This is a genomic window from Nocardioides anomalus, from assembly GCF_011046535.1.
GTDB lineage: Bacteria > Actinomycetota > Actinomycetes > Propionibacteriales > Nocardioidaceae > Nocardioides > Nocardioides anomalus.
In genome coordinates this window covers 336,886-391,860 of record NZ_CP049257.1, presented here as the reverse complement: position 1 = coordinate 391,860, position 54,975 = coordinate 336,886, and the positions used below count along the sequence as shown (strand labels likewise).

59 protein-coding genes and 2 pseudogenes (2 of these 61 cut by a window edge) are annotated in these 54,975 nt (G+C 75.3%); 24 read left to right on the top strand and 37 right to left on the bottom strand.

The window, feature by feature from the left end; translation table 11 throughout:
- The 7 genes in view from G5V58_RS02045 to G5V58_RS02015 are tightly spaced (at most 59 nt apart) and all read left to right on the top strand, a layout consistent with a single transcriptional unit that may run on beyond the window.
- Window positions 1-700: the 3' portion of an NAD(P)H-dependent amine dehydrogenase family protein gene (locus tag G5V58_RS02045; protein ID WP_165228319.1), read on the top strand. It extends 446 nt beyond the left edge of the window; 700 of the gene's 1,146 nt are visible here — the last part of the coding sequence; its start codon lies off the left edge, out of view; it ends in the stop codon at window positions 698-700.
- Window positions 697-1,197 (top strand): carboxymuconolactone decarboxylase family protein, encoded by a 501-nt coding sequence (locus G5V58_RS02040; RefSeq protein WP_165228317.1) that lies wholly within the window; start codon window positions 697-699, stop codon window positions 1,195-1,197. Before G5V58_RS02045 ends, G5V58_RS02040 begins: the two co-directional genes overlap by 4 nt.
- 59 nt (window positions 1,198-1,256) lie before the next feature.
- Complete coding sequence (locus G5V58_RS02035) at window positions 1,257-2,354, top strand: hypothetical protein (RefSeq protein WP_165228315.1); 1,098 nt, start codon at window positions 1,257-1,259, stop codon at window positions 2,352-2,354.
- Entirely contained in the window at window positions 2,351-2,953 is a 603-nt protein-coding gene (locus G5V58_RS02030) for a DUF4129 domain-containing protein (protein WP_165228313.1), read from the top strand. The genes G5V58_RS02035 and G5V58_RS02030 overlap by 4 nt, the downstream gene beginning before the upstream one ends.
- Window positions 2,950-4,080, top strand: a complete 1,131-nt coding sequence (locus G5V58_RS02025; RefSeq protein ID WP_165228311.1) for a DUF4350 domain-containing protein — start codon at window positions 2,950-2,952, stop codon at window positions 4,078-4,080. Before G5V58_RS02030 ends, G5V58_RS02025 begins: the two co-directional genes overlap by 4 nt.
- The gene (locus G5V58_RS02020) at window positions 4,077-5,066 is read left to right on the top strand and encodes an AAA family ATPase (protein WP_165228309.1); all 990 of its coding nucleotides are present in this window, start codon (window positions 4,077-4,079) and stop codon (window positions 5,064-5,066) included. Before G5V58_RS02025 ends, G5V58_RS02020 begins: the two co-directional genes overlap by 4 nt.
- The gene (locus tag G5V58_RS02015; protein WP_165228307.1) at window positions 5,066-6,358 is read left to right on the top strand and encodes a DUF58 domain-containing protein; all 1,293 of its coding nucleotides are present in this window, start codon (window positions 5,066-5,068) and stop codon (window positions 6,356-6,358) included. Before G5V58_RS02020 ends, G5V58_RS02015 begins: the two co-directional genes overlap by 1 nt.
- On the opposite strand, the gene G5V58_RS02010 is transcribed toward G5V58_RS02015, so the two are convergent.
- Window positions 6,355-6,966: a hypothetical protein gene (locus G5V58_RS02010; protein WP_165228305.1), complete on the bottom strand. Its 612-nt coding sequence runs from the start codon at window positions 6,964-6,966 to the stop codon at window positions 6,355-6,357. The genes G5V58_RS02015 and G5V58_RS02010 overlap by 4 nt on opposite strands.
- A gap of 29 nt (window positions 6,967-6,995) precedes the next feature.
- On the opposite strand from G5V58_RS02010, the gene G5V58_RS02005 reads away from it, so the two are divergent.
- On the top strand, window positions 6,996-7,409 hold the full coding sequence (locus G5V58_RS02005) for a DUF1772 domain-containing protein (RefSeq protein ID WP_165228303.1): 414 nt from the start codon (window positions 6,996-6,998) through the stop codon (window positions 7,407-7,409).
- A 43-nt stretch (window positions 7,410-7,452) separates the two neighbouring features.
- Here the strand turns inward: G5V58_RS02005 and G5V58_RS02000 are convergent, their stop codons facing one another.
- From G5V58_RS02000 to G5V58_RS01990, 3 genes are read right to left on the bottom strand one after another with little or no spacing between them, the layout of a single operon-like run.
- Window positions 7,453-9,294 carry a hypothetical protein gene (locus G5V58_RS02000; protein WP_165228301.1) on the bottom strand — a complete coding sequence of 614 codons (1,842 nt, stop codon included), beginning with the start codon at window positions 9,292-9,294 and terminating at the stop codon, window positions 7,453-7,455.
- Window positions 9,295-9,349: 55 nt separating this feature from the next.
- Window positions 9,350-10,345, bottom strand: coding sequence for a hypothetical protein (locus G5V58_RS01995; protein ID WP_165228299.1), 996 nt, complete (start codon window positions 10,343-10,345; stop codon window positions 9,350-9,352).
- Entirely contained in the window at window positions 10,342-10,731 is a 390-nt protein-coding gene (locus G5V58_RS01990) for a PadR family transcriptional regulator (RefSeq protein ID WP_196240550.1), read from the bottom strand. Before G5V58_RS01990 ends, G5V58_RS01995 begins: the two co-directional genes overlap by 4 nt.
- A gap of 84 nt (window positions 10,732-10,815) precedes the next feature.
- Between G5V58_RS01990 and G5V58_RS01985 the strand changes: the two genes are divergently transcribed.
- Together G5V58_RS01985 and G5V58_RS01980 are read left to right on the top strand one after the other, a co-directional pair.
- On the top strand, window positions 10,816-11,811 hold the full coding sequence (locus G5V58_RS01985) for a stage II sporulation protein M (RefSeq protein ID WP_165228295.1): 996 nt from the start codon (window positions 10,816-10,818) through the stop codon (window positions 11,809-11,811).
- Between the two features lie 7 nt (window positions 11,812-11,818).
- Window positions 11,819-12,628, top strand: coding sequence for an RDD family protein (locus G5V58_RS01980; protein WP_165228293.1), 810 nt, complete (start codon window positions 11,819-11,821; stop codon window positions 12,626-12,628).
- Here G5V58_RS01980 and G5V58_RS01975 read toward each other — a convergent pair.
- The 3 genes from G5V58_RS01975 to G5V58_RS01965 form a co-directional block, all read right to left on the bottom strand.
- Entirely contained in the window at window positions 12,625-13,344 is a 720-nt protein-coding gene (locus G5V58_RS01975; RefSeq protein ID WP_165228291.1) for a hypothetical protein, read from the bottom strand. The two genes, G5V58_RS01980 and G5V58_RS01975, sit on opposite strands and share 4 nt — an antisense overlap.
- Before the next feature lie 309 nt (window positions 13,345-13,653).
- On the bottom strand, window positions 13,654-14,151 hold the full coding sequence (locus tag G5V58_RS01970) for a SigE family RNA polymerase sigma factor (RefSeq protein WP_165228289.1): 498 nt from the start codon (window positions 14,149-14,151) through the stop codon (window positions 13,654-13,656).
- Entirely contained in the window at window positions 14,148-15,455 is a 1,308-nt protein-coding gene (locus tag G5V58_RS01965) for an MFS transporter (protein ID WP_230487008.1), read from the bottom strand. The genes G5V58_RS01970 and G5V58_RS01965 overlap by 4 nt, the downstream gene beginning before the upstream one ends.
- Window positions 15,456-15,485: 30 nt before the next feature.
- On the opposite strand from G5V58_RS01965, the gene G5V58_RS01960 reads away from it, so the two are divergent.
- On the top strand, window positions 15,486-16,196 hold the full coding sequence (locus G5V58_RS01960; RefSeq protein WP_165228287.1) for a tetratricopeptide repeat protein: 711 nt from the start codon (window positions 15,486-15,488) through the stop codon (window positions 16,194-16,196).
- On the opposite strand, the gene trmB is transcribed toward G5V58_RS01960, so the two are convergent.
- Window positions 16,197-16,919 carry a tRNA (guanine(46)-N(7))-methyltransferase TrmB gene (trmB, locus tag G5V58_RS01955; protein ID WP_165228285.1) on the bottom strand — a complete coding sequence of 241 codons (723 nt, stop codon included), beginning with the start codon at window positions 16,917-16,919 and terminating at the stop codon, window positions 16,197-16,199.
- 150 nt (window positions 16,920-17,069) lie between these two features.
- Here trmB and G5V58_RS01950 point away from each other — a divergent pair, with 150 nt between their 5' ends.
- Genes G5V58_RS01950 through G5V58_RS01940 form a run of 3 tightly spaced genes read left to right on the top strand, consistent with a single transcriptional unit; the run spans window position 17,070 to window position 19,812 of the window.
- Window positions 17,070-17,216: a hypothetical protein gene (locus tag G5V58_RS01950; RefSeq protein WP_165228283.1), complete on the top strand. Its 147-nt coding sequence runs from the start codon at window positions 17,070-17,072 to the stop codon at window positions 17,214-17,216.
- Between the two features lie 26 nt (window positions 17,217-17,242).
- Window positions 17,243-19,033: an ABC transporter ATP-binding protein gene (locus G5V58_RS01945; protein ID WP_165228281.1), complete on the top strand. Its 1,791-nt coding sequence runs from the start codon at window positions 17,243-17,245 to the stop codon at window positions 19,031-19,033.
- Window positions 19,030-19,812: a serine/threonine-protein kinase gene (locus G5V58_RS01940; RefSeq protein WP_165228279.1), complete on the top strand. Its 783-nt coding sequence runs from the start codon at window positions 19,030-19,032 to the stop codon at window positions 19,810-19,812. Before G5V58_RS01945 ends, G5V58_RS01940 begins: the two co-directional genes overlap by 4 nt.
- On the opposite strand, the gene G5V58_RS01935 is transcribed toward G5V58_RS01940, so the two are convergent.
- The 4 genes from G5V58_RS01935 to G5V58_RS01920 are packed head-to-tail and all read right to left on the bottom strand — an operon-like array spanning window position 19,775 to window position 23,656.
- A complete protein-coding gene (locus tag G5V58_RS01935) occupies window positions 19,775-20,158 on the bottom strand; it encodes a DUF4190 domain-containing protein (RefSeq protein ID WP_230487007.1) in 384 nt (127 codons plus the stop codon). The genes G5V58_RS01940 and G5V58_RS01935 overlap by 38 nt on opposite strands.
- A 12-nt stretch (window positions 20,159-20,170) precedes the next feature.
- Complete coding sequence (locus G5V58_RS01930) at window positions 20,171-21,052, bottom strand: alpha/beta hydrolase family protein (RefSeq protein WP_165228277.1); 882 nt, start codon at window positions 21,050-21,052, stop codon at window positions 20,171-20,173.
- Window positions 21,053-21,086: 34 nt separating this feature from the next.
- On the bottom strand, window positions 21,087-21,518 hold the full coding sequence (locus G5V58_RS01925; RefSeq protein ID WP_165228275.1) for a MarR family winged helix-turn-helix transcriptional regulator: 432 nt from the start codon (window positions 21,516-21,518) through the stop codon (window positions 21,087-21,089).
- A 53-nt stretch (window positions 21,519-21,571) separates the two neighbouring features.
- Complete coding sequence (locus tag G5V58_RS01920; protein ID WP_165228273.1) at window positions 21,572-23,656, bottom strand: ATP-binding protein; 2,085 nt, start codon at window positions 23,654-23,656, stop codon at window positions 21,572-21,574.
- A gap of 136 nt (window positions 23,657-23,792) precedes the next feature.
- On the opposite strand from G5V58_RS01920, the gene G5V58_RS01915 reads away from it, so the two are divergent.
- The 6 genes from G5V58_RS01915 to G5V58_RS01890 all read left to right on the top strand — a co-directional run bounded on the left by G5V58_RS01915 (window position 23,793) and on the right by G5V58_RS01890 (window position 29,017).
- Complete coding sequence (locus G5V58_RS01915) at window positions 23,793-24,482, top strand: GAF and ANTAR domain-containing protein (protein ID WP_165228271.1); 690 nt, start codon at window positions 23,793-23,795, stop codon at window positions 24,480-24,482.
- Between the two features lie 216 nt (window positions 24,483-24,698).
- Complete coding sequence (locus G5V58_RS01910; RefSeq protein WP_165228269.1) at window positions 24,699-25,868, top strand: fatty acid desaturase family protein; 1,170 nt, start codon at window positions 24,699-24,701, stop codon at window positions 25,866-25,868.
- Window positions 25,869-25,900: 32 nt separating this feature from the next.
- A complete protein-coding gene (locus G5V58_RS01905; protein ID WP_165228267.1) occupies window positions 25,901-26,191 on the top strand; it encodes a hypothetical protein in 291 nt (96 codons plus the stop codon).
- A gap of 22 nt (window positions 26,192-26,213) precedes the next feature.
- Window positions 26,214-27,050, top strand: a complete 837-nt coding sequence (locus G5V58_RS01900; protein WP_165228265.1) for an ERCC4 domain-containing protein — start codon at window positions 26,214-26,216, stop codon at window positions 27,048-27,050.
- A 4-nt stretch (window positions 27,051-27,054) separates the two neighbouring features.
- Entirely contained in the window at window positions 27,055-27,957 is a 903-nt protein-coding gene (locus G5V58_RS01895) for a LysR family transcriptional regulator (RefSeq protein WP_165228263.1), read from the top strand.
- Between the two features lie 139 nt (window positions 27,958-28,096).
- On the top strand, window positions 28,097-29,017 hold the full coding sequence (locus tag G5V58_RS01890) for an NAD-dependent epimerase/dehydratase family protein (RefSeq protein ID WP_165228261.1): 921 nt from the start codon (window positions 28,097-28,099) through the stop codon (window positions 29,015-29,017).
- Here G5V58_RS01890 and G5V58_RS01885 read toward each other — a convergent pair.
- The 10 genes from G5V58_RS01885 to G5V58_RS01840 form a co-directional block, all read right to left on the bottom strand.
- Window positions 29,006-29,578 carry a TetR/AcrR family transcriptional regulator gene (locus G5V58_RS01885; RefSeq protein ID WP_165228259.1) on the bottom strand — a complete coding sequence of 191 codons (573 nt, stop codon included), beginning with the start codon at window positions 29,576-29,578 and terminating at the stop codon, window positions 29,006-29,008. The two genes, G5V58_RS01890 and G5V58_RS01885, sit on opposite strands and share 12 nt — an antisense overlap.
- A complete protein-coding gene (locus G5V58_RS01880) occupies window positions 29,571-30,404 on the bottom strand; it encodes an alpha/beta fold hydrolase (protein WP_165228257.1) in 834 nt (277 codons plus the stop codon). Before G5V58_RS01880 ends, G5V58_RS01885 begins: the two co-directional genes overlap by 8 nt.
- 58 nt (window positions 30,405-30,462) lie before the next feature.
- Window positions 30,463-31,152 (bottom strand): hypothetical protein, encoded by a 690-nt coding sequence (locus G5V58_RS01875; RefSeq protein ID WP_165228255.1) that lies wholly within the window; start codon window positions 31,150-31,152, stop codon window positions 30,463-30,465.
- Entirely contained in the window at window positions 31,145-31,513 is a 369-nt protein-coding gene (locus G5V58_RS01870; protein ID WP_165228253.1) for a PadR family transcriptional regulator, read from the bottom strand. The genes G5V58_RS01875 and G5V58_RS01870 overlap by 8 nt, the downstream gene beginning before the upstream one ends.
- Before the next feature lie 22 nt (window positions 31,514-31,535).
- Window positions 31,536-32,717 carry an FAD-dependent monooxygenase gene (locus G5V58_RS01865; RefSeq protein WP_165228251.1) on the bottom strand — a complete coding sequence of 394 codons (1,182 nt, stop codon included), beginning with the start codon at window positions 32,715-32,717 and terminating at the stop codon, window positions 31,536-31,538.
- A 72-nt stretch (window positions 32,718-32,789) separates the two neighbouring features.
- Complete coding sequence (locus G5V58_RS01860) at window positions 32,790-34,604, bottom strand: hypothetical protein (protein ID WP_165228249.1); 1,815 nt, start codon at window positions 34,602-34,604, stop codon at window positions 32,790-32,792.
- Window positions 34,601-35,113, bottom strand: a complete 513-nt coding sequence (locus G5V58_RS01855) for a GNAT family N-acetyltransferase (RefSeq protein WP_230487006.1) — start codon at window positions 35,111-35,113, stop codon at window positions 34,601-34,603. The genes G5V58_RS01860 and G5V58_RS01855 overlap by 4 nt, the downstream gene beginning before the upstream one ends.
- Before the next feature lie 69 nt (window positions 35,114-35,182).
- A complete protein-coding gene (locus G5V58_RS01850) occupies window positions 35,183-38,062 on the bottom strand; it encodes a BTAD domain-containing putative transcriptional regulator (protein ID WP_165228247.1) in 2,880 nt (959 codons plus the stop codon).
- A 68-nt stretch (window positions 38,063-38,130) separates the two neighbouring features.
- Window positions 38,131-38,568 (bottom strand): VOC family protein, encoded by a 438-nt coding sequence (locus tag G5V58_RS01845; protein WP_165228245.1) that lies wholly within the window; start codon window positions 38,566-38,568, stop codon window positions 38,131-38,133.
- Between the two features lie 25 nt (window positions 38,569-38,593).
- On the bottom strand, window positions 38,594-38,962 hold the full coding sequence (locus G5V58_RS01840) for a hypothetical protein (protein ID WP_165228243.1): 369 nt from the start codon (window positions 38,960-38,962) through the stop codon (window positions 38,594-38,596).
- An 86-nt stretch (window positions 38,963-39,048) separates the two neighbouring features.
- Here G5V58_RS01840 and G5V58_RS01835 point away from each other — a divergent pair, with 86 nt between their 5' ends.
- Window positions 39,049-40,254, top strand: coding sequence for an FAD-dependent monooxygenase (locus tag G5V58_RS01835; protein WP_165228241.1), 1,206 nt, complete (start codon window positions 39,049-39,051; stop codon window positions 40,252-40,254).
- 16 nt (window positions 40,255-40,270) lie between these two features.
- On the opposite strand, the gene G5V58_RS01830 is transcribed toward G5V58_RS01835, so the two are convergent.
- Both G5V58_RS01830 and G5V58_RS01825 read right to left on the bottom strand, forming a co-directional pair.
- Window positions 40,271-40,774 (bottom strand): SRPBCC family protein, encoded by a 504-nt coding sequence (locus tag G5V58_RS01830; protein ID WP_165228239.1) that lies wholly within the window; start codon window positions 40,772-40,774, stop codon window positions 40,271-40,273.
- Window positions 40,775-40,837: 63 nt separating this feature from the next.
- Window positions 40,838-41,359, bottom strand: a complete 522-nt coding sequence (locus G5V58_RS01825) for a MarR family winged helix-turn-helix transcriptional regulator (protein ID WP_165228237.1) — start codon at window positions 41,357-41,359, stop codon at window positions 40,838-40,840.
- Window positions 41,360-41,448: 89 nt separating this feature from the next.
- Here G5V58_RS01825 and G5V58_RS01820 point away from each other — a divergent pair, with 89 nt between their 5' ends.
- Together G5V58_RS01820 and G5V58_RS01815 are read left to right on the top strand one after the other, a co-directional pair.
- Window positions 41,449-42,369, top strand: coding sequence for an NADP-dependent oxidoreductase (locus G5V58_RS01820; protein ID WP_165228235.1), 921 nt, complete (start codon window positions 41,449-41,451; stop codon window positions 42,367-42,369).
- A gap of 68 nt (window positions 42,370-42,437) precedes the next feature.
- A complete protein-coding gene (locus G5V58_RS01815) occupies window positions 42,438-43,259 on the top strand; it encodes an SCO6745 family protein (protein ID WP_165228233.1) in 822 nt (273 codons plus the stop codon).
- Window positions 43,260-43,265: 6 nt separating this feature from the next.
- Here G5V58_RS01815 and G5V58_RS01810 read toward each other — a convergent pair whose 3' ends face one another.
- The gene (locus G5V58_RS01810) at window positions 43,266-44,153 is read right to left on the bottom strand and encodes an SUMF1/EgtB/PvdO family nonheme iron enzyme (protein ID WP_230487005.1); all 888 of its coding nucleotides are present in this window, start codon (window positions 44,151-44,153) and stop codon (window positions 43,266-43,268) included.
- Window positions 44,150-45,955 (bottom strand): sulfatase-like hydrolase/transferase, encoded by a 1,806-nt coding sequence (locus G5V58_RS01805; protein ID WP_165228231.1) that lies wholly within the window; start codon window positions 45,953-45,955, stop codon window positions 44,150-44,152. The genes G5V58_RS01810 and G5V58_RS01805 overlap by 4 nt, the downstream gene beginning before the upstream one ends.
- 134 nt (window positions 45,956-46,089) lie before the next feature.
- Between G5V58_RS01805 and G5V58_RS01800 the strand changes: the two genes are divergently transcribed.
- Window positions 46,090-46,719, top strand: coding sequence for a hypothetical protein (locus G5V58_RS01800; protein ID WP_165228229.1), 630 nt, complete (start codon window positions 46,090-46,092; stop codon window positions 46,717-46,719).
- 336 nt (window positions 46,720-47,055) lie between these two features.
- On the opposite strand, the gene G5V58_RS01795 is transcribed toward G5V58_RS01800, so the two are convergent.
- The 11 genes and pseudogenes from G5V58_RS01795 to dnaK all read right to left on the bottom strand — a co-directional run.
- The gene (locus G5V58_RS01795; RefSeq protein WP_165228227.1) at window positions 47,056-47,643 is read right to left on the bottom strand and encodes an NADPH-dependent FMN reductase; all 588 of its coding nucleotides are present in this window, start codon (window positions 47,641-47,643) and stop codon (window positions 47,056-47,058) included.
- Window positions 47,644-47,687: 44 nt separating this feature from the next.
- Complete coding sequence (locus tag G5V58_RS25720) at window positions 47,688-48,758, bottom strand: NAD(P)/FAD-dependent oxidoreductase (protein ID WP_230487004.1); 1,071 nt, start codon at window positions 48,756-48,758, stop codon at window positions 47,688-47,690.
- A 277-nt stretch (window positions 48,759-49,035) separates the two neighbouring features.
- Window positions 49,036-49,260: pseudogene (locus G5V58_RS25715) on the bottom strand (Crp/Fnr family transcriptional regulator); the annotation flags it as partial.
- Window positions 49,261-49,333: 73 nt separating this feature from the next.
- The gene (locus G5V58_RS01785) at window positions 49,334-49,591 is read right to left on the bottom strand and encodes a UBP-type zinc finger domain-containing protein (protein ID WP_230487003.1); all 258 of its coding nucleotides are present in this window, start codon (window positions 49,589-49,591) and stop codon (window positions 49,334-49,336) included.
- Window positions 49,588-49,917: a thioredoxin gene (gene trxA / locus G5V58_RS01780; protein ID WP_230487002.1), complete on the bottom strand. Its 330-nt coding sequence runs from the start codon at window positions 49,915-49,917 to the stop codon at window positions 49,588-49,590. The genes G5V58_RS01785 and trxA overlap by 4 nt, the downstream gene beginning before the upstream one ends.
- A gap of 119 nt (window positions 49,918-50,036) precedes the next feature.
- Complete coding sequence (gene clpB / locus G5V58_RS01775; RefSeq protein WP_230487001.1) at window positions 50,037-52,583, bottom strand: ATP-dependent chaperone ClpB; 2,547 nt, start codon at window positions 52,581-52,583, stop codon at window positions 50,037-50,039.
- Window positions 52,576-52,668: pseudogene (locus tag G5V58_RS26805) on the bottom strand (hypothetical protein); the annotation flags it as partial. The pseudogene G5V58_RS26805 and the gene clpB, both read right to left, overlap by 8 nt.
- Window positions 52,665-52,985 carry a chaperone modulator CbpM gene (locus G5V58_RS01770; RefSeq protein WP_165228221.1) on the bottom strand — a complete coding sequence of 107 codons (321 nt, stop codon included), beginning with the start codon at window positions 52,983-52,985 and terminating at the stop codon, window positions 52,665-52,667. The gene G5V58_RS01770 and the pseudogene G5V58_RS26805, both read right to left, overlap by 4 nt.
- A complete protein-coding gene (locus tag G5V58_RS01765) occupies window positions 52,982-53,965 on the bottom strand; it encodes a DnaJ C-terminal domain-containing protein (protein ID WP_165228219.1) in 984 nt (327 codons plus the stop codon). The genes G5V58_RS01770 and G5V58_RS01765 overlap by 4 nt, the downstream gene beginning before the upstream one ends.
- Window positions 53,965-54,441 (bottom strand): nucleotide exchange factor GrpE, encoded by a 477-nt coding sequence (locus tag G5V58_RS01760; RefSeq protein ID WP_165228217.1) that lies wholly within the window; start codon window positions 54,439-54,441, stop codon window positions 53,965-53,967. Before G5V58_RS01760 ends, G5V58_RS01765 begins: the two co-directional genes overlap by 1 nt.
- A gap of 47 nt (window positions 54,442-54,488) precedes the next feature.
- Window positions 54,489-54,975: the 3' end of a molecular chaperone DnaK gene (dnaK, locus tag G5V58_RS01755; protein WP_165228215.1), read on the bottom strand. The gene runs 1,409 nt beyond the window's last position; only the last 487 of its 1,896 coding nucleotides appear in the window; the start codon falls outside the window, past its right edge; its stop codon occupies window positions 54,489-54,491.

Below are 54,975 nucleotides of genomic sequence, written 5' to 3'. Positions count from 1 at the left end.
CGGCGTCGATCCCGGCTGGGGCAACGACGTGCTGCCGGTGCTGGTGAGCGCGCTCGCCGGCGAGGTCGAGCAGGTGCGCTGCCGCGAGGTCTTCGACTACTCCACCTACGACGCCGCGGAGGCGGTGCGGCTGCTGGTCGGGATGGGCGAGTCGATGTCCTACGAGCCGCCGATGGTCGCGCCGGGTGTGCCGACCATGGTGTGGGGCGGCCAGGTCCGCCTGGTGGCCCGCGCGCTCGGCGTCGAGCTGGACGCGATCGAGGAGAGCCTCGAGCGCCGACCGCTCGAGGCGGACGTGACCACGGCGCTCGGGCTGTTCGCGGCCGGGACCCAGGGCGCGCTGCGCTTCGAGGTCCGGGGCGTGGTCGACGGCGTGCCGCGGATCGTGGTCGAGCACGTCACCCGGATCGCGCCGGGCGTGGCGGCGGACTGGCCGGTGCCGCCCGACGGCGGCGCCGGCGCGCACACCGTGCTCATCGAGGGCCGGCCGCGGATCGAGGTGTCGCTCGAGGCGACCGACGAGCCGGTCGACGGGGTCGGCAACCGGGCCGCCGGCGGCAACGCCACGGCGGCGAACCGGCTGGTCAACGCCATCCCGTGGCTGCGCGCCGCCGAGCCGGGCGTCTACGACGGCCTCGACGTGCCCCTGTCCCCCGCCGTCGGGCGGTTGACCGGTTCGAGCAGGAAGGCGCCCGCATGATCGTCGACGTCCCCGAGGGCCAGGACCCGATCGTCCACGTCTGGGGCCGGATGGTGCCGGGCATCGGGCCGGCCGCCGCGGCGTTCGCCCAGGCGGTCTACGAGCACAGCACGCTCGGGCTGCGCGAGTTCGAGGCCGCGCGGCTGCGGATCGCGCAGATCAACGGGTGCCTGTTCTGCCAGGACTGGCGCACCGAGCGCGCGGGCGAGAGGGTCGAGGACTCCTTCCCGGACGCGGTCACCGCGTGGCGGACCACCGAGGACCTGGACGAGCGGGCCCGGCTGGCCGCGGAGTACGCCGAGCGTTACGCCCTGGACCACCACGGGCTGAGCGAGGCGTTCTGGGCGCGGATGAAGGCGGTCTACTCCGACGCCGAGATCGTCGAGCTGACCATGTGCCTGGGCTCGTGGCTGTCCTTCGGCCGGCTCAACCGGGTGCTCGGCCTGGACACCGCCTGCGTGCTGCCCTCGCACCACGCGGAGCGCGCCGCTCCCTGAGCACCCGGGCGATCACGAGAAGCGCGTCGCCGCGAGCGGCGGCCTGAGAGGATTGGCCCATGACGGACCCGGGGAGCCCGCCGCCGCCCGGCTGGCAGCCGCCACCCCCGCCACCCCCGTCGTACGCCGGCCAGCCGCCGCCCGGGTGGGCGCCGCCGCCGGTCCCGCCGCAGCAGCCCCCGACGTGGGCGCCGGGCATGCTCGGCGCCGCGCACAAGCCGGGCGCGATGCCGCTGCGGCCGCTCACGCTCGGCGACATGTACGACGCGGCGTTCCGCGTCATCCGGTTCAACCCCAAGGCCACCGTCGGCTCGGCCGTGCTGGTCTCGGCGGTCGCGTGGGTGGTGCCGATCGTGGTCACCGCGGTGCTGAGCTTCACCGTCGGCACCTCGCTGGACACCACGGACGGGTCGTCCCTGGACGACCTGGAGCTGGTCGGCGTGGTGGGCTCGATCGGCTCGTGGGCCATCGGCCTGGTGCTGAGCACCTTCGGCACGATCCTGGTCACCGGCATGACCGCGCACGTGGTGGCGGCGGCCGCGATCGGGCGCCGGCTCAGCCTCGGGGAGGCCTGGGCCGCCACCCGCGGCAAGCGGTGGCGGCTGGTCGGGCTGGCCCTGCTGCTCGGGGTGTCGGCGCTGCTGGTCGTCGCGGCGTACGTCCTGCTGTGGGTCGCCGTCCTCGCGGCCGCCGGGGACAGCACCCTCGCGGTCGTGGTGTGGGCCGTGGTGAGCATCCCCGTCTTCCTGGCCTTCCTGGTGTGGTTCTGGGTGCGCGTCTACTACCTCCCGGTGCCGGCGCTGATGCTCGAGCCGGTCGGGGTGGTCGGTGCGGTCGCGCGGGGCTTCGCGCTGACCCGCCGCCAGTTCTGGCGCACCCTCGGCATCGCGCTGCTCACGCTCGTCGTGGTCGGCATCGCGGGCAACGTGGTCGGCGTGCCGGTCAGCATCGTGGCCCAGGTGGTGATCGCGGTGACCGGGCTGAAGTACACGCTCATCGTGCTCACCGTGTCCCAGGCGCTCTCGCAGGTCCTCTCGTCGGCGTTCGTGACGCCGTTCACCTCCTCGGTGACCTCGCTGCAGTACCTCGACCAGCGGATGCGCAAGGAGGCCTACGACGTCGAGCTGATGCAGCAGGCCGGGGTCACCACCTCGTGAGGCTCGACCCCCCGCTCGGCCCCTCCGGCGACGAGGCGCGCTCTGCGCTGCGCCGTGAGCTGCTGCGCCCGGAGTACCACGACCAGAACGTCTTCCTGCGGATCCTGGACTGGCTCCAGCGCAAGGTCGGCAGCGGCCTCGACCAGGCCCAGCAGGCGCCGCCGCTGTCGACCTTCATGGCCATGGTCGTCTTCCTGCTCCTCGCCTTCGCGCTGGCCTGGCTGGTCTCCCGCGCCCGGCGCACCGCCTCCGAGCGGGGCCTCGAGCAGCCCGTGCTGACCGGCGAGACGGTCAGCGCGGACGAGCTCCGGGCGCGGGCCGAGGCCGCGCTGGCCGCCGGGCGGCACGAGGAGGCGCTGGTCGAGGCCTTCCGCGCGCTGACCCTGCGCCAGGTCGAGCGCGGCCGGCTCGGCGACGCGCCGGGCGCGACGGCACACGAGGTCGCGGAGTCCCTGGCCGGGGAGTACGCCGGCTCGGCCGACCAGGTCCGCCGCAGCGCGGGCCACTTCGACGCCGTGCTGTACGGCGACCGCCCGGCCACCCGGGAGCAGGCGGCGGCCGTGCTGGCGCTCGACGACGCCCTGGTGGCCCGGCGGTGAGCACGACGACGGCGGCCCCGGGCCTGCTGCGCCGGCACCGCTCGACCGTGCTCATCGGCGCGGCCCTGCTGGTCGCGGTGGTCGTGGCCGTCGTGGTCGGCGTCGGCACCCGCACGACGGCGCCGATGGACCCCGACAACCCGGACCCGACCGGCGCCCGCGCGGTGGCCCGCGTCCTGGACGACCAGGGCGTGGACGTCGAGGTGGTCCGCGACGCCGACGCGCTCGCGGCCGCCACCGTCGACGGCGCGACCTCGGTGGTCGTGGTCTCCCCCGAGCTGCTCGGCCCGAGCACCATCGACCGGCTGCGCGAGGACACCGCCGAGGCCCACCACGTCGTGGTCGTCGGGGCCGGGCCCGGGGTGGCCGACGCCCTCGGCGAGGTCGGCGGCGGCGGCATCGCCACGCTCGGCCAGGGCCGCGAGGCCGGCTGCGACGACCCGCGCTTCGCCGGTCTGACCCTCGAGGTGGACGCGGCGGCGGTCTACCCCGACGGTGACTGCTTCGCCGGCCAGGTCGGTGCCGTGGTGGCCGAGCCGGCGGACGGCATCACCCTCTTCGGTGCCGACCAGGCGCTCACCAACGACCAGGTCCTGCGCGCCGACAACGCGGCCGTGGCGCTGCGGCTGCTCGGCCAGGACCAGCGGCTGGTCTGGTACGTCCCCTCGCTCGACGACCTGCTCGACGGGGAGGGCGTCACCCTCCAGTCGCTGCTGCCGCGCTGGGTCCGGCCGTCCCTGGTCCTCGGCGTCCTGGTCCTGCTGCTCGTCGTGCTCTGGCGGGCCCGTCGGCTCGGACCGCTGGCCACCGAGCCGCTGCCCGTCGTGGTCCGCGCCGTGGAGACCACCCGCAGCCTGGGCCGGATGTATCGCCGCTCGGGCGACCGCGGACACGCGGCCGAGGCCCTGCGCCGCGCGGCCCGGGCCCGGCTGGCCGAGCGGCTGCGGCTCGGCTCGGCGGCGCGGGCCGAGGACGTGGTGCGCGAGGTCGCGCGGCGCACCGGCCGGACGCCGGAGGCGGTCGGGGACCTGCTGGCCCCCGGCGGCGGCGTACCGTCCTCGGACCGCGAACTCATCACGTTGGCCAACCAGCTGGCCGAGCTCGACAGAGAGGTGCGCCGCACATGACCGAGTCCCCCCAGGCCGCCAGCGCCCCCGACGCCGGGGGCGCCCGCGAGCGCCTGGCCGCGGTGCGCGCCGAGGTCGGCAAGGCCGTGGTCGGTCAGGACGCCGCGGTCTCCGGGCTGCTGGTCGCGCTGCTCTGCGGCGGGCACGTGCTGATGGAGGGCGTGCCCGGCACGGCCAAGACACTGCTCGTGCGCACCCTCGCCGGCGCCCTGTCGGTGGGCACCCGGCGCGTGCAGTTCACCCCCGACCTGATGCCGGGCGACATCACCGGCTCGATGGTCATCGACAGCCGCCAGGGCGCCGAGCTGACCTTCCGCGAGGGCCCGGTCTTCACCAACCTGCTGCTGGCCGACGAGATCAACCGGACGCCGCCCAAGACCCAGTCGGCGCTGCTGGAGGCCATGGAGGAGGGCCAGGTCTCGGTCGACGGCGTCAGCCACCCGCTGCCCGCGCCGTTCCTGGTCGCCGCGACCCAGAACCCGGTCGAGTACGAGGGCACCTACCCCCTGCCCGAGGCGCAGCTGGACCGCTTCCTGCTCAAGGTGGTGCTGCCGATCCCCGAGCGCGAGCAGGAGCTGGAGATCCTGCGCCGGCACGCCGCGGGCTTCAACCCGCGCGACGTGCGCGCCGCGGGCGTCACCGCGGTCGCCGGGCCGGCCGACATCGCCGCCGGCCAGGCCGCGGTCGGGACGGTCTCGGTGAGTCCGGAGGTGGTCGGCTACATCGTCGACATCGCGCGGGCCACCCGCGAGTCGCCGTCGCTCTCGCTCGGTGTCAGCCCGCGCGGCGCGACCGCACTGCTGCGCTCGGCCCGCGCGTGGGCCTGGCTGACCGGGCGTGACTTCGTGACGCCCGACGACGTCAAGGCGCTGGCCCACGCCACGCTCGTGCACCGGCTCGGGCTGCGGCCCGAGGCCGAGCTCGAGGGCGTCGACGTGGCCGAGGTCCTCGCCTCCGCGCTGAACTCGGTGCCGGTCCCGCGCTGATGGTGCTCACCGGCCGCGCGCCGCTCCTGCTCCTGCTGGGGCTGGTGCCGGTCGTGCTGCGCCCGCAGGCGTCCACGGTCGGGCTGTGGCTGCTCGTCGTGGCCGCCGTCCTGCTCCTCGACGTGCTGCTCTCCCCCGCCCCGTCGTGGCTCTCGCTGACCAGGCGGCCGGTCGGCACCGTGCGGATGGGGTACGACGCGACCTCGGAGCTGGTCGTGGCCAACGACGGCCGGCGGCGCGTCAGTGCGCTGGTCCGCGACGCCTGGCAGCCGACCGCGGGCGCCGGCGCCAACCGCCACCGCGTCGTGCTGTCCCCCGGCGACCGGGTCCTGCTGCGCACCCCGCTGCGGCCCCGGCGCCGCGGCGACCTGCGCGCGCTCGGCGTCACCGTCCGCACCCGGGGGCCGCTCGGGGCGGCCGGCCGGCAGCGCACCTTCCCGGTCGGAGGAGCGGTGCGGTCGCTGCCGCCGTTCGAGTCGCGCAAGCACCTGCCCAGCCGGCTCGCCCGCCTGCGCGAGCTGGACGGACGCGCCGCCGTGCGGGTGCGCGGGGCGGGGACGGAGTTCGACTCCCTACGCGAGTACGTCCGCGGCGACGACGTCCGCTCCATCGACTGGCGGGCCAGCGCCCGCAACCGCAACGTCGTGGTGCGCACCTGGCAGCCCGAGCGCGACCGGCGGGTCGTGCTCGTCCTCGACACCTCGCGCACCTCGGCCGGCCGGGTCGAGGACGTGCCCCGGCTCGACTCGGCCATGGACGCCGCCCTGCTGCTCGCCGCGCTCGCGGCCCGGGCCGGCGACCGGGTCGACTTCGTGGCCGGCGACCGCCGCGTCCGCGCGCGGCTGCGCTCGGCCGGCGCCCGCGACGTCGCCGCGAACCTCCAGGAGACGATGGCCGACCTCGAGCCGGTGATCGCCGAGGCCGACTGGTCGGCGCTGGCCGGGGCGGTCACCCAGTTCGGGCGGCAGCGCGCGCTCGTCGTGCTGCTGACGCCGCTGGAGCCGAGCGCCGTCGAGCAGGGACTGCTGCCGGTGCTCCCGTCGCTGACCCGGCACCACCGGGTCGTCCTGGCCTCGGTGCGCGATCCCGAGCTCGAGCGGCTGGCCGCCACGCGCGGCACCATCGATGAGGTGTACGACGCGGCGGCGGCCGAGCAGGCCATGGTCCAGCGCCGCCGCACGGCCGAGCTGCTGCGCGCCGTCGGGCTCGACGTGGTGGACGCCGACGCCGAGCGGCTGCCGCCGGCGCTGGCCGACCACTACCTGGCCCTCAAGGCCAACGGGCTCCTCTAGGCGCCGGGCGGCGGCGCGAGCCCGGCCGCCTTGAGCTCGAGCGCGGCGAGGCGGCGGACCACGTCGGGGTCCTGGCGGCGCCAGGCCGCGGCCGGGTCGTCGCTGACGCCGGCCAGCACGTGCAAAGGCTGGTGGGCCATGGCCCGCAGCGCGAACAGGTCGAGGTCGGCCGCGGAGTCCAGGAACCGTTGGCCGGCGGTCGCGTTGCGCACGAACCGGATCCGCGGCGGCAGGTAGAAGGCCAGCGCCAGCAGGATCGGCACGAGCGCGACGGCGAGCGTGATCCAGAAGGCCATGGTCTCGACCGCCGCGACCTGCGAGCGGCCGGCGGCGGCCATCTGGTCGGCCGACGAGCCGGCGCCGTCGAAGGGGCGGCTGGCGTCGTCGCCGACGTACGGGATGCCACCCACCGTCGAGCCGGCGTCGCGCAGCCGGCTCGCCATCGAGGTCCCGGCCTCGTCGAGCTTGCGTCCTGGCGCGGCCAGGGCCATCACCGCGTCGTGGGTCTTGGCGGCCAGGTAGATCCAGACCACGACCCAGACGGCGAGACCGAGGTCGCCCAGGAGCTGGAGCTCGCGGCGGCCCGGCAGGTCGGCGTACAGCTTCATGACCCGCAGTACCCCTATCGTCTGGACTCGTGAAGGAGCTCGCAGGCGCGGCGTTCGTCGCCGCGGCAGGGGTGCACGCCGGCTTCCAGGCGACGGTGAGCACCGTGGTGTACCCGACCCTCTCCCACGTCCGGGCCGCGCACTGGCGCCAGGCGCACGACCGGCACAGCCGGGCCATCGCGCCGCTGGTCGGCGTGGTGTACGTCGCGCTGGCCGCGACCGCGGTGTGGTGGCTGCTGGTCGACCGGACCGCGTGGGCGGTCGTCGCGGTGGTGCTGGCCGCGGCGACCGTGCTGGTGACGGCGGCCTTCGCGGCGCCGCTGCACCGGCGGCTGGTCAAGCGCGACGACGCCCTCGTGGCGCGGCTGCTGCGGGTGGACCGGGTGCGCACCGGGCTCGCGGTCGCGGCCCTCGCGGCGGCGCTGGTGGCGGTCGCGCTCTAGGGCGGGTCGATCAACTCAGCGTGGATGCCTTGATCAACACGCCCTAGTCGGTGCGGGCGCGGTCGCGGCCCACCAGGGCGCCCCCGAGCCCGAGGACGTGGCGCAGGCCGCGGACGCCGGGCGCGGTGTCGACCCAGGACCGCTGGACCGAGCGGCCCAGCCACGCGCCGACCTCGGCCTCGACCTCCTGGCCGTCACCGCGACCGCGCAGCACGACGGTGCCGCCGTCGGTGTCGAGGCTGAGCCGCCACCACAGCCCGCCCGCGGCCGGGCCGAGCCGGGCCCGCCGCACGTCGGCGACGTCCACGGTCAGGACCTGGTCGGTGGTGTCGCCCTGCCAGACGGTCAGCATCCGCTTGCGCATCTCCACGGTGGCGTCGCGCGGACCGCGCGGCTGGAGCAGCCGGGGGCCGTGGGAGTCGCGGAAGACGTGCAGGGTGCGGTCGGTGAGCACCACCATCCGGGCGGCGAGCCCCTGGCGGGCCAGGAACGAGCCGACCGGTCGCTGGGGCCGCGGCGCCCGGTCGTCGTCGAGCCACAGCGGCTCGTGGACGTCGACGCCGAGCCGCTCGAGGGCCTCGCGCAGCTCGGCGTACGCCCGCTCGACGCCGCCGCCGCTGCGCACCATGGTCAGCACCTCGGCGACGATCGTCTCGACCGGCAGCGTCCAGCCGTCGGCCTCCGCGTCGAGCCGCGTCCCGTCCGGCCAGCTCCAGGTGGGCACGAAGTGCCGCGAGTCCACCGCCGCCACGCTGATGGCCGCGGTCAGGACGCGGGTGACGGTCTTCTCCGCGTGGGCGCGGCCCTCCTGCTCGACCAGCCGCAGGACCGAGTCGAGCGTCACCGCCGGGTCGTACGACGAGCGCCGGGCGGTGTCGAGGACCCGCGAGACCAGCGCCCGCCACTGCGGCACGCTGACCTCGGCCGGGTGCTGGTCCCAGGTGAGCGGCTCGAGCCCCGCCCCGCGCCGGTCCAGGTCGAGCGCGACCCGCTCCTCGTGGCCGGCCACCAGGTCGGCCAGGACGCCGGTCGGCGGCCACCACGGCCGCGGCCGGGCCAGCCACCCGGCCCGGTCGGCGCCCTCGACGAAGTGCCGCAGCCCGGTGAACGGCGCCACGTGCCGCCGCCCGCGCTCGTAGGCCGGCGCGAGCCACTCCGTGCGCAGCAGCAGCCAGGCGTCGGCGACCTCGTCGCGCGCGTCGCGGGCGTCGGAGGCCGCCTGGGACCGCGCCACCAGGGCCCGCTCGCACGCCCCCGCCCAGTTGCCCAGGTCGCCCTCGAGGGCCGCGGCCTGGGAGCTCACGGTCTCGGTGAACCACGCGCTGAACCACGACGGGCGCGGGCGGCGGCCGACGAGCGGGCGCCCGATCTGGCCGTGCGCCACGCGCAGCGCCCACCGCACCGAGCGGTGGTCCTCGACCTCGGCCTGCGCCACCGCGACGCGCAGCAGCTGGCTCAGCTCGCCCTGCTGCAGGCAGGCCAGCAGCGGCATCCCCACCACCAGCTCGCCCTCGGTGACCTCGAGCTCGGGCTGCGCCACCAGGCGGACGACCTCAGGAAACGCCACCGTGCGCTCGGGGTCGAGCACCCCGCGCAGCGCGTCCCGGTCCCGCCGGCCGAGCACGTGGCCCGGCCGCACGACCCGCCGCGGCCAGAACCGCGTCACGTTGTAGCCGGTCGCCGCGAGCAGGACCGACCAGATCACGACGTACACCGGGCGGATGGTGATGGCGACCAGCAGGAGCAGCAGGCTGGCCACCACGAGGAACGCCATGAGGCACACCGCGGCCGCCCACGCCCCGTTCAGGGCCCGGGCTGATCGCACCAGGCGGGTCCGCGCCTCGTCCAGCGAGTCGGACACGTCGACGGTGGCCGACATGCTCACGGGGGTATTTTCCCGGTCCGCCCGCCCCCCGCGCCCGGCTTTGCCGGAACTGGTGTCAGGGGCTGACCGGGCTCACCGGCGGGACCGAGGCCAGCGGCACCGGCCGGAAGCCGGGCTCCCCGACCTGGCCCAGGTCGCGCAGGCAGGTCCCGCGCTTCTGGGTGCGCTGCGGCAGGGGGAAGACGTTGTAGAGCTGCGTGGTGCCGTTCAGCCAGGGGCAGGTGACCTCGCGCTGCTGGCCGCGACCCATCGACGAGCGCGGCGAGACCGCGACCGGCCGGCCCTCCTGGTCGAACAGCTGCACGCCCTGCAGCGGCTGGCCCTGGGCGTCGTAGGCGTAGATGTTGCGCACCACCTCGCGGCCGTGGCGCAGCACGTCGGGCGCCTTGGCCGGGTGCAGCGGCGAGGCGTAGACGGTGTGGTCCTGGTGACCGGTCGGGAGGGTGAAGGTCAGCGGGAGGAGCACGGCGACGACGTTGAGCCCGACCAGGACCAGCCGCGCGGCGGTCGAGCGCTCCGGCCCCGACCCGGGCCACAGCCGGCCCAGCCCGATGAGCACGCTGATCACGACGGCGGCCAGGAGCACCACCGGCCCGAGCAGGGGTACGCCGAGGGTGGGCCACAGCGTCACGCGCTCCCACGGCCCGGCCAGCTGGTCGAGCAGCGTCGCCGCCACCCACGCCCGCAGCACCCACCACGCCGGGCGCAGCGCCTCGACGAGCGTCCACGCGGTCCGCGTCGCCTCGTGGCGCGTGGTCCACGACGTCCACTCGTCCCGGGCCTCGTCCAGCACGTCGGCCACCGACCGGGCGGGCCGGCGCAGCCGCAGCCGCGGCGCGCGCGCAGCGCCGAGGCCGGCGGCGGCGCGCAGCTCGGCGGCGTACGCCGTGGGGTCGGGCAGCGGGTCGCCCGCGGCGCGCTGCTCGGACAGGTCGGCCTCGAGGCCGTCGAGGAGCTCTTCGCGCTGCTCCTCGTCGAGGTCGAGCAGCTCGCGGCGCACGCGGTCGAGGAACGCGGCGACCTCGGGGTGGACGGCGGTGGTGGGGTTCACGCGGAGGCTCCCTGGTGCTGGTTCTCGGGCTGCGGCTCGGGGGTGCTGCTCGGGCGGGTCACGGTGCGGGTGTCGGAGAGCAGGGCGCTCACGGTCTGCGCGAAGCGCTCCCAGTCCTCGGTCTGGCCGGCCAGCTGGGCCCGGCCGGCCGGGGTGATGCCGTAGTACTTGCGGTGCGGGCCCTCGTCGGACGGCACGACGTACGACGTGAGGGCGCCGGCGGCGTAGAGCCGGCGCAGGGTGCCGTAGACCGACGCGTCGCCCACCTCGCTCAGCCCGCCGGCCCGGAGCCGGCGCAGCACGTCGTAGCCGTAGCCGTCCTCGTCCTCGACCACGGCCAGCACGGCCACGTCGAGGACGCCCTTGAGCAGTTGGGTCGTGTCCACGCAGCGCACACTACTGCGCGACGCGCAGTAGTGTGTTCACGAGGACAGCGTACGGCGTGTCGCGGGCCGACTTAGGCTGTCGGCGTGGACCTCGACGCCTACGTGCTGGCCCACGCCCAGGAGTGGCAGCGCCTCGAGCAGCTGCTGCACCGCGGCAAGCTGAGTGGCGCCGAGAGCGACGAGCTCGTCGGGCTCTACCAGCAGGTGGCCACCCAGCTCTCGGTCGTGCGCACGTCCGCGCCGGACCCCTCGCTGGTCGCGCACCTCTCCAGCCTGCTGGCCAAGGCCCGCAACAAGGCCGTCGGCACGCGGGTCAGCTCGTGGCGGGGCTTCCAGGCGTTCTTCACCGAGCGCTTCCCGGCCGCCCTCTACCGCCTGCGCCGCTGGTGGCTGGGCTGCCTGGCCGGCAACGTCGTGGTCACCGGAGTGCTCCTGCTCTGGCTGATCGACCACCCGAACGTCGAGCAGAGCCTGCTCAGCCAGCAGGAGATCGACCAGCTGGTCAACAACGACATCGAGGGCTACTACTCGGAGTACGCCGCCTCGCACTTCGCGCTGCAGGTCTGGATCAACAACTCGTGGGTCAGCGCGCTGTGCATCGCGTTCGGGATCCTCGGGCTGCCGGTGATCTACCTGCTCTACGGCAACATCGAGAACCTCGCTGTGCTCGCCTCGCTGATGACCCACGCCGACCGCGGCCAGCTGTTCTGGGGCCTGATCCTCCCGCACGGGCTGCTCGAGCTGACCTGCGTGTTCGTCGCCGGCGGCGTCGGCCTGCGGCTGTTCTGGTCGTGGATCGAGCCCGGCGAGCTGACGCGCACCCAGTCCATCGCCCGCGAGGGCCGGACGGCGGGGACGGTCGCGCTCGGCCTGGCCTGCCTGCTCGCGGTCAGCGGCGTGATCGAGGCGTTCGTGACGCCGTCCGGGCTGCCCACGTGGGCGCGGGTCGGCATCGGCGTCACCGCCGAGCTGGCCTTCTTCGCCTACGTCTTCGTGCTCGGTCGCCAGGCCCACCACCGCGGCGTCACCGGCGACGTGGACGCGCGCTACCTCGAGGACCGGGTCGCGACCCAGGCATGAGCACCGCATGAGCACCCCCGAGTTCGCCACCGTCACCACCGACGACCTGGTCACCGGCGAGGCCGTCGCCCTCGACCTGCCCCCGGCCAGTCTGGGCAGCCGGATCGTCTCGGGGCTCATCGACGCCGTGGTCACGATGATCCTGTTCGTGGCCGCGATCTTCGTGTTCGTGGTCGCCGCGCTCCAGGCCGACGAGGCCCTGGTCTGGGCGGCGTTCGTGACCACGATGATCACCGTCTTCCTGGTCTACCCCGCGACCCTCGAGACGCTGACCCGCGGGAAGTCGCTCGGCAAGCTGGCCTGCGGTCTGCGCACCGTGCGCGACGACGCCGGGCCGATCACCTTCCAGCACGCCTTCGTCCGCGCGCTCATCGCCATCCCGGAGATCTACGTCTTCACCGGTGTCCCGGCGTTCTTCTCCGCGCTCATCAGCTCGCGCGGCAAGCGCCTCGGCGACTACGCCGCCGGCACCTACGTCGTGCGCGACCGGGTGCGCCTGCGCCTCAACCCGCCCACCCTCATGCCGCCGCCCCTCGCCTCCTGGGCCCGCCAGGCCGACATGGCCACGTTGCCGACCGGGCTGGCGCTCGCCGTGCGCCAGTTCCTCGCGCGCCTGCCGACCCTCGACCCCCACTCCCGCGCCACCATCGGCACCCGGCTGGCCGACCAGGTCAGCCAGTACGTCGCACCCGCGCCGCCGCCCGGCACCCCGCCCGAGGCCTACCTCGCCGCCGTCATCGCCTCGCGCCGCGAGCGTGACCAGGCCCGCCTGCACCGCGAGGCCGAGCTGCGTCGCCGGCTGACGGCCCGGCCCTAGCCCGGCAGCGCCAGGGTGCCGGTCCGGTCGACGTAGCGCTGCACGCACGCGTGGTCGATGAGCGAGCAGCTCCACAGCGACCTCGCGCCGCCGACCGCGGTCAGCGCCCAGTAGTCCTGAGCCGAGGACCACCAGGCGGCGACCGGGACCCCGCCCAGGTCACCGTCCAGCACCTCGGCGGCCCCGGTCGAGGTGGCGACGACCGTGTCGCCCCCCGCCCACTGCGCGCCCGTGGGCGAGAGGGCGCCCGCCCGCGCCGGGACCTGGCGCGGCCAGACGTCCGAGTCCGGTGCGTACAGCGCGACGTGGTCCGGGCCGGCGACCGCGGCCACGCCGCCGGCCAGCTGCCCGCGTGCCTCTGCGGTGACCGGCGCCAGCAGGGACGGCGCGTGCCCGGACCGGGGCCGCTCCAGCACCACGCGCCCGTCGCGGCGGACCACCTGGTCCCCGCCGTCGACGGCGAGCAGGGTCCCGACGAAGCCACCCTGACTGGCCGCCTCCCAGCTCCACGCGCCGTCCGTGGTGCCGTGCTCGTGGTAGCCGCGGTCCTGGTCGACCCAGGCCACCACGGTGCCGTCGAGCGACATCGCCGCGCTCCGCACCGGCCCCGTGCTGAGCGCGCGGACGTCCCCCAGGCCGTCCGCGGTGAGCTGGGCGACGACGAGGTCGCGATCCGGGCCGATGCCCACGACGCCGTGCGACCCGCGGCCCAGCACGCGCTGGAGCAGCAGCCCGGTCGGCTCGACGTCCCCCCTCGGCGTCGAGCAGCGCCAGCTCGCCGTCGAGCACGACGGGGACGCCCGCTTGCGGGTCCGGTGCCGCGGAGGTGGGGGTGTCCGGCGCCCCGGGCAGGACGGAGACACCGAAGGCGACCGCGGCCACCGCGGCGGCCACCGCGACGGTGCCCCCGGCGCGCGCCCGCCTCCGCACCGCGCGGGCCCGGCGCTCGACACCGAGCGGGTGCGTGGGCGGGACGTCGACGGCGTCGCGGACGGAGGTCAGCACCTCACGCAGGTCGGTGGGCGTCATCGGCTCAGCTCCAGGTCGGGGAGGGCGGCGCGCAGCCGCTTGAGGGCGTGGTGGGTCTGGCTCTTGATCGAGCCGACGGAGACGCCGAGCTCGCGGGCGGTCGCCTCCTCGGTCAGGTCCTCGAGGTAGCGCAGCACGAGCGTGGCCCGCATCCGCGGCGGCAGCCGGCGGATCTCGGCCCACAGCGCGAGGTGGTCGGCGCGCACGTCGAGACCGCCGGCGTGACCCGGGTCGGGCAGCTCGTCGGTCGCGAGCTCGCGCCAGGGCCGGCGCCAGCGGCTGGCCAGGGCGCGCACCATCGCCCGGCGGACGTAGGCGTCGGCCGCGCCCTTGTCGCGGACCGCCGCCCACCTCACACAGGTCTTGGCCAGGGCGCCCTGCAGCAGCTCCTCCGCGTCGTGCGGGTCGCCGCTCAGCAGGTACGCCGTGCGGTAGAGCGGCGCCCAGCGTGCGGCCATGAACTCCGCGAAGCTGAGCTCGCTCGGGTCGGTCACGGAGAGGAAGGACGAGCCGGGGCCTCAGAAGGTTGAGAGTGCCGCGGCAGCGTGAGGCACAATCCGGCGGCGACCAGGCAGAGCCCGCCGGCCGTGAGCCAGGCGACGAGGTAGTCGCCGAGCCCCTGGCGGATCCAGCCGGCGTACGCCGCGGCGACGCCGGCGCCGACCATGTGGCTGGCGAAGACCCAGCCGAAGACCACACCCGCCTTCTCTGCGCCGAAGTGCTGGCGGCACAGCGCCACGGTGGGCGGGACGGTGGCGACCCAGTCCAGGCCGTAGAAGACCACGAAGACGAACAGGCTGGGCTCGACGGTGGGGCCGAGCAGCGCGTGGACGACGAGCAGCGAGAGGCCGCGGAAGAAGTAGTAGCCGAAGAGCAGGTAGCGGCTGTCCACCCGGTCGGTGAGCCAGCCGCTGGCGATGGTGCCGACGATGTCGAAGACGCCGATGAGCGCGAGCAGCGAGGCGCTGGTGGTCTCGGGCATGCCGTGGTCGTGGGCGGCGGGGATGAAGTGGGTGCCGATGAGCCCGTTGGTGGACCAGCCGCAGATCCAGAACGTCGCGAAGAGGATCCAGAACACCCGCGAGCGCGCGGCCTCGCGCAGCGTCCGCACGGCCAGCCGGGCGGCGCTGGCCGAGGCGGTGACGGGCGGGGGTGGCGTCCAGTCCGCGGGCGCGCCGTAGGGCGTGGTGCCGACGTCGGCCGGCTGGTCGCGGACCACCCAGGCCACGAGGGGCGCGAGCAGGAGGGCGAAGGCGGCGACCAGCCCCGCGGCGTAGCGCCAGCCGGGACCGTCGGCCAGGTGCGCGATGGTCGGCAGGAAGACCAGCTGACCGGTCGAGCTGGCCGCGGAGAAGACGCCGACGACCACGCCGCGGTGGGACACGAACCAGCGGTTGGCCACCACCGCGCCGAAGACCAGGGCCAGGGCGCCGGTGCCGATCCCGACCGCGAAGCCCCACAGCAGCCACAGCTGCCAGGCCTGCGTCATCACCAGGGTGAGCCCGGATCCGGCCGCGACCAGGACCAGCGACCAGCCCACGACCCGGCGCACGCCGAAGCGCTCCATCAGCGCGGCCGCGAACGGCGCGGTGAGGCCGTAGACGACCAGGTTGAGGCTGACCGCGCCGCTGGTCGTGGCCCGCGACCAGCCGAAGTCCTCCTCGAGCGGCTCGAGCAGCGCGCCCGTGCTGGAGCGGAAGCCGGCCGCGGCGATCAGGGCCCCGAGCGTGACCAGGGCGACCAGCCACGCGCGGTGCAGCCGCCGGGTGCCCGGGGGCCGCTCGACGACGGCGGTCACGACGCGAGCGTATTCCGGCACGATGGGCCCATGACCGACGTGGCCGCGCTCTGGGACTTCGGGGACCCCGCCGGCTCCGAGGCCCGCTTCCGGGCGGCCGCGGAGGAGGCGGAGGGCGCCGAGCGCCTGGTCCTGCTCACCCAGCTCGCGCGGGCGCTCGGCCTCCAGGAGCGCTACGCCGAGGGGCACGCCGTGCTCGACCACCTCACGGTCCGCGACGACGAGGTCGCGGTGCGCAGCGAGCTCGAGCGCGGGCGGCTGCTGCGCTCGGCCGGCTCACCCGACGACGCGAGGCCGCACCTGGAGGCGGCCGCCCGCGCCGCGGCGGAGGCGGGCCTCGAGGCGCTCCACGTCGACGCCCTGCACATGGTCGCGCTCGTCGCGCCCGCGGCCGAGCAGGGAGCGCTCACCGAGCAGGCGCTGGCCGTCGCGCGCTCCGCGCAGGACCCGGCCGCTCGAAGGTGGGAGGCGTCGCTGCTCAACAACCTCGGCATGGTGCACGCCGACGCGGGCGACTGGGACGCGGCGCTGGCGACGTTCGAGCGGGCCCTCGCCGTACGCCGGCAGCAGGGCGAGGCCGGCCCGACGCGCGTCGCGCGCTGGATGGTGGGCTGGGCGCTGCGCAACCTGGGCCGCACCGACGAGGCGCGCGCCGTGCAGACCGCGCTGAAGGCCGAGCTCGAGGCGGCCGGCGAGGAGGACCCCTACGTCGACGAGGAGCTCGCGCTCCTCGGAGGGTGATCAGACCCGGCGGTAGGCCAGGTCGACGATGGCCCGGCCGGCCTCGAGGCCCTTGCGCTCGAACCGCGTGACCGGCCGGTCGGCCCACCGCTCGACCACGCCGCCCTCGAGCGCCGGCTCCGCGTCGAGCACCTTCTGCATCTGGGTGGCGTAGTCGCCCCAGTCGGTGGCCAGGCGCCACGTGGCGCCGGGCGCGAGCCGGCTCACGGCCAGCCGCGCGAACGCCGCGTCGACCAGCCGCCGCTTGTGGTGGCGCTGCTTGGGCCACGGGTCGGGGAAGAACGTCCACAGCTCGGTCAGCGCGCCCGCGCCGATGAGCTGCTCGAGTGTCCACACCGCGTCGACGCCGACCAGGCGCACGTTGGACGCGCCGGCCTCGGCCACCCGCCACAGGGTGTCGGCGACCCCGGGGCGCCAGACCTCCAGCGCGAGCACGTCGTACGCCGGGCGCGCGGCGGCCAGCGCGGCCGTCGCCTCGCCCACGCCCGAGCCGATCTCCACGATCAGCGGCGCCTCGCGGCCGAACCAGTCGGCCAGCGAGAAGCCGGGCTCGTCCACGGCCTCGTCGGGGATCACCCACGCCTCGTGGTGCGCCGCCCACGCCGCGGCCTGCTGCGGGGTGAACCGGTTGCCGCGCCGGGAGTAGCTCAACACCTCCCGCACCCGTCGCCCGTCGGCGGTCAGCTTGTGGTGCGGGCGGGCGGGGGCCACGCGCTCGTCCATCCGCTCATCGTCCCAAGAGCGCGCCCGACGACCGCAATCGTGGGTCCGCGACGCGGGTGAGGACGCTCTCACGCGCACCTCACGGTCGGCTCACGGTGGCCGGGCAGCGTTCGGGGCGTCAGAGAACACCACCGGACAAGGAGACACACCATGGCCCGCTCGCACCTGCTCAAGGCCCTCCAGCCCGCTCGCGTCACCGGCCGTCGCGGCCGCGGTCGCGGTCGGGGTCGCGGCCACACCAGCACCGGCACCCACACCGGGACCGGCACGCGCACCCGCACGCGCACCCACGGCTGACCGGATCCGCAGAGGCCCTGTCGATCGTGGTCACCACCGAGGGGGCGGGCCTGCAGGCCCGCCCCCGTCGCGTCCTGGCGCTGCTGCGCCCCGAGCGGGACACCGCGCCGATCGTCGGCGAGGCGCCCCCGATGACGGTGCGGGAGGTCGCCCGCCGCTTCTGGCCCGACGTCCGGCCGCTGCGGGGCTGGCTGCTGCTGCTCGTGGTCCTGCTGGCCGCGGCGCCGGTGATCGCGGTCCTCGAGGTGCTGCTCTTCCAGCGGCTGGTCGACGACGTCCTGGTGCCGGCCACGCTCGGCCCGCTGCCCTGGATCGCCGGGCTCTACGTCGGCCTGAGCCTGCTCAGCGCGGTCAGCTCCGGGCTCGACGACTACCTCTCCACCTGGGTCTCGCAGCGCTTCCTCGTGGGGCTGCGGACCCAGGTGTTCGGCCACGTGCTCGGCCACCCGAGCCACGTCCAGGACCGCAGCCGGCTCGGCGACACCATGTCGCGGCTCACCTCGGACACCGCCGCGGTCGAGTCGTTCATGATCGGCAACCTGGCCACCGGGACCGGTGCGGTGCTGCGGCTGGCGGTGTACGCCGGCGCGCTGTTCTGGCTGCAGTGGCAGCTGGCCCTGGCCAGCCTGATCGCGGCGCCGCTGCTGTGGTGGGTGGCCACGTACTTCTCGCGGCTGGTCAAGGACGTCTCCCGCGAGCGTCGCCGCCGCGCCGGCTCGCTGAGCGCGATCACCGAGGAGCGGCTGGCCAACGCCACCCTCGTCCAGACCTGCAACCGCGAGGCCGACGCGATCGCCGACTACCACCGGCAGAACGTCGCGATCGCCCGCGCCGAGCTCGTGGGCGCCCGGATCCGCGCGGTCTTCCTGCCCCTGGCCGACCTGGCCGAGCTGCTCGGCACGCTCGCCGTCATCGCGCTGGGCACCTGGGCGCTGGCCACCGACCGGCTCACCCTCGGCGGGCTGATGGCCTTCCTGGCCCTGCTCGTGCAGTGCTACGCGCCGCTGCGCACCCTGGGCAACCTGCTGCCGGCCCTGCACTCCGCGACCGCCGGCGTGGAGCGGATGGTCGAGCTGCTCGACGAGCCGCTCCCCCAGGACGCGCCCGGCGCCCGCGACCTCACCGGCGTGCGCGGCGCGGTCACCCTCGAGGGCGTACGGGTGCGCTACACCGGGGCCGCCCGCGACGCCCTGCACGGCGCCACGCTCCGGGTCGAGCCCGGCGAGCTGGTCGCCCTCGTCGGCCCCAGCGGGGCCGGCAAGTCCACGGTCGCCCGGCTGCTGACCAAGCACGTCGAGCCCACGGCCGGCGTGGTGCGCCTCGACGGCCAGGACCTGCGCGACCTCACCGCGCGCTCGGTCCGCGACGCCGTCACGCTGGTGCCGCAGGAGACCGCGCTGCTTGACGACACCATCGCCGCCAACATCGCCTTCGGCCGCCCCGGCGCCGGTCGCCTCGAGGTCCTCGAGGCGGCCCGCCGCGCCGACGCCGACGGCTTCGTCCGGGCCCTCCCCCAGGGCTACGACACCCGCGTCGGGCAGCGCGGCCGCTCGCTGTCCGGCGGCCAGCGCCAGCGCGTCGCCGTGGCCCGGGCCCTGCTGCGCGACGCCCCGGTGCTCTTCCTGGACGAGCCGACCACCGGCCTCGACGCCGACACCTCGCGCCGGCTCATGACCGCGATCGCGCGGCACCGCGCCGGCCGGACCGTCATCGTCGCCACCCACGACCCGGTCGCCCTGGAGCACGTCGACCGGGTGATCCACCTCGAGGACGCCGGGCTCGACACCCAGCCGCTGGCCGCGGGGTCGGGCCGGTGACGCAGGTCGGCGCCGAACCGCGCGTCGTGCCTCCCGGCGAGGAGCTGCTCCCCGGCTACGTCGTCGAGGCGCTGCTCGCGCGCGGCGGGCGGGTGGACACCTACGACGTGACCTCGACCGGGCGCGACTGCCGGGCCGTGGTCAAGGTGCTGCGCGAGGACCGGGAGCACGACGCCCACGTGCGCGAGGCGGTGCTCACCGAGGGTGCGCTGCTCACCGCGCTGAGCCACCCCCACCTGGTCCGCGGCTACGAGGTCGTGCGCTCACCCCGGGTCGCGGTCGTCACCGAGACGCTGCCCGGCGCGACCCTGGCCGCCCTCCTCGACGACCGGCCGCTCCGCCCCGTCGACACCGCCGTGCTCGGCCGCCAGCTGGTCTCGGCGCTGTCCTACCTGCACGCCCACGGCTGGCTGCACCTGGACCTCAAGCCCGACAACGTGGTCGTGCAGGAGGGCCGGGCCGTCCTCATCGACCTCGGCGTGGCCACCCGGCCGGGCCGGCTCGAGCGCGGCGTCGGCACCGAGGGGTACGCCGCACCGGAGCAGCACGCCGGCCTGGTGGTGTCGGCCGCGACGGACGTCTGGGGGCTCGGGGCAACCCTGAGCGAGTGCACCCGTGGCCGGCCCGGGCCGCTCGGGCCGCTGCTCGAGGCGTGCGCGGCCGCCGACCCCGCGAGCCGACCCGCGCTGGGCGAGGTCCGCGACGAGCTGGACGCCGTGCTGAGCCGCCGGCCCGCGGGACTCAGGGCGAGCTGGTGGAGACGCCGATCACCGCGATGATGACGACCGCCACCACGAACAGCAGTGAGAGCCCCAGCAGGATCGTCACGATCATCCCGATGATGCGGCCGGCGTTGGCGCTGGAGCGACCGCCGTACTGACCGCCGCTCGCGTCGATCTCGCCGACCACCCGGTTGCCCATCACCCAGGCGAACGGCCCGACCAGGCCGCACACCACGATGCTCACGATCCCCAGGATCAGCACGGTCGTGGCCTGGGGGTGGTCCGCCTGCATCGCGTAGCCGTAGGGCGGCGGCGCGCCGTAGGGCGGCGGCTGCGGGGTCCCGTACGGCGGCTGCGGGGGCTGCTGCGACGGCTCGGGCTGCTGCTCGGGCGGCTGGGTCACGGCGCCATCTTGTCAGCCCGTCGACCGCGCCGAGGTGCGCTCGGCCAACCAGGCCAGCAGTGGTCCGGTCAGCGGCGTGGCCTCGCCCTCCGGACCGGTGACCAGGTCCCAGCCGTGGCTGGTGGGCGCCGCGAGGAACGCGCTGCCCGCCGGCGCGTGCGCGGCCACCGCGCGCGCCGCGGCCACGGCCTCCGCGCCCTCGGTGTCGGCCATGGCGACCAGGACCGGCACCGGCAGCGCCCGGCCGCCGCGGGCCGTCCCCAGGCCCGGCCAGTCCGCCGGACCGGAGAGGTCGACGACGCCGGCGAGGCCCGGGACCGCGACGCCGGTCATGAGCGCGACCGCGCCTCCCATCGACGCGCCCACGACCACGACCCGGCGAGCGCCCAGCTGCTCGCGTGCGTAGCGCACCGCCAGCCGGGCCGGGTCCACCTGGTCGGCGTCGGTGAACGTGCCGTCGTCGACCTTGCGGCACCGCGCCTCGCCGTAGCGGCACAGGTCGACCGCCAGCGTCGTGTAGCCGGCCGCGGCGGCGATCGGCAGGAACGGCAGCCACCCGCAGAGGCCGTTGCCGTCGGTCTGGTGGAGCAGGACGAGCGCGGTCGACCCGGTGCCGAGCCGGACGGCCGGGATCCGGCCCACCGCCGGGTCGGTGAGCGTGAGCGGCTCGTACGACGCGCCCTGGACCCTCGGCGGCTGCGGGCCGCACCGGCCGAGCGCGCCGGGCAGCGTGGCCCAGGCGGCAGCGGACGGCGAGGCGGCGCCGGTCGTGGTCGCGGTGGCGGCACCGGGCGCCGGTGCCGGCTCCGCCGGACGGCTCGAGGAGCCCGACCCGCACCCCGTCGCCGCCACCGCGACGAGGACCACGACCGCTGCCCGCACCTGGCTCCGCATGCCGGCACATCAGTACGAACTCGAAGTATCTGCCTCAGTCGTGGTGGAGCGCTCGGTCGATGCGGGCCAGCTCGGCCCGGGCCTGCGCCACCGAGCCGTCGCGCGCCAGCCGCCGGTCGACAGCGCGCAGCGCGCGGCGGAACGCGGTCCGCGCGACCGCGTGGCGCGCGGCGCCCTGCTCGGTCAGCGCCAGGCGGTGCGCGCGCCGGTCCGCGGGGTCGCGGGTGCGCTCGAGGTCGCCGCGCGCCTCCATGGCGTTGAGGTAGCCGCTCAGGGTCGCGGGGCGCAGGCCCAGCGCCTCGATCAGGGCCTTGGGCGAGGTCGAGCCGTCCGCGACCTGGCTGTACACGGCGTACTGCGCCGGCGAGAGCCCGCTTTCGGCGAGCGCCTCCTCGAGCAGCGCGCCGAGGTGCTGGCCGACGACGAACAGGTCGAGCGCGACGTTGCCGCCCCGTGTGCCCGACACCAGCGCCGGCTCGTCGCGTCGCACCACCCGCGCAGGCCAGCGGCGGGGCGGGGTCAGGCCGGCTGAGGCGCCGCGCCGGTCGGGTAGGAGACGTGCACGGGCAGCGCGCGCCGGGGCAGGGCGTGCGGCAGCGTGACCCGCACGACGGTGCCGACCCGGCTGTCCTCGACCGCGATCGAGCCGCCGTGGCGCTCGACGATGCGCTGCGAGATCCCGAGCCCCAGCCCGGAGCCCTCGGCCGCGTGCACGGCCACCCGGTGGAAGGCGCTGAAGACCCGGTCGCGGTGCTCCGGCGGGATGCCGATGCCGTTGTCGGTGACCCGGATCTCGACCTGCCCGTGCGACTGCTCCACCAGGACGAGCACGTCCGGCCGCACGCCGGGCGCGACGTACTTGACGGCGTTGGCCACCAGGTTGTCCAGCACCATGCGCAGCAGCTGGGCGTCGGCCAGCGCACAGCCGGCGCCGACGATGCGGATGGCCGGGACCGGTGCGCCGGCGACGGGCTGCGAGCGCGCCTCGGCCACGTCGCTGGCCACGGCGACCAGGTCGACCGGCTCGCGCTTGAGCTCGCGGTCCCGGGCGATGGTGTAGTCGAGCAGCGCCTGGATGAAGTCGCGCATCCGCACCGCCGCGCCGCCGATCCGCCGGGTGATGGCCGCGCCCTCGTCGGCGCTCACCGCCTCACCGGCCTGGAAGGACTCCTCGAGGATCTCGTTCCACGCCTCGACGACCGCGAGCGGGTTGCGCAGGTCGTGGGCGACGTGCCCGGCGAAGGTGGCCAGCGCGTCCTGACGCAGGCGGTCGGCGGTCACGTCGTGGTAGGTGACCAGGACCCGGGGCGCGGCCTCGGGGTCCAGGGCCGGCAGCAGCTCGGCGTCGGTGCGCAGGTAGCGCAGCACGCTGCCGTCCTCGCGGCGCAGCTCCAGCTCCTCGCCCGCCACCCGCTCGCCGCGCAGCGCCCGGAGGTACGGCGCGCGCTCCGTGGTCACCCGTGAGCCGTCGGCCTCGTAGAGCAGGAAGGTCTCCGCGGGCACCACGTGCTCGAGGTCCTCGGCCAGCCCCATCAGCCGGCGCCCCGCGGGATTCATGACCAGCACCTCGCCGTCCGCGCGGACCACGACGATGCCGTCGTCGACCTCGCGCAGCACCTGGTCGATGAGCTGGAGCCGGGACGCGGCCAGCCGCTCGGCGCGGGCGAGCTGAGCCCGCGCGATGCTCAGCGACAGGCCGGTCATGGAGGTGATGAGCACGAAGAGCTGGGCCACCACCGCGCGCTGAGCGGGGTCAGCGATGGCGCTCGCGAAGACGCCGTGGCCGGTGAGGGTGAAGCCGACGGCCAGTGCGCCGGTCAGCAGGCCGTGGGCCGCGGCCGCCACCGGCGAGAACCGGATGCCGGCCCACACCGTGCCGATGAGCAGGACGAAGCTCAGCGGCAGGTCCTCACGCCACCCGAAGCACACCGCGTAGAGCGCCGCCGTCGTGGCCACGAGCGCGACCGCCTCCGCGGTCCGTGCGGGCTCGAGGCGCGCCCACGACCGCCCGCCCGGTCCCCACCCGCGCGCGGCCACCAGCAGCCCGAGCGAGGCGACGGCCACGATGGTCGAGGAGATCCGCCCCCAGCGGACCAGGAAGGCCGCCAGGTCGCCGCTCGGCAGGCCGGCCAGGGCCTGGGACCCGGTGCTCAGGGCCGCGACGACGAGGGCGGACAGGACGGCGGCCGCGAGGAAGGCACCGAGGTCGGCCAGGCCCCACTCGCGCCGGGTGCCGCCGAACGGCACCAGGTCGCGACGCCAGCGCCGCATGAGGAGCACGAAGGTCCCCACCTGCGCCAGCGAGATGAGCACGCCGAAGACGACGAGGGCGTCGGGGAGCCCCAGCCGCGCGGAGAGCACCGGCCCGACGACCGCGAGCACCGCGACGTCGTAGGGCACGGTCCGCCGGGTGCTGAGCGAGAACCACAGCACCGCCACGCCGGCGCTCGGCGCCACCAGGGACAGCGGACGGTCGGGGAGGGACAGGCGCACGCCGAGCTCCCCGGCGAGGCAGAACGCCAGCCCCCAGGCCGCGGCGCGCAGCACGGGGTGGCTCCACGGGGACGGCGTCGCCCGTCCCGTGTCGCCGGAATCCCCGTCCACGCGGTCAGTGTGTCGACGCCGACCGCGGTCCGCAGGACATTCACCGAACCGTTCCCGTCCCGTGCAGGAGGCCGATCAGCCCACCCGACGGGGTGGAACCCTTGTCCCGGGAGCCCCGGGGGGTGAGGCTTCGCAGGTGAGCGTCGACGGCTTCTCCCAGCGCGTGGCCTCGGCCGTGCGCGAGCTGCAGGCTCAGCACGGTCAGCAGGACACCATGGTCCGCGCGGTGGGCCTGGCCGTCGACCTGGTCCCCGGGTGCGACTTCGCGGCCGTGACCGAGGTGCGCGCTCGTGGTGTCGGCGTCCTGGCGGCCAGCGACGAGCGACTGGAGGCCCTGGTCGCCCTCCAGCACGAGCTCGAGGAGGGACCGTGCCTGACGGCTGCCGAGACCCGGGACGCCGTGGTCAGCGACGAGGTGGCCACCGACCCCCGCTGGCCCGCCTGGGGGGACCGCGCGCACGGCGGGCTGGGGTTGCGCAGCGTGATGAGCCAGCCTCTGTTCACCACCGGCGGGAACCTCGGCGTGCTGAACCTCTACTCGGTGAGCGGCGCCGCGTTCGCGCCGGAGCACGTCTTCGAGGACGGGTCGACGCTGGCGGCGCACGTGAGCGTGGCCCTCGCCGCGGCTCGCAACGCCGAGCAGCTCGAGGTCGCGATCGCCTCGCGCACGGTGATCGGCCAGGCCACCGGCATCATCATGGAGCGCTACGACCTGGCCCCCGACCTGGCCTTCGGCGTCCTGGCCCGGCTCTCCCAGCAGACCGAGCGCAAGGTGCGCGACCTGGCCGATGAGCTCGTGCGCACACGGGTGCTCCCCCAGCACTGACCCCCCTCGGGTGTGGGCGCGGTGCGAACGGATACCTGGGTCCAGCGCCAACCTGGGGAGCGCTACCCGGCCGTCGGCGCAGGCCGCCGATCTCGAGAAAAGGGATCGGCGGCCGCCCTCGACAGCCGTGCTAGTTTCGACAACGTTGAAGGGCATCAGGAAGTCTTCGGCAACCGGCACCGGGATCTTCCCGAAGCCGACGGACCGGAGGTGCGCATGGCGCAGGACACCCTGACCCCACTCCCCGCCTCGGGCGTCGAGGTCGACGCCGCGCTGGACACCCGCACGCTCGAGCGCGAGCTGGACGCGGTGCGCGCCCGGGTCGTCGCCAGCCTGGGTGCCGACGATGCGGCGTACATCCGCCGGCTGATCCTGGTGCAGCGGTGCCTGGAGCTCGGCAGCCGGGCGGTGCTGGTCGTCGGCTCGCGCTCACGGCTCGGCTGGCTGGCCGGGACGAGCGGCCTGGCCCTGGCCAAGGTCCTGGACAACATGGAGATCGGGCACAACATCCTCCACGGGCAGTGGGACTGGATGCGTGACCCGGAGATCCACTCCACGACCTGGGAGTGGGACCACGCCTCCCCCGCGGCGCAGTGGAAGCGGGCGCACAACGAGACCCACCACAAGTTCACCAACATCGTGGGCCACGACAACGACCTCGGCTACGGGATCATGCGGGTCTGCGAGGACCAGCCGTGGCAGCGCTGGCACCTGGCCCAGCCCGCCCTCAACTTCCTCACCGCGTGCGTCTTCGAGTGGGGCATCGCGATGTACGACGCCGACCTCGGCAGCGCCGTGGCCGGCAAGGCCCAGCTCGACGACAGCCAGCGCGACCGGCTGCGGGCGACGCTGCGCAAGATCGGCCGTCAGGTGACCAAGGACTACGTCGTGCTCCCCGCACTGGCCGGGCTGTCCGGGCGGCGCAACGTCCGTCGGACCCTGGCCGCCGCCGCGGTGGCCAACCTGGTGCGCAACCTGTGGTCGCACTCGGTCATCATGTGCGGCCACTTCCCCGAGGGCGTCGAGACCTTCGAGACCGAGAGCCTGGACCCCGACGAGACACGCGGTGAGTGGTACGAGCGCCAGGCGCGCGGCTCGGCCAACATCAGCGGCGGCCCGTTGCTGCACCTGCTGACCGGGAACCTGTCGCACCAGGTCGAGCACCACCTGTTCCCCGACCTGCCCAGCAACCGCTACGCCGAGGTCGCGGCCGAGGTCGAGCCGATCCTGCGGCGCCACGGGCTGGACTACCACTCCGCGCCGTTCCTGCAGCAGCTCGGATCCGCCTGGCACCGCGTGCTCCGACTGTCGCTGCCGGACGGGTGGGCTCCCCCGCGGAGCGCACCCGCCGCCGCGCGCCGGTTCGCCACGTTCCTCCAGCGCTGATCCGACGCTGGACCGACGGCGGGAGGAGCGCAGTGCCGACACCACGACGATCCGGACGCGACGACGCCCTCCTGGCGCACCTGTTCACGGAGGTCCGGCGCTGCCGGGAGAAGGTCCGCTCGGGCCGGGACCCCAACACCCTCTCCGTGCCCCACCAGGAGCAGGCCTCCCGCTGCGCCGCCCTGGCCGACGCGATGGAGGCGTACGCCGACGCCGCGGCCGGCTCCGGGGTGCCGCTGCCCTACCGCTACCGCGACGAGATGCGGCTCTACCGGGCCATGGCCACCGGCGGCCTCTCGTCGCAGCGGCCGCCGCGCCCCTGACCCACCTGGGTACCGCTCCCGCGTGGTCGAGGCGGGTGCGGTGCTCGTGGACCACCGCGAGCGCGGCAGCGGCATCCCCGAGGCGCTGGTCGCGGCCGGCCTCGACGTCGAGCTGACCGACCTGCCCGTCGGCGACTACGTCCTCGGCCCCGGCCTCGCGGTGGAGCGCAAGGGACCCACCGACCTGGGCGCGTCCATCCGCGACGGCCGCATCTTCGAGCAGGCCGTGCGCCTGCAGTCGGCCTTCGTCCAGGCCGTGCTCGTCGTCGAGGGCGAGCCCCGGGGCATCGCCGAGGACGCCTGGCGGGGCGCCGTGTGCCGCCTCGTGGAGGACGGCTTCACCGTCCTGCACAGCCTGGACGCCGAGGACACCGCGGCCTGGATCCTCCGGCTGGCCAAGCGCGCCCGCCGCGCCGCCCCCACCCTGCGCACGGAGGGCCCCCGCCGCAGCCCGCGGCACCCCTCGGCCCAGGCCGAGGCCATGCTCTCCGTCGTCCCCGGCGTCAGCACGCCGATGGCCCGGACCCTCCTCGCGGCGTACGGCAGCGTCGAGGCGATCGCCCACGCCGCCCCCGACGGCCTGCGCACCCACCCCGGCATCGGCCGGGTGCGGGCCGAGCGCCTGGCCGAGGCGCTGCACGGGCCGTACGTCGTGCCGGACGACCGGGAGCCCGAGCCCGGTCGCGCGCTCCGCGAGTCGCGCCCGCCGCGGCGCTGGCTGCTCACCACCGGCGACCCCGACGCCGAGCCCGCGTCCTACGACCGGCGCGCGATCGCCGTGCGCGCCCTGCGCTCCGCGCCGCCCGGCACCCAGCTCGTCGACAGCCTGACCGGCGAGGTCGTGGCCCCGCTAGGTTGAGCCGGTGCCGACGCTGCGCGCCCTGGAGTGCCTGGTGGCCGTGGCGGACTGCGGCTCGATCACGCAGGCGGCCCTGCACCTGCACTCCTCGCAGCCGGCGGTCTCACACCAGCTCGCCACGCTCGAGCGTGAGGCGCGCACCCCGCTGGTGCGCCGGGTCCCGCGGGGCGTGGTGCTGACACCGGCCGGGCGCGCCGCACTGGCGCACGCCCGCACCGCGGTCGAGGCGGCGTCCTCGTCGGTGCGGGCCGCGCGGGCGGTCGACGAAGGCACCGCCGGCACGGTGCGGTTGGCGGTGGCCCAGAGCCTGACCGTGGCCCTGGCCGCGCCGACCATCCGGGACTGGCACCGCCGCCGCCCCGACGTGAGCGTCGCGCTCCGCGAGCTCGTGGTCATGGACGACGCGGTGACCGCACTGGAGGCCGGCGAGGTCGACCTCGCACTGGTGCCGGCCCCCGCTCCCGCGAGCCTGCACGCCGTGGAGGTGGCCGAGGAGGAGGTCGTCCTGACCGCGGCGGCCGACCACCCCCTGGCGGCGCGGGCGGCGGTCCGGCTCGAGGAGCTCGAGGGCCTCGACCTGGTGCACTTCGCACCGGAGAACAGCCTGCGCGGGTGGCTCGACGAGCACCTCGTCCGGGCCAGAGTGCGCGCCACACCGGTGGTGCGCACCGCGGTGACGGCGGCCGCCCCCCAGCTCGCCGCGGCCGGCCTCGGCGTCGCCGTGACGCCGGTCAGCGCCGTCACCGACGGCTTCCCCGGTGCGGTCCGCCCGTTCGAGCCCCGGTGGACGCGCCGCCTGCTCGCCGTCACCCTCGCCGAGCCCGATCCGCTGGTGGCGCGGTTCGTGGCCGACGTGCGTCGCCGCGGGCTCCGGGTCCCGGGGGCGGTGCGGAGGCAGCTGGGCTGAGGGCCGCCTGACCTCCACGCGGCCGAGGTCTGCCCTCCGATCACTGCAGGGCGGGACGGGAAGGTCCGGTCCCGGCTGCGTTGCTCTCCCGAGGTGGGCGGCACAGCGCCGCGCCAGCCGGCTCAGGAGGTTGCAGGAGATGTCACGCGTGTTCGTCACCGGAGGATCGGGCTCCATCGGACGGCGCCTGGTGCGCCGACTGGTCGACGAGGGCCACGAGGTGAGCGGCCTGGTCCGCAGCGAGGAGTCGGCCGCGCTGCTGGCCGCGGCCGGGGCGACACCGGTCCTCGGCGAGCTCACCGACGCCGGCACCTGGCAGGACGCCCTGGCCGGACACGAGGTCGTCTTCCACCTCGCCGCGGAGACCGACATCGACGCCGACCGGGAGCGGCACCAGCTGGTCACCGTCGTCGGCACCGAGCAGGCGCTCCGCGCGGCGCGGGCCGCGGGTGTGCCCGTCTTCGTCCACTGCGGCAGCGAGTCGGCGCTGCTCGCCGGCGAGCCGCTCGTCGAGGTGGACGAGACCGCACCCCTGCGCCCGGACTCCGCCGCGGCGTACTGCGCCGCCAAGGCCGACGCCGAGCGTCTGGTCCTCGAGGCCGACACCCTCGGCTTCCGCACCGTCTCGGTCCGCCCGCGCTTCGTGTGGGGGCCGGAGAGCTCGCTCATCGAGAACCTGGCCGGCGCCGCCCGGGCGGGCGCCTTCGGGTGGATCGAGGGCGGCCGGTTCACCACCGACGTCACCTACGTCGACAACGCCGTCGAGGGGCTCGTCCTGGGGTGGCACCGGGGCCGCGGCGGCGAGGCCTACTTCGTCACCGACCGCCACCGCGTCGTGCTCCGCGACTTCCTCGAGGCCCAGTTCGCGGCGCACGGCGTCACCGAGGAGATCGTGGACCTCGACGCGGCCACCGCCGAGGCCGTGGTGCCGGTGCCGGCCCGGTGGTTCATCGGGCAGGACTGCACGCTGCGCACCGACAAGGCCGTCGCCGAGCTCAGGTACGCCCCGCTCGTCGACCAGGCCACCGGCCTGGAGCGGGTCCGCGCCTCACTGGCCTGACCGGGCCCGCAGCCCGCGGTCGCAGAAGTCGACCAGCCAGGCGAAGCTCTCCTCGACGTCGGTGTCCAGCTGGAAGCCGCCCGCGGCCTCCAGCGTGGCGAAGCCGGTGAAGACCGAGCGCAGCATCCGCAGCGCGTGCACGGTGTCCCCCGGCTGCAGGTCGTACGCCGCCAGCACGGCGGCCAGCGACTCCAGCACCCGCGCACCGGCCGCGGCCAGGGGCTCGTCGTGCGGGTCGCCGGTGATGCGGATGGTCGCGGCGTAGCGCCCCGGGTGCTCGACCACGAACCGGCGCACCGCCGAGGCCGCCGCGGTCAGTGCGTCCCGGCCCGAGCGGCCCTGGATCGCGTCGCGCAGCTCGTCGCCGAGCTCGACGACCGCGAGCACCGCGATCCGCTGCTGGAGCTCGGCCTGGCCGGCCACGTGCTTGTAGAGCGACGGCGCCTTGACCGAGAGGCGCTCGGCCAGCGCGCCCATGGTCACGCCCGGCAGCCCGACCTCGTCGGCCAGCGCCGCGGCGGCGGCCGTGACCTTGTCGGGGTCCAGCCCCGCCCTAGGCACCCGCGTGCTCCCGCAGGAACGAGACCACCAGCGCCGCCGTCTCGTCCGGGAACTGGGTGTGGGGGTAGTGGCCCGCGCCCTCCACCACCGCGAGCCGCCCGAGCCCGCCCGGCAGCGCCGCGACGACGGCCTCGCCCTCGGCCCGGGCGTCGACCCAGTCCGGGTCCCGCGAGCCCTCCACGACCAGCACGGGGCACCGCACGTCGCCCAGCCGCGCGCCCGCGTCCGCCGGCGCCGACCTCCCCATCGCCTGCAGGGTCCGCATCCGGCCACCGGCGCCCAGCTGCTCGTCCAGGCGCGCGAGGTCGGCGTCCCAGTCCGCCGGCCGCCGGCCCGGGAAGGCCAGCTCGAGGTAGGAGCGCCAGGCCTTGCGGCTGCCGAAGAGCCCGGTCCGGACCAGCCGCCCCATGCCCTGGCGGTAGGTCCGCGAACGCAGGTCGCCGAGCCGGAACGACTGCTTGCGCGTGAACGGCGCCAGCTCGACCACGCCCGACACCAGCTCCGGGGCCTCGGCTGCCGCGATGGTCACCGCGCCACCCGAGATCGAGTGGCCGACCAGCACCGCCGGCCCGCCCAGGTGCCGCACCAGCGCCACCAGGTCGCCGGCGATGTCGGTCCGCGAGTACGACGCGAACGTCGCCGTCGACTCCCCGCAGCCGCGCACGTCGAGGTTCGCGACCCGGTAGCCCGCCGCCACCAGCTGCGGGACCAGGAAGCGGTAGGCCGCCCGGTCGTTGCCCATCCCGTGGGCCAGGACCACGAGCGGGCCCGTCCCGCTCAGCTCGTAGGCGAGGGTCCCGCCCTCGACCTCCAGGTGCTCGACCACCGCTGCCTCCTCATGGCTAATGTTCATAGCCAAAAGCTAACAGTCGTAGCCACGGGAGTCAACCCCCGGCTCGCACCACGCGCTGCCCGACCAGGGCCAGCCCGGCCACGACCACCCCCACCACGAGCACGACCTCGGTCAGCACCACGCCCGGCGCCGTGCTGTAGCCGGTCGTCGCGGCGTACCCGACCGCCAGCACCGTGGCCACCGCGCCGCTCGCCAGCAGGCCCAGCGTCCCGCGCCGCAGCGGCCGCGCCGGCGCGGGCACGTCGTCACAGGCCACGCTCACGCCGATCCCGCCGGCCAGCGCGGTGACGAGCCCCGCGACGGCGTACGCCGCGAGGATCGCCGCCGACTCCCGCGCGCTGCCCGGAGGCACGTGGTGGAACGCCCACCCCATCGCGGCCAGCACGGGCAGAACGCTCACCAGGCCGCCGACCGCCACCCCGACCAGCCCGCCCACGACCACCCGCGCCACAGCCCCGCGCCCCGGCGGGGCGGGCGCCGGCGCGGTCGGCGCGACCGGGGTGAGACCCAGGGACGAGACGACGTCCTGCGCGAGCCGCGCCGGGTCGACGTCGAGGAGCTCCGAGAGCGGCGCGCCCTCGGCCACCGCCTGCGCGAGGTCGCGGACCAGCTGCGCGCGCAGCTCGGCCCGCTCCCCCGCGGGCACCCCCATCCGGCCCCAGACGAGGTCGACCCGGTCCACCCACGCGGTGAGCTGCGGCCGCCAGCCCCGGTCAGCCACGGGGGCCCGCCTCGCCCAGCGCCGCGACCAGCAGGCCGTCGGTCACCGCCACGTGCCGGTCCCACTGCGCCCGCCAGGACGCGAGCGCCTCCTCGCCCGCCGCGGTCAGCGACAGCACCTTGCGCGGCGGTCCGGTCGGGCTCGCCTCCTCCGCCTCGACCAGCAGGCCCCGGCGCCGCAGCCGGGTGGTGAGCGGGTAGACCGCGCCGTACCCGACGTCGGTGAACCCGCCCTCCCGCAGCCGCTCGACCAGGCCGTAGGTGTGGCTCGGCCGCTCGTGCAGCAGGGCCAGCACGCACAGGTCGAGCACCCCTCGCAGCAGGTCCGAGGCCCGCCCCGCCGTCGCCTCCGCCGCTACCATGCCTGACACAGTAGCGCGAGGGTCAGGCGTAGTCGGGCAGCTCCGGTCCGCCCACGGCCCGCTCGATCAGGGCGCCGAAGGCCGCCAGGTCCGGCTCGGGCGGCGGCGGGGCGTCGGGGTCCGGCGCCGGGGCGAGCAGCATGTCGACGTGCGCGCGGCCGATCTCCTGGTTGGCGTCGACGTGGTCCTGCATCCGCTCCTGGTACGCCGCGAAGCCGGCCTCCGGGTCCCACCCCGCGGCCGCGAGCTCGCCGGCCAACACGTAGGCGCCCACCAGCGCCATGCCGGTGCCGCCGCCGGACATCGGGGAGGCGCAGAAGGCGGCGTCGCCGATCAGGCCGACCCGCCCCGACGACCACCGCGGCAGCACGACCTGCGCGACCTGGTCGAGGTAGAAGTCCTCGGCCGCGTCGACGTGCTCGAGGATCCGCGCGGTCTCCCAGCCGAAGCCGGCCATCGCCTCACGCACCAGCCGCTTCTGGGCCACCACGTCGCGCACGTCCACGTCGAACGTCGGGGCGGGGAACGACACCATGGCGATGGCGCGCGTCGGGTCGGGCACCGGACGCAGCCCCGCCCACCGGCCGTCGGCCTGGTGGTCGACCAGCCAGCCGTCCACCCCGAAGTCGTTGGGCACGGTGAAGAAGGCCAGCGCCATCCCGAGGTGCCGCACGTACTGCGAGCGCGGCCCGAAGACCATCGAGCGCAGCGACGAGTGCAGCCCGTCGGCGCCGACGACGAGGGAGAACCGTCGCCGGGTGCCGCTGGCGAACTCCACGTCCACCCCGTCGGCGTCCTGGCTGAGCGAGGCGATCCGGTCGCCGAAGAGGTACTCCACCGAGTCGCGCGTGTCGTCGTGCAGGACCTGCGCCAGGTCGCCGCGCAGCACCTCGATCTCCGCGACGTAGCCGTCCCCGCCGTCGTCCTCGACGCGCTGGGTCTCGACCACCTCCCCCGCCGCGTCCACGGTCAGCGCCCCGAGCGCCCGTGTGCGCACCGCCCGGACCGCCTCGTCGAGCCCCATCCGCGCGATCACCTCCCGGGCCACCCCGCGGGCGTCGACCGCCTGGCCGCCCGGCCGCAGCCCCGGCGCCGCCTCGACCACGGTCACCTCGGCGCCGTGCCGCACCAGCCAGTGCGCCAGCGCCGGCCCCGCGATGCTCGCACCGGACACCAGCACCGTGGTCCCGCTCGTCCCGCTCATGTGGCTCAGCCTCTCTCGCCGGTGGACGTGCGGTCTGACCGCGTGCGCGGCGGGTTCTCATCGACGCCGGCGTCAGGAGGTGGCCACGCCCAGGCCCTCGATGCGCACCAGCCGGCCCCGGGTGGCCACGACGACCCGGACGTCGCCGGTGTACGCCGCGGCCAGTTCCGGGAGCTCGACGACCCGCTGGGTGGTGGACCGGCGGTTCGCGAGACGCACCGTGGCGAGCAGCCGCGACCCGGCGTACACCTTGACCGTGCCGTGCCGGCGGCCGCCGGCGGCGACCAGGGCCAGGCGCCGGGCGCCGACGACCGGGACGGTCAGGGTGGCGTGCCGGCGACGGGCCTGGAGCACGGACCCGGCGTAGGCCGAGGCGGAGGTGCGCAGCGCCCAGCCCCGGGCCCGGCCCAGCTCGACCGCCGACCGGGGCACGGTCCAGGTCCGAGTCGCCGGGGTGGCGTCGCGGTGACCGCTGCCGTCGGTGGCGGCGACCGCGAGCACGTGGGTCCCGGCCGTCAGCCCGTCCAGGCGCAGGGCGCCGGCGGCGCACGGTCGCGCCACGCCGTCGAGCGTGCAGGCGCACGTCGCACCCCCGGACGCCCCGACGGTGAACACCGGCGCCCGGTCGAGGGACCACGAGCCGGCCGCGGGGCCGCCGGTCAGGGTGGTCTCGGGCGCCGTCGTGCCCCCGGTCGTCCCGCCCGGCGACCCGGCGACCGTCCACTCACGGCGGGCCGGGGTGGCCTGCACGTTCCCGGCCGCGTCGTGCGCGCGCACCTCGAGCACGTACCGCCCGGCCGGCAGGTCGTCGAAGCGGACCGGGCTGCGGCACGGGCTCCAGTCGGCGACCCCTCCCGGGCCGGTGAGCCGGCACTCCACCAGCGTCGCGTCGGACGGCACGTCGAGCGCGAACCGCGCGGCGGTGCCCGAGGTGTCGGCCGAGGCGATGCGCGCCTCGGGGGCGACGGTGTCGACGACCCAGGACCACGACGCGGGCTGCGGGTCGGTCCACCGGCCCTTGGTCGCCTGGACGGAGAAGGTGTGGCTCCCGTCGGCCAGCCCGGTGAGCCGGTGCGTCCCGGTGGCGCCCTGGCCGCACGCCGACCACGGGCCACCGCCGGTCGAGCACAGGAACGAGCTCCCGGCGAGCGCCGCGAAGCCGAACTCCGCGTCGGGGCTGCTCGTCAGCGCCGGCGGACCCGAGGTGATGGTGGTGTCCACGACGCTGAACACGTCCCAGCGCTCGTCGGTGGTGTTGCCGGAGGCGTCCTCGGCGTACGCCGAGAACCGGTGGTCGCCGACGGCGAGCCGGGCGGTGACCGGTGAGGAGCACGGGGTGTACGCCGCGGCGTCGAACCGGCACCGCGCGTTGCCGCCGGCGACCTCGAAGGTCACCGTCACCGCGCCGGGGGTGGTCGCGGACGCGATCACGGCCGGGGCCGACAGCGTGGGGGGCCGGATGTCGCGGAAGACCGCGACCGGCCGGGTCTCCCTGCTGCTGAACGCGTCGGAGTGCACGCCGCACTGGATCCTGCCGTTGCGGCCGCGGGTCTCGTCGCAGCCCTCCCAGTGGTCGAACACCCACTCGCCGACGGGGTGGGCGACCGGCGCCGCCTCGAGCCAGACCCAGGCCTCGAAGGCCTCCGAGTCGCGCACCCGCGGGCACCAGTTCAGGACCCGGTGGTCGGTGTTGTCGAGGAAGCTGCACGTCGTCGCGCCACCGTCCTCGACGGTGCCCTCGACGATGCGCACGGCCCCGGCGCCCTGGACGCCGATGGTCACGCCGACCTGGCCGGCGTGGGCGGCCGGCGGTGCCGCCAGCAGCCCGAGCAGGACGGCCCCGGCGGTGAGCACGGCACGCAGGACGTGGCGCACGGGCGCGCTCACCGGCCCAGCTCCGGCAGGGCGAGCCACGCGGCCCAGCTGACGTCGCGCCCGACGTACCGCGGTCGCCGCAGCGGCCAGCGCGCGGCGATCCACAGCGGCACGAAGTCGTCGAGCGCGCGCTCGACGTCGCTGCCGAGGAGCGCGTCGACGACCCACCAGGAGATCTCGGCGTCGGCGCCGACGCGCTCGGGCGGGTCGACGTACACGCAGCCGAGCAGGGCGGACTCCGCGGCGTCGAACAGCGCGTAGTTGAAGGACTCGTGGGCCTCGGTCTCGGCCTCGTGCCGGGCCAGGTCGGTCCGGTCCTGCTCGTGCGACAGGTCGGCCGGCGGCCAGCCCCAGGCCGCGCCGTAGATCGACCAGAGCCGCTCGCGCGAGCCGAGGACGGCGGGCAGGTCGAGGTCCACGTCACTGGCGCGGACGGGTCGGAGGTGGTGGCCGGTGGGCAGCTGCGCCCGGGCCGGGTGGGTCCACCCGTCGGGCAGCCAGGGAGGCGTCATCTCGTGCATGCCGCCCAGCGTCGGCGGCAGCGCTTGCGACGGGCCTGCCGTTGCCTGACAGCCGCTTGCGGGGGCCCGCTAGGGGCGCTGCAGGGCGACCGTGACGGCCTCGGGCATCGTCAGCCGGCGCCCCTCCTCGGTGGCGGCGGCGTGCTCGGTCTCGCCGAGCGCCTCGCGCGAGCGGGCCACCGCCTCGCGCAGCTGGTCCTCGTCGGGCTGGTAGTAGCCGTAGACGTCGGCGCCCACCGCCTCGCGCAGCCGCGCGGCGGCGCCGTGCAGCACCGCCACCCGCCGGTGGTCGCCGGCCAGGGACTCGACCAGGCCCATGCTCTCCAGGAAGTAGGCGAGGTTGGCCGCGTCCCCGGTCTCCAGGCTGAGCCGCACACCCTCCTCGAGGTGCTCGCGGGCCGTGGCGGGGTCGTCGACCGCGAGCGCGACCTGGGCGGCGGTGAAGAGCGTGACGTAGACCGCCAGCGGGTCGGCGCGCTCGCGGGCCGCGCCCATCGCGCGCTCGACCCGCTCGGCCGCGCGCCCGGTCTCGCCCTGCAGCAGGAGCACGGTGCCGTGCCAGACCTGGGTGAGCGTCCACAGCCACTGCCGTCCCGCACCGGCGGCCTCGCACAGCCGGGCGGACTCCTCGAAGGCGGCGCCGGCGCTCGCGAGGTCGCCCGACGCGAGCGCGGCCAGGCCCCGCCCGGCCACGCCGTAGGCGTGACCCTCCGTGTCGCCCGTGCGCTCGCCGAGGAGCTCCGCGGCCGCCCAGGACTCCCGCGCGGGGTCCAGGTCGCCCTGCGCGAAGGCCATCGCGGCGTGCGCCGCGAGCAGCCGCACCCGCACCTCGTCGGACAGCCCGGCCCCGAGGGCCGCGGTGATGAGACGGCGGCCCTCGACCAGCGAGCCGCTGAGCCACCAGTAGAGCCAGAGGTCCCAGGCCAGCCACCCGGCCTCGTCGGCGTCGCCGTCGGCCAGGCCGCTCTCGACCGCGGCGACCAGGTTGGCGTGCTCGCGCCCGGTGACCGCGAGCGCCGCCATCGTGCCCGGGCCGCGGTACGCCGGCTCGAGGGTCCCCGCCAGCGCGCGGAAGTGGCGCCGGTGCGCGGCGCGGGCGGCCAGCCGCTCGGGGCCGACCAGCAGGTCGTCGGCGTACTGCACGATCGGCTCGAGCACCCGGAACCGGGCCACCTCGGGGTGCTCGGCGTCCGGCAGGACCAGTGAGTGCTCGACCAGCGCCTCGAGGACGCCCAGCACCGGGCCGTCCTCCGCGACCGCCTCGACCGCGTCGAGGGTGGAGCCGCCGACGAACACCGACAGGCGCCGCAACAGCCGCTGCTCCTCTGCCGAGAGCAGGTCGTGGCTCCAGTCGAGGGTCGAGCGCATCGTGCGCTGGCGCGGCGGCAGGTCCCGAGCGCCACCCGCGGCGAGCACCTCGTGGAGCCGCGCGAGCATCATCGTCGGCGGCAGCAGCCGGACCCGCGCCGCGGCGAGCTCGATGGCCAGCGGCAGGCCGGCCAGCCGGCGGCAGACCGCACCGACCGCGGCCCGCTCCTCCGGGGCCAGGGCGTCGAGATCGAAGCCGGGCGACGTCGCGGCCGCCCGGTCCAAGAACAGCGAGACCGCGGCCGAGCGCCCGAGCGCCTCGGCGTCGGACTCCTCGGGGTCCGGCACGGGGAGCGGGGGCACCTGGTACTGCACCTCGCTGCGCACCCGCAGCGCCGTGCGGCTGGTCACCAGCACCCGCAGGTCCGGGCACGACGCGACCAGCCGCGCGACCGGCGCCGCGGCCGGCAGCAGGTGCTCGAGGTTGTCCAGCACGAGCAGCAGCCGGCGTGGCCGCAGGTGCTCGACCAGCGCCGCGGCCACGTCCTGGCCCTCCACGCCCACCAGGCCCAGCGCCCGCGCGAGCTCCGGCAGCACCGACCCCGGGTCGCCGACCGGCGCCAGCGACACCAGCACCACGCCGTCGCGGTAGTCGTCCTGCGCGGCCTGCGCGACGGCGTACGCCAGCCGGGTCTTGCCCACCCCGCCCAGCCCGGTCAGCGTCACCAGCCGCTGGGTCGGGCTCTCCAGCAGCGAGCGCACGTAGTCGACGTCGCGCTCGCGCCCCAGCAGTGCGCTGCTGGGCGGGACCACGTCCGAGCGCCACCGCGCCGCGCTCACCGCGGGCGCCGGCGGCGCGGCGGTGACCGGCGCCGCCGGGGCCGGGCCGGGCAGCAGGGCCTCGTCCTGGGTGAGGATCGCCTGGTGCAGCTCCTGCAGCTGCGGCCCCGGGTCGAGGCCGAGCTCCTCGGCCAGCCGGCCCCGCACGTCGTCGTAGACCGCCAGCGCGTCCGACTGCCGGCCGCTGCGGTAGAGCGCCAGCATCAGCAGCCGCCGCAGCGACTCCCGCAGCGGCTGCTCCTCGACCAGCGTCGGCAGCCGGCGCAGCACCTCGTCGTGCCGGCCCTGGGCCAGGTCCACCTCGGCGCCGAGCTCCACCGCCGCCACCCGCTGGCCGTCCAGCCGCGCGGCCTCGGCCTCCGCGAAGGGCCGGCCCACGTCGGCGTACGCCGGGCCGCGCCAGAGCCCCAAGGCCTGCGCCACGTCGCGCCTCGCGGCGTCCAGCTCGCCCCGCCCGCACGCCGCGCGCGCGGCCTCGACCAGGGCCTCGAACCGCTCCGCGTCCACGCTGCGCGGCGGCACGTCCAGGCGGTAGCCCGGCGGCACCGTCGCGATCTCGATCCCCGTGCCGGCGTCGCGCAGCCGCGAGCGCAGCCGGGACACCACCGCGTGCAGGTTCGCCGTCGTCCCCCCGCGCGCACCCTCGCCCCACACCCGGTCCAGCAGCGTGTCGACGGACACCACACGGCCCACGTCGAGGACCAGCGCCGCGAGCACCTCGCGGTGGCGGGGCGACCCGATGTCCACCGACTCGGTCGTGCTCCCCCGGTGGACCTGCATGGTCCCCAGCACGCTGATCACGCTGGCACCCTAATCAGCCCTCTCGCGCGGCGGCGCGATCGGGACGGCTGCTCTCCCGGCGGGCAGGGTCAGCTCACGCAGAACTCGTTGCCCTCGGGGTCGGTCATCACGACGTAGTAGAAGTCGTCGCCCGGGTCGTCGCCTCGCGTGCGGCGCAGGACCGCGGCCCCCAGTGCGACCAGCTCGTCGACCTCCGCCTCCACGATCTCCACCCGTCGGGCCATCGGCAGAGCGTCGTCGCGACCCGTGGGGTAGAGGTCGAGGTGCAGGCGGTTCTTCCCGGCCTTGGTCTCGGGCACCTGCTGGAACCAGAGCGCCGGTCCGTGGCCCTCCGGGTCGAAGAGCCGGTCCTCGAAGGCCGGTGCGTCCCCCAGCCGCGACCGGTAGTGCGCGTGCCAGGTCTCGCCGCCGGTCGGCGGCGCGCCGTCGTAGCCCAGGGCGGCGGACCAGAACCGCGCCAGCAGAGCAGGGTCGTTCGCGTCGACGGTGAGCTGCCAGAAGGTCACCCCGACGAATCTAGGCGCTCGCGCGTCAGTCCTCCGCGGGCCGGTAGGTCCAGGTCCAGTGCGCCGAGCCCTTCTCCAGCACCCCGTCCCGCTTGGCGCGGATCCGGATGGTGTGCGTGCCCGGCCGCACCCGGACCTTGTACGGCGAGGCGCAGGACCGCGCCGGCAGGTCGTCGATGGCGCAGGTGAACACCGAGCCGTGGCGCGGGACCGTCTTGAACCGGAAGACCACGTTGGCCCGGTCGGTGACCCTCGGCGGGCCGGCGAAGAGGTGGGTCTCGGGGCGGTCGAGACCCTCGCTGAGGGCGCCGTCGGCGGTGGCCGGCGACGACGCGAGCGCGGCCGCGGCCAGGACGAGCGCGGCCACCGTGGGCGCGGGCGAGGTGCGGGTCATGACCGCGACCCTCGCCCGACCGGTGTCCCGCCGGCCACGGTCAGGTGTCCCGACCGGAGCAACCAACCACCCGGGAGGATGGCGGCATGAGCGACGACGGCGCCCGCGCCCCCCGCGTCCTGGTCACGGGAGCGAGCGTCGCGGGCCCCGCGGCGGCGTACTGGCTGGACCGCGTCGGCTACGACGTGACCGTCCTCGAGCGCTCGCCCGAGCCGCGCCGGGGCGGGCAGAACATCGACGTCCGTGGCCTGGCCAAGGACGTCCTCGAGCGCATGGACCTGCTCGAGGCGGTGCGCGACGCCGGCACGGGCGAGGTCGGGACCCGGTTCGTGGACGAGGACGGCGGTGCGGTCGCGGAGTTCCCCACCGACGCGGACACCGGCGACGGCCCGACCGCCGAGCTCGAGATCCTGCGCGGCGAGCTCGCCCGGCTCCTGCGCGAGCGGTGCCCGGACAGCGTCACCTGGTGGTACGGCGACCACGTCGTGGCGCTCGACCAGGACGACGAGCGCGTGAGCGTCACCCTGGAGAGCGGCGCCGAGCACGCCTTCGACCTCCTCGTCGTGGCCGAGGGGCCGGGCTCGGCCACCCGCGGCCTGGTCATGACCGGGGCGGACGAGCCCGAGCTCGACCGGCTCGGGATGTACTGCGCCTGGGCCACCATCCCGCGCACCGAGGACGACGACCGCTGGTGGCGCTGGCTCAGCGTCCCGGGCTCCCGCTCGGTCAACCTGCGCCCCGACAACCAGGGCACCACCCGCGCGATGCTCAACTTCATGACCGACGAGGAGGGCCTCGCCGACCGCACCGACGAGGAGCAGCGCGCGGACCTCGAGCGACGCTTCGGCGACGTCGGGTGGGAGACCCCGCGCATCCTCGCCGCCCTCGGCGACGCCGACGACCTCTACGTGCACGACCTCACCCAGGTGAAGTGCCCCACCTGGAGCCGGGGCCGCGTCGTCCTCACCGGCGACGCCGCCTGGTGCGTCACCCCGATCGGCGGCTTCGGCACCTCGCTCGCCCTCATCGGCGCCTACGTCCTCGCGGCCGAGCTCAAGCACGCGGCCTCGCACACCGAGGCCTTCGAGCGGTACGACGCGTGGCTGCGGCCCCTCGTCGACGACGTCCAGGACCTCCCGCCCGGCACGCCGCGCATCGCCAACCCGCGCTCGCGCCTCGGCGTCGCGCTCTTCCGCGCGGGCACCAGGTTGGCCGCCAGCGCACCGGCTCGCGCCCTCGCCGCCCGGCTGTCCAGCGATGCGGAGGACGAGCGCACGCTGCCGGAGCTCTGACCGGGCCGAGGACCGCTCAGCCGCGTGCGCTCACCAGATCGGCCAGCTGGTCGAAGAAGGTGACCCAGCCGTCGCGGGCACCGGCCGCGTGCGCCGGGTCGGTGTGCACGCCGGCCTGCCGGAACTCCTGCCGGGTGCCGTCGCCGTCGGCGACGAGGTGGACGGTGCACAGCGAGGCCAGGTCGCCTGCGGTGTTGTCCGGGTCGCCGGTGGTGAACACCAGCGTGTCGTCGCTCGCCTCGATGTACGAGCCACCCAGCGGCATCTCCGCGCCGTCGGGCATCTCGAAGACCAGGCCCCAGTGCCCGCCCGGGCGGGCGTCCACGGTCGCCTTCTCCCGGCTGGACGGTCCGAACCACTGCGCGAGCTGGTCGGCCGTCGTCCAGGCCTCGCGGACGCGGGCGACGGGGGCGTCGAAGTGGCTGGTGAGGGAGTACTCGACGGTCACCGGGTTGACCTCGCTGATCTCGGCGGTGAAGCCGCTGCTGAGGATCTCGCCGGGCGTGGTGGTGCTGCTCATCGCTGCTCCTGGGCGGGTCGGGTGTTCATCGGTGGCCCCATCCTCCCGACCCCTCGCCGGGGATCAAGCCCACCGGGTCTGGCGACCCGGCGGTCGGGGCAGCGACCCCTCGGCCACGAGCTGCTCGTGGACCGCGTCCATCGCCTCGGTCAGCGGGGCCACCAGCCGGGCGGGCAGCCCGTCGAAGAACAGCCGCTTGACCAGCGCGGCGTGCGACGGCGTCGCGGCGGCAACGGCAGCGGCCCCGGACTCGGTGAGCGCGGCCACGGTGGCCCGCCCGTCCGTCGCCGACCGCTCCCGCGCCACCAGGCCGCGCGCCTCCATCCGGCGCAGCCGGTGCGAGACCCGGCTCCGCTCCCACCCGATCCGCACGCCGAGGGCCGAGACCTGGAGACGGCCGTCGGGCGAGTCGGCCAGGGCGTTGAGGACGTCGAAGTCGGCCAGGGACAGGTCGTGGTCCCGGCTCAGCTGGTGGTTGAGCTCGTAGTCCAGCCGCAGCACGACGCGCATGTAGGCGAACCACGCCGCCTCCTGCTCCGCGGTGAGCCCGGCTCGCTGCCCTGGTCCCTGCCCTGGTCCTGCCATGCCCACCATGGTCCACGGGAATGCGTGACATGTCACGTGAGTTGTCGCTAGCGTCGGCACCGAGGGCCGGCCCGGAGCAGGAGGACACGATGACGGTGGTCAGCGCAGACGCAGCAGTCCTGGAGGGGTACGGCGGCCCCGAGGTGCTCCTCGCCGGCACCGTCGAGGTCCCGGACCCGGGGCCGGGCCAGGTCCGGATCGCCGTCCGGTACGCCGCCGTGGGTCCCACCGACCTCGAGATCCGCGCGGGCCACCTCGCCGCGGTCTTCCCGAGCCCGGCCGGCACGGCGCTCGGCTTCGAGGCCGCCGGCACCGTCGAGGCCGTGGGGCCGGGCGTGGTCGGGACCGCCGTCGGCGACGAGGTGGCGGCCTTCCTGCCCGGGCTGGGCGGCTACGCCTCCCTCGTCCTCGCCGACCACTGGGTGCCTCGCCCGGACCACGTCGACCCGGCCGACGCCGCCGCCCTCCCGGCCAGCGGCGAGGCCGCGGTCCGCGTCCTGGACCAGCTCGGCGTGCGCCGCGGCGAGACGCTGCTGCTGCTCGGCGGCACCGGCTCGGTCGGCACCGTCGCCACCCAGCTCGCGGTCCACCGCGGGATCCGGGTCCTCGCCGCCGTCCGCGCCGCCGACCACGCGCGGATCACCGAGCTCGGCGCGCGGCCCGTGACCTACGGCCCCGGCCTCGCCGACGAGGTCCGACGGGCCGCGGACGGCCCCGTCGATGCGGTCTTCGACGCGGCCACCGGCTCCGACCTGCGCACGGCCGTCGGCCTGGCCGGCGACCCGGCCCGCGTCATCACCCTCAGCAACCACGACGCCCCGGCGCTCGGCGTACGCCTCTCCGGTCCGGACCCCGCCCACGCCGACGCCGCCCTGGCCGAGGCCATGACGGCGCTCAGCGAGGGCCGGCTGCGATTGCGTCCCACCACGGTCCTGCCGCTGCACCGGGCCGCCGAGGCACACGCCCGCCTCGAGGGCGGCGAGCGCACCAAGTTCCTCCTGCAGCCCTGATGCCCGGTCGATGAGTCCGCCCCGGGGCCGGTCGGAGCAGCACCAGCCGACGACCCGAGGAGCTCACCGTGCACCGTCCTGACCCGCACCCCCGGGAGCAGGTCCACCGCCTCTTCGAGCTCGTCGAGCCGATCGCCACGGCCAGCTTCTCCGACACCGTGACCGCGGCGTTCCGAGAGGTCGGCCTGCGCGACTACTGGGACGGCTACTTCGCCGGCCGCGCGGCACCGCTCGGGGAGGCGCCGCCCGAGGTGGTGCACGCGGTGTTCTACAACTTCGCGCCCGGCGAGGTGGCGCGGCACCTGCCGTGGGTCTGGAGCCGCACCACCCCGGAGGAGGCGCTCGCGGTGCGCGAGCGGGCCAGCGCCGAGACCCTGCGTGGACGCCTGGGCCGGCGGGCGGACGGCCCGGCGCTCGGTCGGGCCGCCGACCTCGCGACCCGGGCCGCGACGAGCGCACCGACCGAGGGACGGGCGCTGTACGCCGGTCTGCGCCGGCTCGCCGTGCCGGAGGAGCCGGTCGCGCGGCTGTGGCACGCGGCGACCCTGCTGCGCGAGTACCGCGGCGACAGCCACCATGCTGTCCTGCTCGCCCACGGCATCGACGGCAGCGAGGCCCACGTGATGCTGGCCCTGTCGTGGGACATGGCCGCGGAGGACTTCGACCGCCTGCACCACCTGCCCCGCCCCTACGTCGCCGCGGTCGTCGACGGCCTCCGGACCCGCGGCCTGGTGGATGACGACGGCCGGTTCACCGAGGCGGGTCGCGAGCTGAGCCGGCGCCTCGAGGCGACCACCGACGCCCTGGCCGCGCGGGCCTACGAGGTGCTGAGCCCGGCCGAGCTCGACGAGCTGGTCGTCGCCCTCGAGGCGCTGGTCCCCGACGCCTGAGCCACCTCAGGCATCGCGCGCGCAGCGGAACCCGAGGTGGCTGGTGCTCGTGCCGCGCGCCTGGCCCTGGCGAGCAGAGGGCCGGTAGCGCCGGCAGTACGACGGCGCGCACAGGTGCGAGCCGCCCTTGGTCACCTGCCGGCTGGGGTCGGCGTGCGCCGCGCTGGGGGCACAGCAGGACGACGCGGCCGGCGCGGCGTGGTCGTCGGTCCACGCCGTCGCGGTCCACTCCCACACGTTGCCGATGACGTCGACGAGGCCGTAGCCGTTGGGCGGGTACGACCCCACGGCGGAGGTGCCGGCGCCGGCCGGGTCCTCGTGGGCCCAGGGGAAGTCGCCGCGGAAGGTGTTGGCCATCGGCCGGCCGCGGGGCTCGAGCTCCTCGCCCCAGGGGTAGGTGGTGTCCGCGCCCCCGCGCGCGGCGTGCTCCCACTCCGGCTCGGTGAGCAGCCGCCGGCCGGCCCACGCGGCGTACGCCGCCGCGTCGGCCTCGGAGACGTGGACGACCGGGTGCCGGTCGCGACCGTCGAGGTCGGTGCCCGGCCCGCCGGGACGACGCCAGTGGGCGCCGGGCACCCAGGCCCACCAGAGCCGCCAGTCGGTCAGCGGCACCGGCCGGTCCGGTGGGGCGAAGACGAGCGAGCCGGGGTCCGGGTCGGCGGTCTCGTCGGGGAGCCGGGGCGGCGGGCGCTCCGCGTCGGTCTCCCACCCGGTGTCCTTGACGAAGCGGCGGAACTCCGCGTTGGTCACCGGGTGCTCGTCGACCCACAGGTCGCCGACCTCCACGACGCGGACGGGGGCCTCCTCCGGGTAGTGGGCGTCGCTGCCCATCGACGTCGTCCCACCGCGCACCAGCAGGGACCGACCGGCACGCCGAGCGTCGGCGCCGCTCACCGGTGGTGGGCCTGGTGCCCGTGCCGCCGCTGCCGCGGGAGGGGCAGGACGAGCGGGACCTCCTGGCCGGGCTGGATGACCAGGGTCGTCGCGCGCCGGTGGTGGCGGATCCGGCCGTCGGCGTAGGTGACGCCGTGCGGGACGGTGAGGGTCAGCGGCGGCAGGCCCGGGCGCAGCCGGGCCAGCGGCGCGGTGGTGTCGTGGAGCCAGTCGACCAGCTCGAGCCCGAGCCGGGCCACGACCCCCGGCTTGGCGGCCGCGCGGTCGACGGCCTCGCCGAGGTCGCGGCCGAGGTCGTTGAGCCGCAGCGTGCGGTCCTCGTAGCTGTAGGTCAGCTTCCACCGACCGTCGCGGACCGTGGACTCCGGCCGCTGCGCGCGGCCCCCGTCGACCAGGTAGCCGGGCATGTGCCCGAAGCGGGGGCGTCCCTCGACCTTCGCCTTGGTCTCGATGGCCTCGCGCAGGTCGGTCCCGTCGAGCGGCGCGCGCCGCGGGACCCGCGCCCCGGCGTACGACGCGAGGGTGGGGTAGAGGTCGGTGGCGTTGATGACGGCGTGGTTGCGGGTGTGGTCCTCGACCAGGCGCCGCGACCCGCTCCAGGCGATCCACGGCACCCGCACGCCGCCCTCGTACAGCTCGCCCTTCTGCCCGCGCAGCGGTCCGTTGGAGGCGCCGGTGTCCTCGCGGCCCCCGTTGTCGGAGGTGAAGATGACCAGCGTGTTGTCGGCCAGCACGTGCCCGGGGTTGCGCGGGTCAGGCGTGCTCTCCAGGTGGTCGATGACCCGGGCCACGGACTGGTCGAGGCCTTCGGTCAGAGCGGCGTAGCTCGGCTGGGACGCCGTGGTCCCCGGCGGGCGGGCCTGGTACTTGGCCAGCAGGTCCGGGCGCGCCTGCTCCACGCCGGTCGGCTCGTGCACGGCGTACGGGCTCATCCAGGCCAGGAACGGCGCCCGGTCGTTGCGGTCGATGAAGTCGATGGTCGCGTCGGCCACCGCGTCGCTCACGTGCTTGCGCGTCCCGACGAGCGCGGCCAGCTGCGCCGGTGAGACGCCCGAGGAGTACGGCGCGATGTTGGCCGCGACGTACTCCTGCGTGTAGTCCCCCGCGAACCGGTCCAGCTCCGGACCGACCGACAGGTCGAACTGGCCGTCCGTCGCGAAGTACTGCCGCGCCAGCCCCCACTCCGAGCCGCCGAGGTTCTCGTCGAACCCGTGCTGCGCCACGACGTCGGAGCCCGACCGGGTGACGTGGAACTTGCCGATGTAGCCCGTCCGGTAGCCCGCCCTCTGCAGCGTCTCCCCCACCGTCCGGGTCTGCGGCGCCAGCACGTCGGCGCCGTCCTCACGGCCCTGCGGCGGACCGACCAGCAGCGTGTCCGGGCCGCCGCGGTCCAGGCTGTCCACGGCGAACACGTTGTTCTCCGCGCGCGTCGGGTAGGACCCGCCCAGCAGCTCCATCCGCGTCGGCGCGCAGTTGAGGCAGGCGTAGGCGTTGTCGAAGCTCATGCCCTCCGCGGCCAGCCGGTCGATCGCCGGCGTGTCGTTGAAGTCGCTCCCGTGGCCCCCGTTGACCCGACCCGTGCGCAGGTCCGACCACCCGAGGTCGTCGGCCAGCATGAAGACGATGTTGGGCTTGCGCGGCGCCCGCCCCTGGCCCCCGCCGTGCCCACCCGGGCGGGCGTCGGCCGCCGCCGCCGGAGCCGCCGAGGCCAGCGGTGGCACCGGGGAGGCCGAGACCAGCGCGAGCGCCGCCAGTCCTCCGAGGGCACCACGAGCCGCGACGCCGACGTCCACGCGGTTCATCGTTGCCTCCGAGACGGCGCCTGGGGAAAGGAGCAGCAGTCCAACCCAGCCGGCGGGTCGAGTCAAGGGCCCCGTCGGGGGTCGGAACCGAGCACACACCTTCCCACCGCAGCGGTCCCGCGCGACGATGCACCATGCCGAAGCCAGCGCTCACCCGTCACGTCACCTTCGCCAACACCTGTGCGCTCCTGGCGCTCGTCGTCGCCCTGGGCGCCGGGACCGCCACCGCCGCGAACACCATCCGCTCCAAGGACATCGCCAACGGTCAGGTCAAGACCGTGGACCTCCACGACCGCTCGGTGACCTCGGCCAAGGTCCAGGACGGCACCCTCGGAGGGGTCGACGTGCTGGACGGGTCGCTGACCGCGAGCGACCTCGCTTCGGACGCGATCACCGCCACCCAGCTGCGCGACGGCTCCGTCGGCACCTCGGAGCTGCAGCTCGGGGCGGTCACGGGCTCCCAGGTGGCCGACGACAGCCTGAGCTTCGCCGACCTGGCCAGCGGCGGCACGGCCGGCAGTGTGTCCGTCCCGGCCGGCGACGTTCCCGACGGCCAGTGCGAGCAGAAGACCCTGAGCATCGCCGGCGCCGAGACCGGCGATGCCGTGGTCTTCTCCGTGCGGGGCGCGGTGCAGCCCGGCGTCTTCTTCGTGGCCACGCAGGTCAGCGCGCCCAGCACCGCCCTCGTGCAGCTGTGCAACCTCAGCGGGACCACCATGGAGGCGATCAGCGGCCTGCCGGTCCGGGTGCTGACCTTCCACTGACGACGGGCCGGGGCCTCGTCCCCCGCCGGGAGCGCCCGCCGGGATGTCGTGGTCGATGGACCCGCTCGCGGACGAGCTGGAGAGCCCGACCGACCTGCGCCACGACCCCGCCGTGTCGAGGCACGTCGAGGCGCTGGTGATCGACGGCCTCCTGCTCAGCCGGCACAGTCACAGCCACAGTCACAGTCACAGCGTCGGGCGCCCCCAGGCAGCCTTCCACCGGGACCTCGGCGTGCCGCCGATGACCTACCCGCGCCAGGTCCGACCGCGCCGCGCCCGCGAGGCGTGCAGGCGGCTGGTCGCCACACCCGCACCGCCCTGGACCTGCCCCTGGCCTCAGTGGTCGCTCGCCACCTTCTGGCGTGGGAGGACGGTCAGGACCATGCCGACGTACGCGCGGAACTCGGCCATGAAGGCGCGCAGGAACTCCCGGGTGGAGTCGTCGGTGATCTCGCCGTCGTCGCGGAAGACGGCGGGCGAGTACTGGATGTAGGCCTCGGGTGAGGTCATCTGGCGCGCATTGCAGAAGCTGAGCACTCCGCGCAGGTTCTGCTGACCCATGGCGGTGCCGATCTGGCCGATGGAGGCTCCGATCACCGCGGCAGGGATGTGGTCGAAGGAGTTCTGTCCCCACGGTCGCGACGCCCAGTCGATCGCGTTCTTCAACGCTCCAGGAATCGAACGGTTGTACTCGGGGGTGACGAAGAGGATCGCGTCGACAGCCGCGATCGCCGCCTTCAGCGCTCGGGCCTCGGGCGGGTAGTCGTCGTCGAAGTCCGGGCTGTAGAGGGGCAGGGCGCCGATGGTGATCTCGCTGAAGTCCAAGTCGTCCGGGGCCACCCGGATGAGGGCTCTGGACAGGACGCGGTTGATCGATGTCGACGACAGGCTCCCGACGAAGTATCCGACCTGGTAGGTGCTCATCTTTCTCCTCCTCTGTGGTGTGCTCTCGGTGGGCGGCGTCGTCCTCACCGACGTCCTTCCGCTTCCAAGAACTCGTGGACCTGGCGGATCGCCACCGATCCCTCGCCGACGGCGGAGGCGACGCGCTTGACCGAGCCGCTGCGGACGTCGCCGACGGCGAAGACCCCTCGGCGACGGGTCTCGAAAGTGCTTCCCCGGCCGCCGGCGCCAGGTCCGGTGAGCACGAAGCCCTTCTCGTCCAGCGAGACCTCCTGCTCGAGCCACCTGGTGCGCGGTGCCGCACCGATCAGCACGAACAGCGCCGTCGTCGCCACACGCTGGGTCGCACCCGTGTGGAGGTCGTGCAGCACCACCTCCTCGAGCGCTGCGTCCCCGAGCAGCTGGCCCACCTCGCTGTGGCGCCAGATCCTCACTCGTGGTGACTGCTCGACCCGGTCGGCCAAGTAGCGGGACATGTCTCGCCCCAGGTCGTCGTGCCGGATCACCAGGTTCACCACCGGTGACCGTCCAGCCAGGAAGCAGGCCGCCTGGCCGGCGGAGTTGCCACCGCCCACCACGGTGACGGGGTCGTGTCGACACAGCCGCGCCTCGAACTCGGTGGCGGCGTAGTACACGCTGGCTCCCTCGAGGCGGTCCGACCCCGGGACGTCGAGACGTCGGTAGTGCACACCCGTGGCGATGAGCACGGCGTGGGCGACCAGGTCGTCCCCCTCGGCCAACCCGACCAGGTGGTAGCCGTCAGCCGCTCGGAGGGAGGTGGCCTCTCCGGGGATGCTGAAGCCGGCACCGAACTTGCGGGCCTGCACCAGGGCGCGATCGGCGAGCTCGCCGCCGCTGATGCCCGCAGGGAACCCCAGGTAGTTCTCGATCCGCGACGACGTCGCCGCCTGCCCGCCGGTGGCCAAGGCGTCCAGGACGACCGTCGACAGTCCCTCGGAGGCCGCGCAGACCGCTGCAGCCAGACCGCCCGGGCCAGCGCCCACCACCACGAGGTCCCACGCCGCGCGGCTCGGTGCCGCTCGCAGGCCGACGAGGTCCGCCAGCTCCGTGACGGTGGGGTTGCGCAGGACCGTCTCGCCCTTCCAGATCACGACGGGTGTCTGGTCGGGCCGCACGCCCAACGCTCGCAGCGTGAGCTCCGCCTCGGGATCGTCCTCCAGGTCCTGCCAGCGGCACGGGGATGCGGTTGCGGCTCGCGAAGTCCCGCAGCCGGCGGGCGTCGGCCGAGTAGCGCGATCCGATGATCCGCAGGCCGACGCCGAGGTCCGCGTGGATGCTGCGCCGCAGGATCAGGGCTCGCAGGATCAGGTCCCCCAGCGCCTGGTCCTGGATGACCGCCTCCTTCAGTCGGTCGTAGCCGACCTCGAGGACCTCGACGTCGCTCTGGGCGATGGCGGTGACGTAGGCGGCCTGGCCGGTGAGCATCGACAGGTCACCCACGAACCGACCGCGCCCGTGGACGGCGACCACGGTCGACGTCCCCTCGCCGCTGTCCGCGTGGACCACCCCGACCGTGCCGTCCAGCACGACGAACAGGCCGCAGTCGCGGTCGCCCTGGCAGAACAGCGTGGTGCCGCGGGTCAGCACCCGCCGCCGTCCGTACGGCGAGAGCTGCATGATCTGCTCGTCGGTCAGCCGCGGGTAGGCGCCGGTGGTGTCGGGGGTCTCGGGGACGTCTGCGCCATCCGACTCAGACGAACTGCTCGTCGACATAGCACCACCTCCAGCTCTCCCCCGGCTCGATCGAGCGCACGATGACGTGACCCACCGCGGCGGCGTGTGCGCGCGCGTGGCGCATCGGCGAGGAGTCGCAGCAGCCGACCTGACCACAGGTCAGGCACTGGCGCAGGTGGACCCAGGGCGTGCCGAGCCGGACGCACTCGAGGCAGGCGCGTCGCGCGGGCGGCGCGACGGGCTGGATGATCCCGAGGTGCGGGTCGGCGCTCACCGCTCCCGCCTCGCGAGGCTGGACTCGACCCACGAGCGCAACCGGTGCTCGGGAAGGGCGCCGATCTGCTTGTCGACGACCTGGGCGTGGTCGAGGAGGACCAGCGTCGGGATCGACTGGACCTCGAAGCGCCGGCTCACCTCGGGGTTGTCGTCGGCGTTGACCTTGACCAGCTTGAGGTCCCCGGCCAGCTCCCCGGCGAGCCTCTCCAGGACCGGGCTCACCATTCGGCACGGCCCGCACCACGGCGCCCACACGTCGACCAGGACGGGCAGGCTCGCCTCGTCGACGACGGCTCCGAACTCCCCGTCGCCGGCGTCGACCACCCAGGGCAGTGGAGTGCTGCACCTCCCGCACCGGGGAACGCCGGCGGAGGCGGCCGGCAGGCGGTTCGTGGCTCCACAGTTGCCGCAGGTGACCTTGGACGACCTGTGCGTGGTCGCACTCATGCAACGGCCCGCCCCTCTGCGGGACGGTCGGCGGCGGTCACCGTGATCTCCCCGTCGACGACGTCGACCGAGATCGCGCCCCCGTCCTCCGCGTCGCCGCGCAGCAGCGCACGGCCGACCCGGGTCTCCACCTCGCGGGAGATGAAGCGCCGCAGCGGGCGGGCGCCGTACGCCGGGTCGAAGCTCTGGTCCGCGATGAAGCGGCGGGCCTGGGTCGTGACGTCGAGGGTGATCTGCATGCCGGCCAGCCGCGCGCGCAGCTCTTCGAGCTGGAGGTCGACGATGCGCTCGATCTCGGCGAGCGTCAGCGGCTTGAACATGACGATCTCGTCGACGCGGTTGAGGAACTCCGGGCGGAAGTGCGCCTGCAGCGTGCGCATCACCATCGACCGCGCCTCGGCCTCGACCTCGCCGTCCGCGGTGACCCCCTCCAGCAGGTGCTCCGAGCCGATGTTGGAGGTCATGATCAGCACGGTGTTGCGGAAGTCGACGGTGCGCCCGTGCGAGTCGGTCAGGTGGCCGTCGTCGAGCACCTGCAGCAGCGTGTTGAAGACGTCGACGTGGGCCTTCTCGATCTCGTCGAGCAGGACGACGGCATAGGGCCGGCGCCGCACGGCCTCGGTCAGCTGCCCGCCCTCCTCGTATCCGACGTACCCGGGTGGCGCCCCGACCAGCCGGCTGACCGTGTGCCGCTCCTGGTACTCGCTCATGTCGATGCGGATCAGGTTCTCCGCGGTGTCGAAGAGCGCGGCGGCCAGCGTCTTGGCCAGCTCGGTCTTCCCGACTCCGGTGGGTCCGAGGAAGAGGAAGGACCCGATCGGCCGCCGGGGGTCCTTGATGCCGGAGCGGGCGCGGACGACCGCGTCGGCCACGAGCTGGACGGCCTCGTCCTGGCCGATGACCCGTTCGTGGAGCACCTCGTCGAGGCGGAGCAGCTTGTCGCGCTCACCCTCCTGCAACCGCGTGACCGGGATGCCGGTCCAGCGCGAGACGATGTCGGCGATCTCGTCGGCGGTCACGACCTCGCGCAGCAACTGCCGCCCGCCCTGCTTCCCCGCGAGCCGGGACTCGGCCGCTTCCAGCCGCCGTCGGATCTCCGGCAGCGTGCCGTGGCGCAGGGAGGCCGCCCGGTTGAGGTCGTACTCCCGCTCGGCCTGCTCGCTCTCCAGCCGGACCCGCTCCAGCTCCTCGCGCAGGGACTGCACCTCGCGCAGCGCCGACCGCTCGGCATCCCACTGCGCGCGCAGGGCGTCGGCCTCGGCCCGCCGGTCGGCCAGTTCCTTGCGCAGCTCCTCGAGCCGGGCCCGGCTCGCCGCGTCCTCCTCCTGCGACAGCGCTGCCTCCTCGATCTCCAGCCGGGTCACGCGCCTGGTCAGCTCGTCGAGCTCGGCCGGCATCGAGTCGATCTCGGTGCGCAGCATCGCGCAGGCCTCGTCGACGAGGTCGATGGCCTTGTCGGGCAGGAAGCGGTCGGAGATGTAGCGGTGGCTCAGCGTCACCGCGGCCACCAGGGCGCCGTCGTGGATCTTGACGCCGTGGAAGACCTCGAAACGCTCGCGGAGCCCCCGCAGGATCGAGAGCGCGTCCTCCTCGTCGGGCTCGTCGACGAGGACCGGCTGGAAGCGGCGCTCGAGGGCCGCGTCCCTCTCGATGTGCGTGCGGTACTCGTCGAGCGTGGTCGCGCCGATCAGGTGCAGCTCGCCACGAGCGAGCAGGGGCTTGAGCAAGTTGCCTGCGTCTACCGCACCCTCGGCGGCCCCGGCGCCGACGACGGTGTGGAGCTCGTCGACGAACAGCAGGACCTGGCCCGCGGGGCTCTGCACCTCGTTGAGCACGGCCTTCAGCCGCTCCTCGAACTCGCCGCGGTACTTCGCCCCGGCGATGAGAGCGCCCATGTCCAGAGCGAAGACGGTCTTGTCGCGAAGCCCCTCGGGCACGTCGCCGTCGGCGATCCGCTGCGCCAGTCCCTCGACGATCGCGGTCTTCCCGACCCCGGGCTCACCGATCAGCACGGGGTTGTTCTTGCTCTTGCGGGACAGGATCTGGATGGTCCGGCGGATCTCCGAGTCCCGGCCGATCACCGGCTCGAGCCTGCTGGCTGTCGCCGCCGCGACCAGGTCCCGGCCGTACTTGTCCAGCGCTTCGTAGGTCCCCTCGGGAGTCGCCGACGTCACCCGCTGGTGACCTCGCACCCCGGTCAGCGCGGCCAGGAAGGACTCGCGGGTCACCCCCTGTGCGCGCAGGAGCCGGCCGGCCGCGGAGCCCGAGCCCTCCTCCAGCAGCGCGATCACGAGGTGCTCGACCGAGACGTACTCGTCCTTGAGCCTGCGGGCCTCGCCGTCGGCGGAGTCGAGCAGCCGCGAGAGCCGCTGGGTGATGTGCACCTGCCCGGGTGTCACGCCGGGCCCGCTGACCCGCGGCCGGCGGCCGAGCTCGCCCTCCAGCTCCTCGCGCAGTCGGACCGGGTCGGCGCCCGCGCGGGCGAGCAGGGGGTGCGACCAGGCCCTCGGCCTGGTCCAGCAGGGCCAGGAGCAGGTGCTCACCGTCCACCTCGACGTGGCCGAAGCGCAGCGCCTTGGTCTGGGCGTCGTGCAGTGCCTCCTGCGACCTCTGGGTCAGCCTGTTCATGTCCACGGGGCGCCTCCTCGTCGTGACCGTCGCTGTTGGGTCTTCTCCAGCGCTGTGATCCGGTCGAGCAGCTCGACGACCAGCCCGATGGCGCCGTAGCCCAGGTTCAGGCTCGTCCGCAGTCGCTGGATCCTGGCCATCTCCCTCACCTGCGAGGGGTCGAACCACCAGCGCCCCTGCGCGTCGCGGGTGACGTCCAGCAGGCCCAGAGCGACCAGGCGGCGCACCAGCTCAGGGTGCAGACCGGTGACCTGGGCATAGCTGGCGAGGCTGAGCCGGTAGGGGCGGGTGATCGCGAACCGCGTGACCGCGGTCACCGTCCGCTCCTCGCGTCGAAGCCCGACACTCGCGCGAGCTCTTCGAAGAGCCGGGCCTCGTCGGCGGCGAGAGCCGTGGGCATGCGGACCTGGAGCTCGGCGTAGAGGCTTCCGGGCTCGCCGCGACGGTTGGGGAGCCCCCGGCCCTGGAGCCGCAACCGCCGGTGGCTGGACGAGCCGGCCGGGACCTTCACCATGGCGGGGCCGCCGGGCGTGTCGACCGAGACCGAGCCCCCCAGCGCTGCCTCCCACGGGGCCACCGGCAGGAGGACGTGCAGGTCGCGGCCCTCGACCCGGTAACGCGGGTGGTCGCTGATCCGGACCACCAGGTAGAGGTCTCCGGCCCCCGCCGAACCGCTGCCCTGACCGCCCTGCCCGCGCAACCGGATCCGCTGCCCGTCGACGACGCCCGCCGGGATGGTGACGTCCAGGGTCCTCGGGCCGTCGGGGCCGCTGATGGTCAGGCTGCGCTCGGTGCCGTGGTAGGCCTCCTCGACGCTCACCTCCACCTCGGCCTCGTGGTCGGATCCCGGTACCGGGCCCGGTCCCCAGCCGGCCCAGCCCCGGCCGCCCGGCCGACGGCCGCCGAAGATGCCCCCGAGCAGGTCCTCGAGGTCGACGTCGTCGCCGACGTCACCTGCTCCGAAGCCACCCGACGGGCCGGGCCCCGGCGACCAGCGGCCGCCCCGCCCGGCGGAGGCACCCGCTCCGGCGTACGTCCGGGCCTGGCGCCAGTTCGCCGGATCCGTGTCGGGAGGGACCCGTCGGAAGTCCGCGCCGAAGGCGTCGTAGCGGCGGCGGAGCTCGGGATCCGACAGCACGTCGTAGGCCTCCGCGATGTCCTTGAACCGCTCCTCGGCACCGGTCTGCTTGTTGACGTCGGGGTGGTTCTGGCGCGCGAGCCTGCGGTAGGCCCGCTGGATGTCGGCAGGGTCGGCACCGCGGGGCACGTCGAGCACCTCGTAGAAGTCGCGAGCCATCAGCTCGCCCTGGTGGCCACCACGACAGCGGCCGGCCGCAGCAGGTCGTCGTCGGGGCCGTAGCCGGGACGCACGACCTGGGCCACCGTGCCCGGCACCAACCCCTCACCGGACACGGTGCTGACCGCCTCGTGCACGGCCGGGTCGAAGGCCCGGCCGTGGTCGTCGCGACGCGGGTATCCGAGATCGGCCAGGACGCCCACTGCCTGGTCGAGCACCGCCCGGACGCCCTCGACCACGGAGTCGTCTTCGGACGAGGCGTGCTCGAGCGCCCGCTCGAGGTTGTCCAGAACGGGTAGCCACCGGCTCGCCACGGCCGCCCGCTCTTGTTCACGGCCGCGGACCAGGTCGCGCGCGCAGCGCTTGCGGACGTTCTCCAGCTCGGCCGCCGTACGCCGCCACGCGTCCTCGAGCTCCGCGACCCGCTGCGCTGGGTCGAAGCGCTCGACGTCGCCGTCTCCGTGCTCCGGGGTCACGTTCCCCGTGGTCTCGGATGTCGGTGCGTCAAGGTCGGCCACGGCCGTCAGTGCGCCGTGAACTCGGCGTCGATGACGTCCTCGTCGTCACTGTCACTCGCGGGGTCACCCGGGGAGCTCGCCGCGCCGGCCGCGGGTCCCCCACCGCCTCGCGACGCGGAGTTCAGCGCCTGGCTCAGCTGGTGCAGCTCCCCGGTCAGGGCGCGGAGCCGGTCGACGGGCTGGTCGCTCTCGATGGCCTGCCTGGCCTCCTCGACCAGCATCTCGGCACGGGCGCGGTCGTGCTCCGGCACCGATGCGCCGGCGCCCTCGAGGGCCTTGCGCACCTGGTAGGCCACGGAGTCGAGGTCGTTGCGTGCGTCGACCCGCTCGCGCAGGGCGGCGTCCTCACCGCGGTGGGACTCGGCGTCCTTGACCATCCGGTCGACCTCCTCCGGGCTGAGCGTGGAGGTCTCGCTGATGGTCACCTGCTGCTCGGCGCCGGTGTCCTCGTCGCGCGCCGAGACGTGCAGGATGCCGTTGGCGTCGATGTCG

What these genes read in the sequence shown, in the direction of transcription:
- G5V58_RS01855 (WP_230487006.1), bottom strand. Translation starts at nt 35,113, where the DNA reads ATGCACGAGATGACGCCTCCCTGGCTGCCCGACGGGTGGACCCACCCG.
- G5V58_RS02040 (WP_165228317.1), top strand. Translation starts at nt 697, where the DNA reads ATGATCGTCGACGTCCCCGAGGGCCAGGACCCGATCGTCCACGTCTGG.
- G5V58_RS01870 (WP_165228253.1), bottom strand. Translation starts at nt 31,513, where the DNA reads ATGGTAGCGGCGGAGGCGACGGCGGGGCGGGCCTCGGACCTGCTGCGA.
- G5V58_RS02010 (WP_165228305.1), bottom strand. Translation starts at nt 6,966, where the DNA reads ATGAAGCTGTACGCCGACCTGCCGGGCCGCCGCGAGCTCCAGCTCCTG.
- G5V58_RS01930 (WP_165228277.1), bottom strand. Translation starts at nt 21,052, where the DNA reads ATGCGGAGCCAGGTGCGGGCAGCGGTCGTGGTCCTCGTCGCGGTGGCG.
- G5V58_RS01800 (WP_165228229.1), top strand. Translation starts at nt 46,090, where the DNA reads ATGCCGAAGCCAGCGCTCACCCGTCACGTCACCTTCGCCAACACCTGT.
- G5V58_RS01980 (WP_165228293.1), top strand. Translation starts at nt 11,819, where the DNA reads ATGAGCACCCCCGAGTTCGCCACCGTCACCACCGACGACCTGGTCACC.
- G5V58_RS01795 (WP_165228227.1), bottom strand. Translation starts at nt 47,643, where the DNA reads ATGAGCACCTACCAGGTCGGATACTTCGTCGGGAGCCTGTCGTCGACA.
- G5V58_RS01765 (WP_165228219.1), bottom strand. Translation starts at nt 53,965, where the DNA reads ATGGCTCGCGACTTCTACGAGGTGCTCGACGTGCCCCGCGGTGCCGAC.
- G5V58_RS01830 (WP_165228239.1), bottom strand. Translation starts at nt 40,774, where the DNA reads ATGAGCAGCACCACCACGCCCGGCGAGATCCTCAGCAGCGGCTTCACC.
- G5V58_RS01805 (WP_165228231.1), bottom strand. Translation starts at nt 45,955, where the DNA reads ATGAACCGCGTGGACGTCGGCGTCGCGGCTCGTGGTGCCCTCGGAGGA.
- G5V58_RS02035 (WP_165228315.1), top strand. Translation starts at nt 1,257, where the DNA reads ATGACGGACCCGGGGAGCCCGCCGCCGCCCGGCTGGCAGCCGCCACCC.
- G5V58_RS01865 (WP_165228251.1), bottom strand. Translation starts at nt 32,717, where the DNA reads ATGAGCGGGACGAGCGGGACCACGGTGCTGGTGTCCGGTGCGAGCATC.
- G5V58_RS02015 (WP_165228307.1), top strand. Translation starts at nt 5,066, where the DNA reads ATGGTGCTCACCGGCCGCGCGCCGCTCCTGCTCCTGCTGGGGCTGGTG.
- trmB (WP_165228285.1), bottom strand. Translation starts at nt 16,919, where the DNA reads ATGGACGAGCGCGTGGCCCCCGCCCGCCCGCACCACAAGCTGACCGCC.
- G5V58_RS01835 (WP_165228241.1), top strand. Translation starts at nt 39,049, where the DNA reads ATGAGCGACGACGGCGCCCGCGCCCCCCGCGTCCTGGTCACGGGAGCG.
- G5V58_RS01950 (WP_165228283.1), top strand. Translation starts at nt 17,070, where the DNA reads ATGGCCCGCTCGCACCTGCTCAAGGCCCTCCAGCCCGCTCGCGTCACC.
- G5V58_RS01910 (WP_165228269.1), top strand. Translation starts at nt 24,699, where the DNA reads ATGGCGCAGGACACCCTGACCCCACTCCCCGCCTCGGGCGTCGAGGTC.
- G5V58_RS01825 (WP_165228237.1), bottom strand. Translation starts at nt 41,359, where the DNA reads ATGGCAGGACCAGGGCAGGGACCAGGGCAGCGAGCCGGGCTCACCGCG.
- G5V58_RS01820 (WP_165228235.1), top strand. Translation starts at nt 41,449, where the DNA reads ATGACGGTGGTCAGCGCAGACGCAGCAGTCCTGGAGGGGTACGGCGGC.
- G5V58_RS01840 (WP_165228243.1), bottom strand. Translation starts at nt 38,962, where the DNA reads ATGACCCGCACCTCGCCCGCGCCCACGGTGGCCGCGCTCGTCCTGGCC.
- G5V58_RS01890 (WP_165228261.1), top strand. Translation starts at nt 28,097, where the DNA reads ATGTCACGCGTGTTCGTCACCGGAGGATCGGGCTCCATCGGACGGCGC.
- G5V58_RS01960 (WP_165228287.1), top strand. Translation starts at nt 15,486, where the DNA reads ATGACCGACGTGGCCGCGCTCTGGGACTTCGGGGACCCCGCCGGCTCC.
- G5V58_RS02020 (WP_165228309.1), top strand. Translation starts at nt 4,077, where the DNA reads ATGACCGAGTCCCCCCAGGCCGCCAGCGCCCCCGACGCCGGGGGCGCC.